Source organism: Streptomyces sp. NPDC046727 (assembly GCF_040645635.1).
Lineage (GTDB): Bacteria > Actinomycetota > Actinomycetes > Streptomycetales > Streptomycetaceae > Streptomyces.
The window spans coordinates 347501-404832 of sequence record NZ_JBEYYR010000003.1 but is presented as its reverse complement, the minus strand read 5'-3'; the positions used below and the strand labels follow the sequence as shown (position 1 = coordinate 404832).

Annotated in this window: 47 protein-coding genes and 3 pseudogenes (1 of these 50 cut by a window edge); 23 read left to right on the top strand and 27 right to left on the bottom strand. The window is 72.4% G+C overall.

The window, feature by feature from the left end; genetic code table 11:
- From ABZ937_RS05840 to ABZ937_RS05820, 5 genes are all read right to left on the bottom strand, one after another.
- Positions 1-463, bottom strand: the 5' portion of a protein-coding gene (locus ABZ937_RS05840) for an XdhC/CoxI family protein (RefSeq protein WP_361686067.1). Its footprint begins 689 nt before the window's first position; the window shows 463 of its 1152 coding nt (coding positions 1-463); the start codon lies at positions 461-463; its stop codon lies off the left edge, out of view.
- A 119-nt stretch (positions 464-582) separates the two neighbouring features.
- Positions 583-2040, bottom strand: coding sequence for an NCS2 family permease (locus tag ABZ937_RS05835; RefSeq protein WP_361686065.1), 1458 nt, complete (start codon positions 2038-2040; stop codon positions 583-585).
- Between the two features lie 209 nt (positions 2041-2249).
- Positions 2250-4634, bottom strand: a complete 2385-nt coding sequence (locus tag ABZ937_RS05830; RefSeq protein WP_361686063.1) for a molybdopterin cofactor-binding domain-containing protein — start codon at positions 4632-4634, stop codon at positions 2250-2252.
- Between the two features lie 5 nt (positions 4635-4639).
- Complete coding sequence (locus ABZ937_RS05825; RefSeq protein WP_361686061.1) at positions 4640-5221, bottom strand: (2Fe-2S)-binding protein; 582 nt, start codon at positions 5219-5221, stop codon at positions 4640-4642.
- Positions 5221-6114, bottom strand: a complete 894-nt coding sequence (locus ABZ937_RS05820) for a xanthine dehydrogenase family protein subunit M (protein WP_361686059.1) — start codon at positions 6112-6114, stop codon at positions 5221-5223. The genes ABZ937_RS05825 and ABZ937_RS05820 overlap by 1 nt, the downstream gene beginning before the upstream one ends.
- A gap of 343 nt (positions 6115-6457) precedes the next feature.
- On the opposite strand from ABZ937_RS05820, the gene ABZ937_RS05815 reads away from it, so the two are divergent.
- Positions 6458-8131 (top strand): PucR family transcriptional regulator ligand-binding domain-containing protein, encoded by a 1674-nt coding sequence (locus ABZ937_RS05815; protein WP_361686057.1) that lies wholly within the window; start codon positions 6458-6460, stop codon positions 8129-8131.
- Positions 8132-8298: 167 nt separating this feature from the next.
- Positions 8299-9063 carry a hypothetical protein gene (locus ABZ937_RS05810; protein ID WP_361686055.1) on the top strand — a complete coding sequence of 255 codons (765 nt, stop codon included), beginning with the start codon at positions 8299-8301 and terminating at the stop codon, positions 9061-9063.
- A gap of 82 nt (positions 9064-9145) precedes the next feature.
- Here the strand turns inward: ABZ937_RS05810 and ABZ937_RS05805 are convergent, their stop codons facing one another.
- Positions 9146-9925, bottom strand: coding sequence for a GntR family transcriptional regulator (locus ABZ937_RS05805; RefSeq protein WP_361686053.1), 780 nt, complete (start codon positions 9923-9925; stop codon positions 9146-9148).
- 444 nt (positions 9926-10369) lie between these two features.
- On the opposite strand from ABZ937_RS05805, the gene ABZ937_RS05800 reads away from it, so the two are divergent.
- On the top strand, positions 10370-11413 hold the full coding sequence (locus tag ABZ937_RS05800) for a DUF2637 domain-containing protein (protein WP_361686051.1): 1044 nt from the start codon (positions 10370-10372) through the stop codon (positions 11411-11413).
- Positions 11414-11536: 123 nt separating this feature from the next.
- Here the strand turns inward: ABZ937_RS05800 and ABZ937_RS05795 are convergent, their stop codons facing one another.
- The 3 genes from ABZ937_RS05795 to ABZ937_RS05785 all read right to left on the bottom strand — a co-directional run bounded on the left by ABZ937_RS05795 (position 11537) and on the right by ABZ937_RS05785 (position 15320).
- Positions 11537-11980, bottom strand: coding sequence for an ATP-binding protein (locus tag ABZ937_RS05795; protein ID WP_361686049.1), 444 nt, complete (start codon positions 11978-11980; stop codon positions 11537-11539).
- Between the two features lie 328 nt (positions 11981-12308).
- The gene (locus ABZ937_RS05790; RefSeq protein WP_361686047.1) at positions 12309-14051 is read right to left on the bottom strand and encodes a pyruvate dehydrogenase; all 1743 of its coding nucleotides are present in this window, start codon (positions 14049-14051) and stop codon (positions 12309-12311) included.
- 27 nt (positions 14052-14078) lie between these two features.
- Complete coding sequence (locus ABZ937_RS05785; protein ID WP_361686045.1) at positions 14079-15320, bottom strand: protein phosphatase 2C domain-containing protein; 1242 nt, start codon at positions 15318-15320, stop codon at positions 14079-14081.
- A 168-nt stretch (positions 15321-15488) separates the two neighbouring features.
- Here ABZ937_RS05785 and ABZ937_RS05780 point away from each other — a divergent pair.
- Positions 15489-16060 (top strand): annotated as a pseudogene (locus ABZ937_RS05780) (helix-turn-helix transcriptional regulator); the annotation flags it as partial.
- Between the two features lie 36 nt (positions 16061-16096).
- Positions 16097-16579: a DUF456 domain-containing protein gene (locus tag ABZ937_RS05775; protein WP_361686044.1), complete on the top strand. Its 483-nt coding sequence runs from the start codon at positions 16097-16099 to the stop codon at positions 16577-16579.
- On the opposite strand, the gene ABZ937_RS05770 is transcribed toward ABZ937_RS05775, so the two are convergent.
- The 6 genes from ABZ937_RS05770 to ABZ937_RS05745 all read right to left on the bottom strand — a co-directional run bounded on the left by ABZ937_RS05770 (position 16527) and on the right by ABZ937_RS05745 (position 24874).
- Entirely contained in the window at positions 16527-17807 is a 1281-nt protein-coding gene (locus ABZ937_RS05770) for a GDSL-type esterase/lipase family protein (RefSeq protein ID WP_361686042.1), read from the bottom strand. The two genes, ABZ937_RS05775 and ABZ937_RS05770, sit on opposite strands and share 53 nt — an antisense overlap.
- Before the next feature lie 103 nt (positions 17808-17910).
- Positions 17911-19323 carry an AlkA N-terminal domain-containing protein gene (locus ABZ937_RS05765; RefSeq protein ID WP_361686040.1) on the bottom strand — a complete coding sequence of 471 codons (1413 nt, stop codon included), beginning with the start codon at positions 19321-19323 and terminating at the stop codon, positions 17911-17913.
- A 143-nt stretch (positions 19324-19466) separates the two neighbouring features.
- The gene (gene rsgA / locus ABZ937_RS05760; protein ID WP_361686038.1) at positions 19467-20561 is read right to left on the bottom strand and encodes a ribosome small subunit-dependent GTPase A; all 1095 of its coding nucleotides are present in this window, start codon (positions 20559-20561) and stop codon (positions 19467-19469) included.
- Between the two features lie 254 nt (positions 20562-20815).
- A complete protein-coding gene (locus ABZ937_RS05755) occupies positions 20816-22315 on the bottom strand; it encodes a cellulose-binding domain-containing protein (protein WP_361686036.1) in 1500 nt (499 codons plus the stop codon).
- 506 nt (positions 22316-22821) lie between these two features.
- On the bottom strand, positions 22822-24141 hold the full coding sequence (locus ABZ937_RS05750) for a radical SAM protein (protein ID WP_361686034.1): 1320 nt from the start codon (positions 24139-24141) through the stop codon (positions 22822-22824).
- 34 nt (positions 24142-24175) lie between these two features.
- On the bottom strand, positions 24176-24874 hold the full coding sequence (locus ABZ937_RS05745; RefSeq protein ID WP_361686032.1) for a pyridoxamine 5'-phosphate oxidase family protein: 699 nt from the start codon (positions 24872-24874) through the stop codon (positions 24176-24178).
- 187 nt (positions 24875-25061) lie between these two features.
- Here ABZ937_RS05745 and ABZ937_RS05740 point away from each other — a divergent pair, with 187 nt between their 5' ends.
- From ABZ937_RS05740 to ABZ937_RS05690, 11 genes and pseudogenes are all read left to right on the top strand, one after another.
- The gene (locus tag ABZ937_RS05740) at positions 25062-26315 is read left to right on the top strand and encodes an FAD-binding protein (protein WP_361686030.1); all 1254 of its coding nucleotides are present in this window, start codon (positions 25062-25064) and stop codon (positions 26313-26315) included.
- Positions 26316-26455: 140 nt separating this feature from the next.
- Entirely contained in the window at positions 26456-27697 is a 1242-nt protein-coding gene (locus ABZ937_RS05735; protein WP_361686028.1) for an ROK family transcriptional regulator, read from the top strand.
- A gap of 11 nt (positions 27698-27708) precedes the next feature.
- A complete protein-coding gene (locus tag ABZ937_RS05730; RefSeq protein WP_361686026.1) occupies positions 27709-29556 on the top strand; it encodes a glycoside hydrolase in 1848 nt (615 codons plus the stop codon).
- Between the two features lie 241 nt (positions 29557-29797).
- Positions 29798-31060, top strand: coding sequence for a sugar ABC transporter substrate-binding protein (locus ABZ937_RS05725; RefSeq protein WP_361686024.1), 1263 nt, complete (start codon positions 29798-29800; stop codon positions 31058-31060).
- Positions 31061-31080: 20 nt separating this feature from the next.
- Positions 31081-32046, top strand: coding sequence for a sugar ABC transporter permease (locus ABZ937_RS05720; RefSeq protein WP_361686022.1), 966 nt, complete (start codon positions 31081-31083; stop codon positions 32044-32046).
- Positions 32043-32909: a carbohydrate ABC transporter permease gene (locus tag ABZ937_RS05715; protein WP_361686020.1), complete on the top strand. Its 867-nt coding sequence runs from the start codon at positions 32043-32045 to the stop codon at positions 32907-32909. The genes ABZ937_RS05720 and ABZ937_RS05715 overlap by 4 nt, the downstream gene beginning before the upstream one ends.
- A gap of 12 nt (positions 32910-32921) precedes the next feature.
- On the top strand, positions 32922-35801 hold the full coding sequence (locus ABZ937_RS05710; protein ID WP_361686018.1) for a glycoside hydrolase family 2 TIM barrel-domain containing protein: 2880 nt from the start codon (positions 32922-32924) through the stop codon (positions 35799-35801).
- A gap of 11 nt (positions 35802-35812) precedes the next feature.
- Positions 35813-35938, top strand: a pseudogene (locus tag ABZ937_RS05705) (MFS transporter); the annotation flags it as partial.
- A 181-nt stretch (positions 35939-36119) separates the two neighbouring features.
- Positions 36120-37436 (top strand): jacalin-like lectin, encoded by a 1317-nt coding sequence (locus tag ABZ937_RS05700; RefSeq protein ID WP_361686132.1) that lies wholly within the window; start codon positions 36120-36122, stop codon positions 37434-37436.
- Between the two features lie 63 nt (positions 37437-37499).
- Positions 37500-38084: a WHG domain-containing protein gene (locus ABZ937_RS05695; protein WP_361686016.1), complete on the top strand. Its 585-nt coding sequence runs from the start codon at positions 37500-37502 to the stop codon at positions 38082-38084.
- Positions 38077-38793 (top strand): alpha/beta hydrolase, encoded by a 717-nt coding sequence (locus ABZ937_RS05690; protein ID WP_361686014.1) that lies wholly within the window; start codon positions 38077-38079, stop codon positions 38791-38793. Before ABZ937_RS05695 ends, ABZ937_RS05690 begins: the two co-directional genes overlap by 8 nt.
- On the opposite strand, the gene ABZ937_RS05685 is transcribed toward ABZ937_RS05690, so the two are convergent.
- The 4 genes from ABZ937_RS05685 to ABZ937_RS05670 all read right to left on the bottom strand — a co-directional run bounded on the left by ABZ937_RS05685 (position 38727) and on the right by ABZ937_RS05670 (position 42832).
- Positions 38727-39536: an isocitrate lyase/phosphoenolpyruvate mutase family protein gene (locus ABZ937_RS05685; RefSeq protein WP_361686013.1), complete on the bottom strand. Its 810-nt coding sequence runs from the start codon at positions 39534-39536 to the stop codon at positions 38727-38729. The two genes, ABZ937_RS05690 and ABZ937_RS05685, sit on opposite strands and share 67 nt — an antisense overlap.
- 58 nt (positions 39537-39594) lie before the next feature.
- Positions 39595-39963 (bottom strand): VOC family protein, encoded by a 369-nt coding sequence (locus ABZ937_RS05680; RefSeq protein WP_361686011.1) that lies wholly within the window; start codon positions 39961-39963, stop codon positions 39595-39597.
- Complete coding sequence (locus tag ABZ937_RS05675; RefSeq protein WP_361686130.1) at positions 39960-41723, bottom strand: DUF2264 domain-containing protein; 1764 nt, start codon at positions 41721-41723, stop codon at positions 39960-39962. Before ABZ937_RS05675 ends, ABZ937_RS05680 begins: the two co-directional genes overlap by 4 nt.
- A gap of 68 nt (positions 41724-41791) precedes the next feature.
- Positions 41792-42832: a rhamnogalacturonan acetylesterase gene (locus ABZ937_RS05670; RefSeq protein WP_361686009.1), complete on the bottom strand. Its 1041-nt coding sequence runs from the start codon at positions 42830-42832 to the stop codon at positions 41792-41794.
- Positions 42833-43020: 188 nt separating this feature from the next.
- Between ABZ937_RS05670 and ABZ937_RS05665 the strand changes: the two genes are divergently transcribed.
- Entirely contained in the window at positions 43021-44694 is a 1674-nt protein-coding gene (locus ABZ937_RS05665) for a rhamnogalacturonan lyase B N-terminal domain-containing protein (RefSeq protein WP_361686007.1), read from the top strand.
- 4 nt (positions 44695-44698) lie between these two features.
- Here ABZ937_RS05665 and ABZ937_RS05660 read toward each other — a convergent pair whose 3' ends face one another.
- A complete protein-coding gene (locus ABZ937_RS05660) occupies positions 44699-45094 on the bottom strand; it encodes a helix-turn-helix domain-containing protein (protein ID WP_361686005.1) in 396 nt (131 codons plus the stop codon).
- Between the two features lie 94 nt (positions 45095-45188).
- On the opposite strand from ABZ937_RS05660, the gene ABZ937_RS05655 reads away from it, so the two are divergent.
- Positions 45189-46127: an NADP-dependent oxidoreductase gene (locus ABZ937_RS05655; RefSeq protein ID WP_361686003.1), complete on the top strand. Its 939-nt coding sequence runs from the start codon at positions 45189-45191 to the stop codon at positions 46125-46127.
- 7 nt (positions 46128-46134) lie between these two features.
- On the opposite strand, the gene ABZ937_RS05650 is transcribed toward ABZ937_RS05655, so the two are convergent.
- Both ABZ937_RS05650 and ABZ937_RS05645 read right to left on the bottom strand, forming a co-directional pair.
- Positions 46135-47544 carry an RICIN domain-containing protein gene (locus ABZ937_RS05650; RefSeq protein ID WP_361686001.1) on the bottom strand — a complete coding sequence of 470 codons (1410 nt, stop codon included), beginning with the start codon at positions 47542-47544 and terminating at the stop codon, positions 46135-46137.
- A gap of 1 nt (position 47545) precedes the next feature.
- A complete protein-coding gene (locus tag ABZ937_RS05645) occupies positions 47546-48625 on the bottom strand; it encodes a glycoside hydrolase family 43 protein (RefSeq protein WP_361685999.1) in 1080 nt (359 codons plus the stop codon).
- Between the two features lie 199 nt (positions 48626-48824).
- Here ABZ937_RS05645 and mmuM point away from each other — a divergent pair, with 199 nt between their 5' ends.
- The 3 genes and pseudogenes from mmuM to ABZ937_RS05630 all read left to right on the top strand — a co-directional run.
- Positions 48825-49748: a homocysteine S-methyltransferase gene (gene mmuM / locus ABZ937_RS05640; RefSeq protein WP_361685997.1), complete on the top strand. Its 924-nt coding sequence runs from the start codon at positions 48825-48827 to the stop codon at positions 49746-49748.
- Positions 49749-49864: 116 nt separating this feature from the next.
- Positions 49865-50032: a hypothetical protein gene (locus ABZ937_RS05635; RefSeq protein ID WP_361685995.1), complete on the top strand. Its 168-nt coding sequence runs from the start codon at positions 49865-49867 to the stop codon at positions 50030-50032.
- A pseudogene (locus tag ABZ937_RS05630) lies at positions 49987-50181 on the top strand (LacI family transcriptional regulator); the annotation flags it as partial. The gene ABZ937_RS05635 and the pseudogene ABZ937_RS05630, both read left to right, overlap by 46 nt.
- Positions 50182-50274: 93 nt before the next feature.
- On the opposite strand, the gene ABZ937_RS05625 reads toward ABZ937_RS05630, so the two are convergent.
- The 5 genes from ABZ937_RS05625 to ABZ937_RS05605 all read right to left on the bottom strand — a co-directional run bounded on the left by ABZ937_RS05625 (position 50275) and on the right by ABZ937_RS05605 (position 55435).
- A complete protein-coding gene (locus tag ABZ937_RS05625) occupies positions 50275-50400 on the bottom strand; it encodes a hypothetical protein (RefSeq protein WP_361685993.1) in 126 nt (41 codons plus the stop codon).
- Positions 50397-51065, bottom strand: a complete 669-nt coding sequence (locus tag ABZ937_RS05620; protein ID WP_361685991.1) for an ABC transporter ATP-binding protein — start codon at positions 51063-51065, stop codon at positions 50397-50399. Before ABZ937_RS05620 ends, ABZ937_RS05625 begins: the two co-directional genes overlap by 4 nt.
- Positions 51066-51093: 28 nt before the next feature.
- Positions 51094-53184 carry a hypothetical protein gene (locus tag ABZ937_RS05615; protein WP_361685989.1) on the bottom strand — a complete coding sequence of 697 codons (2091 nt, stop codon included), beginning with the start codon at positions 53182-53184 and terminating at the stop codon, positions 51094-51096.
- A 142-nt stretch (positions 53185-53326) separates the two neighbouring features.
- Complete coding sequence (locus ABZ937_RS05610; protein WP_361685987.1) at positions 53327-53617, bottom strand: lactococcin 972 family bacteriocin; 291 nt, start codon at positions 53615-53617, stop codon at positions 53327-53329.
- A 249-nt stretch (positions 53618-53866) separates the two neighbouring features.
- Complete coding sequence (locus tag ABZ937_RS05605) at positions 53867-55435, bottom strand: carboxylesterase family protein (protein ID WP_361685985.1); 1569 nt, start codon at positions 55433-55435, stop codon at positions 53867-53869.
- 356 nt (positions 55436-55791) lie between these two features.
- On the opposite strand from ABZ937_RS05605, the gene ABZ937_RS05600 reads away from it, so the two are divergent.
- Both ABZ937_RS05600 and ABZ937_RS05595 read left to right on the top strand, forming a co-directional pair.
- Positions 55792-56871, top strand: a complete 1080-nt coding sequence (locus ABZ937_RS05600; protein ID WP_361685983.1) for a substrate-binding domain-containing protein — start codon at positions 55792-55794, stop codon at positions 56869-56871.
- A 30-nt stretch (positions 56872-56901) separates the two neighbouring features.
- On the top strand, positions 56902-57105 hold the full coding sequence (locus ABZ937_RS05595) for a hypothetical protein (RefSeq protein ID WP_361685981.1): 204 nt from the start codon (positions 56902-56904) through the stop codon (positions 57103-57105).
- The last annotated feature ends 227 nt before the right edge of the window (positions 57106-57332 follow it).

The window sequence follows — 57332 nt, the reverse complement described above, 5'->3', positions numbered from 1 at the left end:
CGAAGCCGCCGTCGTGGGACCCGTCGGCGCGGACGAGGAGGGCCCGGCCCCGCAGCTGTGCCGGACCCTCGGCGATCCGCGCGACCGCCGCCGCCTCCCCACGGGCGGCGGCGGCCAGCGCGGCCGCGAACACCGCCCGGGCGGGACCGTCCGCCCGGACCGGTGTGACGAGGATGTCGATGATGCCGCCACAGGTCAGGCCGACGGCGAAGGCATCCTCGTCGCTGTAGCCGAAGCGTTCGAGGACGGTTTCCCCGTCCTCGAGCGCCTGCCGGCACAGCTCGTACACGGCGCCCTCCACGCACCCGCCGGAGACCGAACCGATGGCCGTTCCGTCGGCGTCCACCGCGAGGGCGGCGCCGGGTTGGCGCGGGGCGCTGCCGCCGACGGCCACCACGGTGGCGACGGCGAAGTCACGGCCCTGCTCGACCCACCGGTTCAGCTCCTCGGCGATGTCCAGCATCTCTCGGTCTCCTCACGGGGTTGGGACAGGCGCCCCGAAGGGGCGCGGGGAACTGCGCGACCAGCCACGACGGGCCTGCGGACGACCGCCGACCCCTCATGGCTCTGCCGGCGGAGCGTCTAGTGGACGCCGAGCCAGCCCTCGATGGGATGAAGGGCGAAGTAGACGAGGAACACGACCGTCAGACCCCACATGAAGGCGCCGATCTCGCGGGCCTTGCCCTGGGCCGTCTTGATGGCGACGTAGGAGATGACGCCCGCGGCGACACCGGTGGTGATGGTGTACGTGAACGGCATCAGGACGACGGTCAGGAAGACGGGGATGGCGGTCGCGCGGTCGGCCCAGTCCACGTGCCGGGCGTTCATCAGCATCATCGCGCCGATGACGACCAGGGCGGCGGAGGCCACCTCCTGCGGGACGATCGCGGTCAGGGGGGTGAAGAACAGACAGGCCGCGAAGAAAAGGCCGGTGACGACCGAGGCGAGACCGGTGCGGGCGCCCTCGCCGACGCCGGTGGCCGACTCGATGAACACGGTCTGGCCGGAGCCGCCCGCCACACCGCCGATCGCGCCGCCGGCGCCGTCGATGAACAGCGCCTTGGACAGGCCCGGCATCCGGCCCTTGTCGTCGGCCAGGTTGGCCTCGGTGCCGACGCCGATGATGGTGGCCATCGCGTCGAAGAAGCCGGCGAGCACGAGGGTGAAGACGATCATGCCGACCGTCATCGCGCCGACCTGGCCCCAGCCGCCGAACTCCACGTCCCCGAAGAGCGAGAAGTCGGGCATCGAGACCGCGCTGCCGTGCAGTTCGGGGGCGCCGTTCGCCCACTGCTTGGGGTCGATGACGCCGAACCCGTTGAGGACGGCGGCGACGACGGTGCCGGAGATGATGCCGATGAGGATGGCGCCGGGGACGTTCCGGGCCTGGAGCATGAAGATCAGCAGGAGGGTGCCGGCGAAGAGCAGGACCGGCCAGCCGGCGAGTTCGCCGGCGGGGCCGAGGGTGACCGGGGTGGCCTTGCCCTGGTGCACGAAGCCGGACTTGTAGAAACCGATGAGGGCGATGAACAGGCCGATGCCCATCGTGATGCCGTGCTTGAGCGCGAGCGGGATCGCGTTCATGATCATCTCGCGCAGGCCGGTGACGACCAGCAGCATGATGACGGCGCCGTACATCACGCACATGCCCATGGCCTGCGGCCAGGTCATCTCCGGGGCGACCTGGGAGGACAGGACGCCGGAGACGGAGAGGCCGGCGGCGAGGGCGAGCGGCACCTTGCCGACGAAACCCATCAGCAGCGTGGTGAAGGCCGCCGCGAACGCGGTCGCGGTGATCAGCGCCTTCTGGCCGAGCGTGTCCCCCGCGTGGTCCTTGCCGGACAGGATGAGGGGGTTGAGCAGGAGGATGTAGGCCATCGCCATGAAGGTGGTGATGCCGCCGCGGACCTCTCGCGAGACCGTGGATCCTCTTCTGGATATGTGGAAGTACCGGTCGAGCCAGGAACGCCCGGCCGGGACGCGGCTGCCATCGCCCGCGTCGTCGGCTGCGGTCCTGGGCTCCACTGACTGCTGGGTCATGGTGCCATCTCCCAAGGTTCACAGGGGCACCCGTGCAACCGCCCTGACGGTCACGGGATTTGGGAATGGACGACCCGGGGGACGGCCCGAGACGAACGAATTTCCTGGTACTTCAAGGACCGCGAGCGGAGCGGAACTCAAAGGGGTTCCTCCGGGCGGCGCGGCGGAGTGTGTGACGTTCCCTGCGCCGCCCGGAGAGCTGTGGGGTGCTACGCGGTTTCCGTGAGGTGCTCGGGCCGCACCGGAGTGCGGTTGAGCTCCAGCCCGGTCGCGTTCCGGATCGCCGCGAGGACGGCCGGCGTGGACGACAGGGTCGGGGCCTCGCCGATGCCGCGCAGCCCGTAGGGGGCGTGCTCGTCGGCGAGTTCGAGCACGTCGACCGGGATGATCGGCGTGTCGAGAATCGTGGGCAGCAGGTAGTCGGTGAAGGACGGGTTCCTGACCTTCGCGGTCTTGGGATCGACCACGATCTCCTCCATCACCGCGATGCCCATGCCCTGCAGGGTGCCGCCCTGGATCTGGCCGAGGACGGACAGCGGGTTGAGGGCCTTGCCGACGTCCTGGGCACAGGCCAGTTCGATGACCTTGACCAGGCCGAGTTCGGTGTCGACCTCGACGACCGCGCGGTGCGCCGCGAAGGAGTACTGGACGTGGCCGTTGCCCTGGCCGGTGCGCAGGTCGAAGGGCTCGGTCGGCCGGTGCCGCCACTCCTCCTCGATCTCCACCGCCTCGTTCTCCAGGACGTCCACCAGGTCGGCGAGGACCTCGCCGCCGTCGGTGACGACCTTGCCGCCCTCCAGGAGGAGTTCGGCCGTCGCCCAGGCCGGGTGGTACGAGCCGAACTTGCGGCGGCCGATCTCCAGGACCCGCTCGCGGACGAGTTCGCAGGCGTTCTTCACGGCGCCGCCGGTGACGTACGTCTGCCGGGAGGCCGAGGTCGAGCCGGCCGAGCCCACCTGCGTGTCGGCCGGGTGGATGGTCACCTGGGTGACGCCCAGCTCGGTGCGGGCGATCTGCGCGTGGACGGTGACGCCGCCCTGGCCGACCTCCGCCATCGCGGTGTGCACGGTGGCGACGGGCTCACCGGCGATGACCTCCATGCGCACCTTGGCGGTGGAGTAGTCGTCGAAGCCCTCGGAGAAGCCGACGTTCTTGATGCCGACCGCGTAGCCGACACCGCGGACGACGCCCTCGCCGTGGGTGGTGTTGGACAGGCCGCCGGGCAGCTGCCGTACGTCGGCGCCCTCGCTGGACTCCCACTGGCGCTCGGGCGGCAGCGGCATCGCCTTGACGCGGCGCAGGAGTTCGGCGACCGGAGCCGGGGAGTCGACCGGCTGCCCGGTCGGCATGATGGTGCCCTGCTCCATCGCGTTCAGCTGCCGGAACTCCACCGGGTCCATGCCGAGCTTCTTCGCCAGCTTGTCCATCTGCGCCTCGTAGGCGAAGCACGCCTGGACCGCGCCGAAGCCGCGCATGGCGCCGCACGGCGGGTTGTTGGTGTAGAGGGCGATGGCCTCGATGTCGACGTCGTCGATGACGTACGGGCCGACCGACAGGGACGAGGCGTTGCCGACGACCGCCGGGGAGGCGGAGGCGTAGGCGCCGCCGTCCAGGACGATCCTGCACTTCATGTGCGTGAGCTTGCCGTCCTTGGTGGCGCCGTGCTCGTAGTAGAGCTTCGCCGGGTGCCGGTGGACGTGCCCGAAGAAGGACTCGAACCGGTTGTAGACGATCTTCACCGGCTTGCCGGTGCGCATCGCCAGCAGGCAGGCGTGGATCTGCATCGACAGGTCCTCGCGACCGCCGAACGCGCCGCCGACGCCGGCCAGCGTCATGCGCACCTTCTCCTCGGGCAGGCCGAGGACGGGCGCGATCTGGCGCAGGTCGGAGTGCAGCCACTGGGTGGCGATGTAGAGGTGGACGCCGCCGTCCTCCTCGGGCACGGCGAGGCCGGACTCGGGGCCGAGGAAGGCCTGGTCCTGCATGCCGAAGGTGTACTCGCCCTCGACGATCACGTCGGCCCGTTTGCGGGCCTCCGTCACGTCGCCGCGGATGATGGGCTGGCGGTGCACGATGTTCGGGTGCGGCACGTGGGAGGCGTGGTGGTCGTCGCGGCCCTCGTGGACCAGGATCGCGTCGGGGGCGGTCGCGGAGGCCTCGTCGGTGATGACGGGCAGCTCCTTGTACTCCACCTTGATCTTGGCGGCGGCGCGGCGGGCCGTCTCCGGGTGGTCGGCGGCGACGATCGCGACCGGCTCGCCGTGGTGGCGTACCTTGCCGTGCGCGAGGACCGGGGTGTCCTGGATCTCCAGGCCGTAGTTCTTCACCTCGGTGGGCAGGTCGTCGTACGTCATGACGGCGTACACGCCGGCCATGGCGAGGGCCTCGGAGGTGTCGATCGACACGATCTCGGCGTGCGCGACGGTGGAGCGCAGGATCTGGCCCCACAGCATGTCCTCGTGCCACATGTCGGACGAGTACGCGAACTCGCCGGTGACCTTGAGGGTGCCGTCCGGGCGGAGCGTGGACTCGCCGATGCCGCCCTTGGTCCGGTAGCCCTGCGTGATCTTCGTAGGAGCGCCGTTCGTCGGCATGTCTGTCAGACCCCCTCGGACTGGCGGGCGGCCGCCAGGCGGACCGCGTCCATGATCTTCTCGTAGCCCGTGCAGCGGCACAGGTTGCCCGACAGCGCCTCGCGGATGTCCGCGTCGGTCGGGTTCGGGTTGTTCTCCAGCATCTCGTCGGCCGCGACGAGCAGACCCGGGGTGCAGAAGCCGCACTGGACGGCGCCGGCGTCGAGGAACGCCTGCTGGATGGGGGAGAGTTCGGTGCCCTCGCCGGTCTGCGAGTCGGTGCCCTTGGCCTTCCACCCCTGGGCGTCCTGGAGGGTCGTACCGCAGGCGCCGGTGGCGCAGCCGCCCTCGGCGCGCTGCTTGGCGTAGTCCGCGAGGCCCTCGACGGTCACCACGTCCCGGCCCTCGACCTGGCCGGCCGCGACCAGGCAGGAGCAGACGGGCACGCCGTCCAGGCGCACGGTGCAGGAGCCGCACTCGCCCTGCTCACAGGCGTTCTTCGAGCCGGGCAGGCCCAGGCGCTCGCGCAGGACGTAGAGCAGGCTCTCGCCCTCCCAGACGTCGTCGGCTTCCTGCGGACGACCGTTGACGGTGAAGTTGACGCGCATCACGCAGCTCCCTCGGTGGTGCGGCGGGCGCCGCGGTACGACTCCCAGGTCCAGGTCAGGGTCCGGCGGGCCATGACGCCGACCGCGTGCCGGCGGTAGCTGGCGGTGCCCCGGACGTCGTCGATCGGGTTGCAGGCGGCGGAGCACAGGTCCGCGAACTGCTTGGCGACCGACGGGGTGATGATCTTTCCGTTGTCCCAGAAGCCGCCCTCCTCCAGGGCCGCGTTCAGGAACTCCTCGGCGGCCTTGGCCCGCACCGGGGTGGGGGCGGCCGAGCCGATGCCGGTCCGGACGGTGCGGGTCTCCGGGTGCAGGGCGAGACCGAAGGCGCACACGGCGATGACCATGGCGTTGCGGGTGCCGACCTTCGAGTACTGCTGCGGGCCGTCGGCCTTCTTCACGTGCACGGCGCGGATCAGCTCGTCGGGCCGGAGCGCGTTGCGCTTGACGCCCGTGTAGAACTCGTCGATCGGGATCAGCCGGGTGCCCCGGGCCGCCGACGCCACCTCGACCTCGGCGCCGGCCGCGAGGAGGGCGGGGTGGGCGTCGCCGGCGGGCGAGGCCGTGCCGAGGTTGCCGCCGACGCCGCCGCGGTTGCGGATCTGCGGGGAGGCGACCGTGTGCGAGGCGAGCGCGAGGCCCGGCAGCTCGGCACGGAGATTCGACATGATCTTGGTGTACGGGACGGAGGCACCCAGCCGTACGGTGTCCTCGCCGACCTCCCACTCGTAGAGGTCGCCGATGCGGTTGAGGTCGAGGAGGTACTCGGGCCGGCGGTGGTCGAAGTTGATCTCGACCATCACATCGGTGCCACCCGCAATCGGCACAGCGGTGGGGTGCTCGGCCTTCGCGGCGAGCGCCTCCTCCCAGCTGGCGGGGCGAAGGAAGTCCATGACCGGCTCTCTTCTTCGTCTCGTGGGTCGTTCAGATTGAGCCAATCCGTGTGCGGCGGGCCCGGCTCGTTCATGTCCTGTTAACGCGGAGTGGACTCAGTACACCGCCCTGTGCTCCGGCGGGGTCAGTCACCGAAACCATGAAGGAGTTGGCTGGCCAGCCCGGGCATCTTGTAGATTCGTATGAACGGAGGTCATCGGTAACCTCTCCGTTTTCCTGGGGAAACGCAGGTAACGGCACGGCGAGCCCGGTTTCCGGCCGGTGCGGCCCCTCACCGGGCCCCTTCCCGGCCCCCCTCCATGATCCATCGTAGGTTTCGAGACAAAGAACGGCGGCGACGAGATGCGGCTGCGCGCACTGCTGGACACCGATGCGCTGGGCCTGCGGCTGCTCGGCGGCGAGGACGAGCTGGACCGCGCGGTACGCGGGGTCATGACCACCGACCTGCGCGACCCGAGCCGCTACCTCTCCGGCGGTGAGCTGGTGCTGACGGGCCTGGCCTGGCGCCGGGACGCGGCCGACTCCGAGCCCTTCGTACGGATCCTGGTGCAGGCCGGGGTGGCGGCCCTCGCGGCCGGCGAGGCCGAGCTGGGCGATGTGCCGGACGACCTGATGCTGGCCTGCGCGAAGCACCGGCTGCCGCTGTTCGCGGTGCACGAGTCGGTGGCGTTCGCGACGATCACCGAGTACGTGGTCCGGCAGGTCTCCGGCGAGCGCGCCGGAGACCTGGCGGCCGTCGTGGACCGGCACCGCCGGATGATGACCTCGGGCCCGGCGGGCGGCGGCCCGGACGTGGTCCTGGACCTGCTCGGCACCGACCTGGACCTGCGCGCCTGGGTGCTCTCTCCCACCGGCCGGATGATCGCCGGTTCCAAGGAGGCGGGCCCGGCGCTGCCCGCCGAGACCTGCGCCCGGCTCGCCGCCGAGCACCTGGCGGCCACCCGCACCGGCCGCCGCGGCCCGCACCGGGTCCTGCTGGGCGGCACGACGTACTCCCTCTTCCCGATCCGCTCCTCCGGACGCTCCCCGCAGGCCTCCCGCGATGTCCGCCAGACGGTCCTGTCGGACTGGCTGCTGGCCGTGGAGGCGGACGCCGGCGACTGGCCCGGGGAGCGGCTGGATCTGCTCCAGGGCGTCACCCAGCTGATCGCCGTCGAGCGGGACCGCCGGGACGCGGCCCGCACGGTGCGGCGCCGGCTCGCCCAGGAGGTGCTGGAGCTGGTGCAGACCGGCGCCGCGCCCGCCGAGATCGCCGCCCGCCTGCGGGTGGCGGCGCCGGTGCTGCTGCCCGGCCTGGGGGCGGCCCCGCACTGGCAGGTCGTGGTGGCCCGCGTGGAGTGGGAGGGCGAGGAGGTCGACGGCGGCCCGGTCGCCCAGTCCCTGCTGGAGGAAGTGCTGGTCGACCCGCTGGCGACCGGCCCGGAACCCTCGGACCGGATCGCCGTGGCCCACACGGGCGACGAGGCGATCGCCCTGGTCCCGCTGCCCGCGGTCTCCGCCGAGCACGACGGCTCGGAGACCGGCCTGCTGGCCGACTCCCTGCTCCAGTCGGTACGGGAGCCGCTGTCGGCCGGCCTGAACGACGACGGCCGGCTCACCCTCGGAGTCAGCGCGGCCGTGCACTCGGCGGAGGGCCTGCGCGGCGCCCTGGAGGAGGCCCGGCACGCCCGCCGGGTCGCCGCGGCCCGCACCGGCCGGGTCTGCGCGGCCGGCCACCAGGAACTGGCCAGCCACGTCCTGCTCCTCCCGTTCGTCCCGGACGACGTCCGCCGCGCCTTCACCGCCCGTCTGCTGGACCCGCTGACGGACTACGACCGCCGGCACCGGGCCGAGCTGATCCCGACCCTGGAGGCGTTCCTCGACTGCGACGGCTCCTGGACCCGCTGCGCCACCCGCCTCCACCTGCACGTCAACACGCTGCGCTACCGGGTCGGCCGGATCGAGCAGTTGACGGGACGTGACCTCTCCCGCCTGGAGGACAAGCTCGACTTCTTCCTGGCCCTGCGCATGAGCTGAGGTCAGTGGGGGCGCCCGCCGGCCAAACCCGGTCACGCCCGCGCCCCACTACTTTGTGAAATCTTTCACCCACCCTCTTGGCCGGGCCCCGCGATTGGTGCTGGAATGCCGCCACCACTCAACAGCTCGATGGCGTGCTCGGGGAGGGCAACGTGGCGCATACCGCCATGTCTGGTAACGGAACGACCGGTGACGATCCTCTCCAGACCGCGGTATGGCGGTTGCGCAGCCGGGCCTGCTGGGTCGACGCGGCGGCCCTGCTGCCGGCCGACGATCCCGCGCCCGCGCTCCAGCGGGCCGCCCTGCTGGCCGAACGGTGCCTGTACACCGAGCGGGGCTGGGAGGAGGCGGAGGACGCGCTGCGCACGGCGGAGGCGCTGGCGCACAGCGACGAGGAGCGCGGGGCCGCCGCCTGCGAGCGGGGCTACCTGGCCTACGCCTCCACCCTGCTCGGCGTGCGCGACCGGGCCGACGAGGCACGGGCCGCGCTCGGCAGGGCCGCGGCGCTGATCCCTCCGGGGGGCTCGGGGCGGGCTCTGCTGGACTTCAGACGGGGGCTGGTGGCCCAGAACCTGGCCGGTGTCCCGCAGGCGGCCCGCGCCGCGTTCCGCCGCGCCCACGCCGCCGCCACGGCCGACGCCGACCAGCTCCTGCTGTCCTTCACCTGGCGGCACCTGGCCGGACTCGCCCTGCGCGAGGGCGAGTTGGCCGATGCCCGGCACGGCTTCGCCGAATCCCTGCGGATCCGGGAGGAGTTGGGCTACCTGGTGGGCACGGCACCGGCGCTCGCCTCCCTGGCGGAGACGGAGGAGGAACCCGAGGCGTCCCGGCTGCGGGAGGAGGCCCGCCGCCTGTTCCGGCTGCTCGGCGGTGTACCCACCTGGCTGGCCCGCCAGCTGGCACCGCCTGCGCCGGGGGCGGCGACGGCGTAAGGGACGGGGCATGGGAGGCCGGTCGCCGCCTGCGGGCCGGTGGGGGTTGCTCGCGCGGTTCCCCGCGCCCCTCCGGGGCGCTTCAGGCGCCCGCGAAGTGCTCTGTCACCAGCCCCCGCACCACATCCACGTCCCCGACGGCCAACGCGTCCAGCAGAGCCGTGTGCTCCGCCGCGTCCGCGAGGAGTTCCGCCCGGGTCCGGCGGACGGGCGGCCACTGCGAGCGCCGGTGCAGGTCCTCGGCGATACGGACCAGCTGCTCGTTGCCCGCCAGGGCGAGCAGCGCCCGGTGGAAGGCGCGGTCGGACTCCGCGTACGTCGCCGGGCAGCCGGTGGCGGCCGCGCGTGCCGTCTCCTCCGCGAGGGGACGCAGTTCGGCCCACCGCTCGGCCGGCACCGTACGGGCCAGCCGCAGCATCACCGGCACTTCGATCAGCGCCCGCACCTCGGCCAGCTCGGCCAGCTCCCGCGCACCCCGCTCGACGACCCGGAAGCCCCGGTTGGGCACGACCTCGACGGCGCCCTCCAGCGCGAGCTGCTGCATGGCCTCCCGCACCGGCGTGGCCGAGACGCCGAAGCGTTCCCCGAGCACCGGCGCCGAGTAGACCTCGCCCGGCTTCAGGTCGCCGCTGACCAGCGCCGTGCGCAGCGCGTCCAGGATCTGCCCGCGCACCGAGGAGCGCTGCACGGCGGCCCGCGGCGCGGGGACCGACGGCTCACCGTGCGTGTGCTCGCCGCGCGCCGCGCCCGGCACCGCGGCGTCCCGCTCCCGGCCGGGGCCGGCGCCTGCGGACGGGCGCTGCTGCGCCGGCACCCGGGCGGCGACCGGCGCGCCCGGGGAGCCCTGCACGCCCTGCTTCACGGGTCCTCCTGGCGGCTTGTCGGTACTTGGGGTCATTGACGATGGGTTGTCGCTTGTCCGTCAAGCACCTTAGGCGCACCAGGCGACAGTTCAAACTCTGACCATCTCAGGTAAGGCAAGGCTTACCTTTCAGTCAGCCGTCCGGGAGCGCTCCCACGGGTCCGCCAGGATCACCGCCACAGGGACCGACCCTTCGCGGACCGACCCCGGACAGGGGATTCACACCTTCCTCACCCGTCACGGGAACTTTCCGTGGAACCACCCCTACGGGTAGTCTTATTCGAACTCAACTCCCGCCCCTCATGCGGCAGTTCGAGCAGAACGCCGCCCTGGGCATCCCCTTGCGCTTTCTTGGCGGCCTCTTGCCCCGAAACCCCCTGAGGGCCGTCGGGAGTGGGCCACTATGGCGGGCGTTACGCCCTATCCCAATGCAAGGGACCCCTGATGAGACTGACCGACATATCGCTGAACTGGCTACTTCCCGGCGCCGTACTGCTCCTGGGCATGCTGGCGGCGGTGGCGGTGCTCGCGCGCGGCAAGCGCTCCTCCGGGGAGACCGCGAGCGCGGACGACTCGTGGGAGCGCAGCGAGGAGCGCCGCAGGCGCAAGGAGGCCATCTACGGCACGGCCTCCTATGTGCTCCTGTTCTGCTGTGCGGCGGTGGCGGCGGCCCTGTCCTTCCACGGCCTCGTCGGCTTCGGCGAACAGAACCTCGGGCTGACCGACGGCTGGCAGTACCTGGTGCCGTTCGGCCTCGACGGCGCGGCGATGTTCTGCTCCGTCCTCGCGGTGCGCGAGGCCAGCCACGGTGACGCGGCGCTCGGCTCCCGGATACTCGTATGGCTCTTCGCGGCGGCGGCCGCCTGGTTCAACTGGGTGCACGCGCCCCGGGGCGCCGGGCACGCCGGTGCGCCGCAGTTCTTCTCCGGTATGTCGCTGTCGGCGGCCGTGCTGTTCGACCGGGCGCTGAAGCAGACCCGCCGGGCCGCGCTGCGCGAGCAGGGCCTGGTGCCGCGTCCGCTGCCGCAGATCCGGATCGTGCGCTGGGTGCGGGCGCCCCGCGAGACCTACAAGGCGTGGTCGCTGATGCTCCTGGAGGGCGTGCGCAGCCTGGACGAGGCCGTCGAAGAGGTCCGCGACGACCAGCGCAAGAAGGACGAGACCCGGCAGCGGCGGCGTGACCAGCAGCGCGTGGAGCGGGCCCAGCTGAAGGCGATCAGCCGGGGCCACCGCGGCTTCGTCGGCCGTGGCGCCGCCCGCCAGGTCGAGGTGTCGGCGGTGGAGCGCGGTCCCGCGCCGGCCACAGCGGAGCCTGCCATATCGACCGCGGAGCAACTGCCCGTCCGCGCCCGTCCCTCCCTGCAGCCGGTCCGCAACGGAGCTGAACCGGTGACCCTCGACCTCACCGCCGAGGACGACACCATGGCCCTGCCCCGCCTGGACTCCCTGGAGCGCAAGCTCAAGGACCTGGAGCAGCAGTTCGGCTGACGGCCGGCCCCGCGGGGTGACCGCGGTACGGGACGGGGGCGTGACCGCACGGGTCACGCCCCCATCCCGTTTCCCGTCCGCGCCGCGCGTCCCCGGCTCGTTCCGCCGCCGGTCCGCGGCTTCTCAGGCCGCCTCGGCGCCGAGTTCGAACCACACCGACTTGCCCACCCCGTGCGGCCGTACCCCCCAGGAGTCGGCGAGGGACTGCACCAGCACCAGGCCCCGGCCGTGGGTGTCGTCGTCCGTGTCCGGGCCGCGCAGCTCGGGTCTGCGGGCCACGAAGTCCCGCACCTCCACCCGCAGTCCGCCCCCTTCCACGACGGCCGTCAGGACGGCGTCGTCGTCGGTGTGGACGAGCGCGTTGGTGACGAGTTCGCTGGTGAGGAGTTCGGCGATCTCCGAGCGGCCCGGCCTGCCCCAGTGCCGCAGCAGTTCGCGCAGCTCCCGGCGGGCCTCCGGCACCGCCCTGAGGTCGGCCCGGCCCAGCCTGCGCCTCAGCCGCCGCGCGTGATCCGTGATGGTGTCGGTCTCTTCCCCCGTTGTCGCCGAGGAGGCCCCTATGGTCACGGGACCGCCCCCTCGTGCCTGCCTCTTCATGACCCCCGCCCGCACGCCGCTGGACCCTGCCCCTCCTGGTCGAACACGTTCACGGGGGATGCTTGCCCAGCAGGCTCCGGGGCAGTCCTGGCGTATGTCCGATGCCCGGCGGTTCGGCCATGTCCGCGCCCCTGTCCGGCGGGCCACCGGGCTCCGCCTCCGCCGTGCCTCGGGCTTCCCGGACGCCGCTGGACGCCACGGATGCCCCGTGACGGCGGCCCGGACGCACCCGGCGCCGGCTGTCGGCACGCCGTCATGTCCCGTGAAACTGGCCGAAATCCACCCCTCCGGTCGCCCCTCAGGGGCGCGGTACGTTGCGCAGGTTGGAGCGGGCCATCTGGAGCATCCGGCCGACCCCGCCGTCCAGCACGATCTTGGAGGCGGACAGGGCGAACCCGGTGACCATCTCGGCGCTGATCTTCGGCGGGATCGACAGGGCGTTGGGGTCGGTGACGATGTCCACCAGGGCCGGCCCCTTGTGCTTGAAGGCGTCCTTGAGCGCCCCGGCGAGCTGCTTGGGCTTCTCCACCCGCACCCCGTGGGCGCCGCAGGCCCGGGCGACGGCGGCGAAGTCGGGGTTGGTGTTGGCGGTGCCGTACGAGGGCAGTCCGGCGACCAGCATCTCCAGCTCCACCATGCTCAGGGAGGAGTTGTTGAACAGCACGACCTTGACCGGCAGGTCGTACTGCACGAGCGTCAGGAAGTCGCCCATCAGCATGGAGAATCCGCCGTCGCCGGACATGGAGACCACCTGGCGGCGCCGGTCGGTGAACTGGGCGCCGATCGCCATCGGCAGCGCGTTCGCCATCGACCCGTGCGAGAACGAGCCGATGATCCGGCGGCGGCCGTTGGGCGAGATGTAGCGGGCGGCCCACACGTTGCACATCCCGGTGTCGACGGTGAACACGGCGTCCTCGGCGGCGACTTCGTCCAGGACGGCGGCCACGTACTCGGGGTGGATCGGGACGTGCTTGTCGACCTTGCGGGTGTACGCCTTGACCACGCCCTCCAGCGCGTCGGCGTGCTTCTTCAGCATCCGGTCCAGGAAGCGCCGGTTCGTCTTCTCCTTCACCCGCGGGATCAGGCACCGCAGCGTCTCGCGGACGTCGCCCCACACGGCGAGGTCGAGCCGGGAGCGGCGGCCGAGCACCTCGGGCCGCACGTCGACCTGGGCGATCTCCACGTCGTCGGGCAGGAAGGCGTTGTACGGGAAGTCGGTGCCGAGCAGGATCAGCAGATCGCACTCGTGGGTGGCCTCGTAGGCGGCGCCGTAGCCGAGCAGACCGCTCATCCCGACGTCGAACCTGTTGTCGTACTGGATGTATTCCTTGCCGCGCAGGGCGTGCCCCACCGGCGACTTGATCTTCTCCGCGAACTCCATCACCTCGGCGTGCGCGCCGGCCGTGCCGCTGCCGCAGAACAGGGTGACCTTGCCGGCCGCGTCGATCATCTCCACGAGCTTGTCGATCTCGGCGTCACCGGGCCGCACGGTGGGCCGCGAGGTGACGAGCGCGCTCTGCGCGGCCTTCTCCGGGGCCGGCTCGGCGGCGATGTCGCCCGGCAGGGACACCACGCTCACCCCGCTCTGCCCGACCGCGTGCTGGATGGCGGTCTGCAGCAGCCGGGGCATCTGCTTCGGGCTGGAGATCAGCTCGCTGTAGTGACTGCACTCCTGGAACAGCCGGTCCGGGTGGGTCTCCTGGAAGTAGCCGAGGCCGATCTCGCTCGACGGGATGTGCGAGGCGAGCGCGAGCACCGGGGCCATCGAGCGGTGGGCGTCGTACAGGCCGTTGATCAGGTGCAGGTTGCCCGGGCCGCAGGAGCCGGCGCAGGCGGCCAGCCTGCCGGTGATCTGGGCCTCGGCGCCGGCCGCGAAGGCGGCGCTCTCCTCGTGGCGTACGTGGATCCAGTCGATGGCGGCGTTGCGGCGCACGGCGTCCACGACCGGGTTGAGGCTGTCGCCGACGACGCCGTAGAGGCGGCGCACCCCGGCCCGGACGAGGATGTCGACGAACTGCTCGGCTACGTTCTGTTTGGCCATGTACCCATACAGTCACAGGGGCCGCTGTCACGCCTCCCAAACGGCCGCCGCCGTACGGTCGTCGGCGTAGCCCTTCACCCGCACCTGGGCGTCGGCGAGGAACCCGGCGAGGCCGGGCGGGGTACGGCCGGACCAGCGGCGGGCCAGGTAGGCGCAGAGCGCGGGCTCGCCGCGCAGCGGGTCGGCCAGCCCCTCCGTGCACATCACCAGCGCATCACCCGGGCGGGCTACCGAGGCCCGGAACCGGAACGGCTCCCGGGGCGGCTCCGGGACCGCCTCGAACGGGCTCGGCGGGGCCGGGATGCCGAGGTCCGTCGTCAGCCGGTCGCCCTCGGCCGTCCGCTCGGCCGGCGAGCCGGAGCCGAGGACGGGGGCGCCACCGGTGCCGTCGGGTGCCCCGCTCGGCTCGATGTCCTGCCAGCCGCCGTCCCGCAGCCGGAACAGACCGCCGTCGCCGACGCCGAAGAACACGCGCGTACGGCAGTCCGGGTCGGCGGGCAGCAGCAGACAGCGCAGGCTCGCCGTGTACTCCCCGGGGTCGGCGCCCTGCTCCGCGGCGCTCACCCGGAGCTTGCCGAGGCTGCGGTCGACGAGCCGATGCAGCCCCGGCTTCAGGTCGCCGCGCCGGGCCGCCCGGATGTCCGCCACCAGCCGCTGGTGGTTGCGGCCCACGGCCCGCGCGATCCACCGGCACGCCTCGGCCGCCGCCAGGTGCGCGCCCGGGACGCCCCGCGCGCCGGTCGCCATCGCGACGAGGACCAGCGCCTGCTCGCCCGCCCCGAACCGCGCGGTCAGCAGCGCGTCCCGGCGCGGTTCGCCCCGGTAGCGGGCCGAGTCCCCGCGCAGCGACACGGCCCGCAGCGTGCACGCCCCGTACCGGGCGCCGTCCAGCACGGTGTCCGCGACCGGCTCGCCCGGCCCGTCCGGATCGGCGAGCGGGAGCGCGGTGGGCTCGGGGTCGTAGGTGGGGGGACCGGAGCCGACGTAGTCGATGGAGGGGGCGGGGGCCGCGGTGTCCGTGGGACGGGCCGGCTCTGCCGGCGGAGCCGGCGCGGTGCGCTGCGTCGGCACGGCCGGTATCGCAGGATCCGGGGGTGCCGGCTCCAGGGATTGCGTCGGCCCGGCCACCACCGCGCTCCGGGCCGAGGCGAAGCGGTCGTCCAGGGAATCGGGCGCTGCCGTGGGCCCCGTGTCCTCGGTGGAGTCGTCGTACAACCGCCCCCACCAGTCGTCCTGGTGGCGGGCGGGTGTTCCCCCCTGCTGGCTCATGCCCCTGATTGTCCACCGCACCGGCCGTGGGAAAACGGCGCATCGGGAAAATCCGGAGCACGGCGACGCGTCGAAGAACGGGTCGAGTGAGCGGCTGAACAGCCGTACGAGAAACGGTCGGTGGCCGCCGGGCGGCCCCACCCTCCACGGGAGGACCGCCCGGCGACGTCCGCCGACGTGACCGATCTGGCGCGGCGCCTGACGCTGACCGAGCGGGACACCGAGCGGGCGCTGCGCCGGCTGGAACGGCGGGGTCTCGCGGCCCAGTCCTCGGCGCGGCCGGGCCGCTGGGTGGCGGCGCCGCCCGGGGTGGCGCTGGGCGCGCTGCTCACCCAGCAGCGGCACGAGCTGGAGCAGGCGGAGCCGGCGGCGGCGCTGCTCGCGGAGGAGTACCGGGCGACGGCGGCCGAACCGGCGGTGCACGACCTGGTGGAGGTGGTGACCGGCGCCTCCGCGGTCGCCCAGCGCTTCCTCCAGCTCCAGCTGGGCGCGGCCGAGGAGGTGTGGTGGTGGAGCGCGCGGTGCTGGACCTGCCGGACGGGCTGACCGAGCTGACGGCGGCGCTCGGCCGGGACGTGGCCGAACAGCTCGACGTGGGCCTGCGGACCGTGCAGCGTCGGGTGCGGCGGCTGATGGAGCTGGCTCGGGTGACGACCCGGCTGCAGCTGGGCCGGCACGCCCGGGAGCGGGGCCGGGTGACCCGCGAAGACGCCCTGGGCGAACCGGAAGATTCTCGCTGACCTGCGTCTTCTCCCGTTCTTCGGCACTCTGGGCAGATGGGAGAGTGGGAACTCCTGCTGGTCGGCGTGGTGATCGCGCTGGGCCTGTGCGGAGTGCTGGTCCCCGGGGCGCCGGGGTCGTGGCTGGTGTGGGCGGCGGTCCTGTGGTGGGCGCTGACGGATCCGCGGCCGGTGGCCTGGTGTGTGCTGGTGGGCGCCACCGCGGTGCTGCTGCTGTCGCAGGTGGTGCGCTGGGCGCTGCCGCCGCGCCGGCTCCGGGAGAGCGGCGCCACGCCGCTCATGGGGGTGTACGCGGGCGCGGGGGCGGTGCTCGGCTTCGTCCTGCTGCCGGTGGTGGGCGCCCTGCCGGGCTTCATGGCCGGGATCTACCTGGAGGAGCGGCTGCGGCTCGGCGGGCACGGCGAGGCGCTGGCCGCGCTGCGGACGGCGATGCGGTCGGGAGGCTCCAGCGTGCTGGCGGAGCTGTTCACCTGCCTGCTGATCGCGGGGTCGTGGCTGGGCGCGGTGCTGGGGGGATGACCGGCGCGGCGCCCCCGGGCCGGTCCTGAAGGGCGGGCCCGCTCGCCCGCCGGGTGAGGGCACGGAGGACGGTGTCGGCCACGGCCGCCATCCCGGTGTCGGTGAAGTGCAGATGGTCGCCGGGGTCGTAGCCGGGCAGGATGCGGGCGGGGTCGGCCGGGTCGCGGAGGGCGGCGTCCGCGTCGGCGACCGCGTCGAAGACACCGCCGGTGCGGATGACGGCGTTCACCCGCTGCCGTACCGCCTCCCGGACGGGGGTCCAGGCGGCGTAGCCGCCGAACGGGGTGAGGGTGACGCCGACGACCCGGATGCCACGGGCGTGGGCGCGGGCCACCAGCGCGCGGTACGCGTCCGCGTAGGCGGCGGCGTCGTTCGCCTCGGGGACGCCCTTGATGTCGTTGATGCCCTCGAAGACGACCAGGGCCCGTACCCCGGCCCGGTCCAGGGCGTCGGCGTCCAGGCGGGCGAGGGCGCTCGGTCCGGTGCCGTCGCGCAGCAGGCGGTTGCCGGCGACGCCGGCGTTGAGGACGCCGATCCGGTACGGGTTCAGCCGCTGGGCGAGCCGGTCGGGCCAGCGGCGGTTGGTGTCGGGGGTGGAGCCGTTGCCGTCGGTGAGGGAGTCCCCGAACGCGACGACGCTGCCGGCGACGACACCCCGGACGTCGACGCCGACGACGTAGTACCAGCGGTTCATGGTCGCCGTGTACGCGGTGCCGCTCTCGTCGGCGGCCCGCCCGGCGCCGGCCCGGGCCAGGTAGCTGGTCTGCAGGGCGGTGCGGTGGTAGGTGGCGGGCCCGGAGTCGTCGGGGGTGTACACGGTGACGAGCAGGTCGGCGGCGGCCGGCACGGGCAGCCGCACCGGATCGGTGACCGCGTCCGCGCCCGGCGGGACGGTCACCTGCGTGGCGCCGTGGAAGGTGGCGGTGCGCAGGGTGCCGGGTACGGCGTCGGGGCCGGCCGCCCGGCGCAGCGCGACCGTGACCGCGCCGAGGTGCAGGGGCTTGGTGCCGAGCCGGTTGCTGAGGCGGACGCGGACGGCGATGCCGCCGACGCTGAGGTGGACGACGTTGCGGACGGCGGCGCCGAGCAGCGCGGCGGCGGTACCGGACGGCGCGGTCTCCCAGCTGCCGGCCCAGGGCAGCGGGGCCGGCTCGGCGACGGCGGGTGCCGTCAGGGCCGGTAGCAGCGCCGGGAGGAGGACCGCGAGGACTCGTACGACCGTGGCCATGTGCGCCCGCCCTTCCCGGTGGCTCGTCGGAGGTGACCGTGCCACACGGGCGGGCCGCGCCGGCGGAATGTCGCAGAGGGTCCACCCGCTCGGCGCAATGCCGTCAGTGCCGACCGCCCCCGCCGCCCGCTTCTCCCGCCACCCGCAGATGCTGGACGGCGTACGACCGCCAGGGCCGCCAGGTGTCGGGGACGTCGGTGCCGGGCGGGGCGACGTCGGGATCGCCGAGGGCGCGGACGCGGAGCGTGGCAACGGTGGCCGGGTCCATGCCGGGCAGGGCGAGCAGGGCCTCCTCGGCGTCGTGCCGGTCGGCGCCCGGGTCCAGCCGTACGGTGCCGTCGGCGAGGGCGGCGGCGAGGGCGCCCAGCGGGCCGCCGGGCTCGGCCTCGGCGAGGACGGCGGGCTCCGGGAAGAGGTGGGTGAGGCTGCCGTGGGGCGCGTCGAGCACCTTGCCGTACCGGTGCACCAGCTCCTGGGCGCCTTCGGTGCCGGCCAGGGCGCGTGCGGCGGGTTCCAGCGGGTCCACGGCGCCGGGCGAGCGCAGTCCGGGGCGGGCGGCGACCAGCGGGGCGAGCCGGGGGTCGGCGCCGAGCCGCTCGTCGACGGCGTACGGGTCGGCGTCGAGGTCGAACAGCCGGCGCAGCCGCTGCACGGCGGTGGTGAGGTCCCGGAGGTCGGTGAGGTGGAGCCGGGCGTCGAGCCAGCCGCCCGGGTGGGTGCCGGTGCCGGCCCGCGGGGCGCGGGTGCGCTCCTGGACGGCGGCGAGGGCGGTGCCGTACGGCAGCCGCAGGGTGCGCCGGTAGGTGCGGGCGCCGGGGGTGCCGGTCACCTCTTCGACGCCCGGTACGGCCTCCCGTGCGAGCTGGTCGAAGACGGCGGCGGACTGGTAGGGGCCGCGGTGGGCGAGCCGGAGCGGGATGCCCGTGCCGGGGGCCGCCCGGCGGGTGGTCCGGCCCTGCGGGGCGGCGGCCCTGACCTCGGTCGGTGTTCCGGCGTACACCTCCCGGATGGTGTCGTTGAACTGCCGCACGCTGGCGAATCCGGAGGCGAACGCGATCTCGGTGACCGGCAGGTCGGTGGTCTGGAGCAGGACGCGCGCGGTGTGGGCCCGCTGGGCCCGGGCGAGGGCCACGGGCCCGGCGCCCAGCTCGGCGGTGAGCTGCCGCTGCACCTGCCGGGAGCTGTAGCCGAGACGGGTGGCGAGCCCGGCGACGCCTTCGCGGTCCACGACGCCGTCGGCGATCAGCCGCATGGCCCGCCCGACGACGTCCGCCCGCACGTTCCACTCGGCCGAGCCCGGTACGGCGTCCGGCCGGCACCGCCGGCAGGCCCGGAACCCGGAGCCCTGCGCGGCGGCGGCCGTCGCGAAGAACCGCACGTTGCGCCGTTTCGGCGTCACGGCCGGGCAACTGGGCCGGCAGTAGATCCCGGTGGTCTCGACGGCGAAGAAGAACACACCGTCGAACCGCCCGTCCCGGCTCCGCACCGCCTCGTACCTGCTGTCTTCGTCCTTCACGTGCTCCAGTGTGGGGCGGGGACGGCAGACGGGCTAGCGGAAATCGGACGTCGCCTGGCTGCGGGCAGTCGTGCCGCTGGGCGGCACGGGTGGGCGCAGCGGCACCCCGCGAGCGCGGCCGAGCGCCCCCCACCACACGGCTCCTACTTCCAGCGCCCCCGCTTGGCCTCCATCGCCGCCCTCCCCTCGGCTCCCTTCCGCTTCCAGTCCCGCCGAAGCTCCGCACGGACCCGCGCGTCGGTCTTGGCGACGATCCACTGGTTCTCCCGGATCAGCTTGCGGTAGCTCTCCAGTCGCCGCGCCGGAAGCTCCCCGTTCTCCACGGCGGAGCGCACCGCGCAGCCCGGCTCGCTCTCGTGGGCGCAGTCGTGGAACCGGCAGTCCTCGGCCAGGTCCTCGATCTCGGAGAACACCTGCCCGACGCCGGTCTCCGCGTCGAAGAGCCCGACGCCCCGCAGCCCGGGGGTGTCGATGAGCACCCCGCCGGAGGGCAGGGCGAGCAGGTTGCGGGTGGTCGTGGTGTGCCGGCCCTTGCCGTCGACGTCCCGGGCCGCCCGCACGTCCATGACGTCGGCGCCGACGAGCGCGTTGGCGAGGGTGGACTTGCCCGCGCCGGACTGGCCGAGCAGCACGCTCGTCCCGGAGCCGACGAGCGCGACGAGCACGTCGAGTCCGTCGCCGTGCAGGGCGCTGACGGTGAGCACGGGCACGCCGGGCGCGCTGGTCTCCACGTCCTCGACGAGGTGGGCCAGGGTGACCGGGTCCGGCACGAGGTCGGCCTTGGTGAGGACGACGACGGGCTGGGCGCCGGACTCCCAGGCGAGGGCGAGGAACCGCTCGACGCGGCCGAGGTCGAGTTCCACGGCGAGGGACACGGCGACCACGGCGTGGTCGACGTTGGCGGCGAGGATCTGCCCCTCGGACCGCTTGGAGGAGGTGGAGCGGACGAAGGCGGTGCGGCGCGGCAGATACGCGCGCACGTACCGCGGATCACCGTCGGGGTCGACGGCGACCCAGTCCCCGGTGCACACGACCTTCATGGGATCGCGGGGCACGACGAACTCGGTGTCGGCGCGGACGGTCCCGCCCGCGGTGACGATGTCGCACTGACCGCGGTCGACCCGGACGACCCGGCCGGGCAGCAGCCCGTCGGCCGCGTACGGCGCGAACGCCTCGGCCCAGGTCTCGTCCCAGCCGTAGGGAGTCAGCGCGGAGGAAGCAGCGGAGGTGGAAGTCAAGGGTGACCCTTCACAAGGGTGGCCCCGGGCAGGCGCGTACGGTGCGCGGTCGGTTCAGCCGGTGGCCACGGAGGTGGACTTGAGGAGTTCCTGGATGAGGGCAGCGCCCAGCACAGTGACAGCCATCGGTCGACACCTCCTCGTCCTCGCTCGCGGGTCCGCACACCACCTCGGCGTGCCCGGCAACTGTATCCCGCCGCCGGGGCCGCACGTCAAACCATTTTCCGCACGGCCCGGATCGTCCCCCGCCGGCCTCAACCCGTGGTGCAGGCCGCCCCGTTGAGCACGAACCCGTGCGGTGCCCGGTTCTGGCCCCGCCAGGAGCCGAGGAAGCCGAAGGACAGGCTGGAGTGGGCGGCGACCGTCTTGTTGTAGTCGGCGGCGGTGGCGGTGACGCGGGAGCCGTTCTGCTGGACGGTGGCGTCCCACATCTGGCCGATCTGCTGGCCGTCGCGGAAGGTCCAGGACACCTGCCAGCCGCTGAGGGCCTGCTCGGTGGTGACGGTGACGGTGGCCTGGAAGCCGTCGGGCCACTGGCTGTCCAGGTTGTAGGCGACCCGGCAGCCCGCGGCCGGCTCCGCGGTTCGGCCGGGACCGGCGGTGCGGGTCGCGGAGGAGGTGCCCTGGGGTTCGGGGTCGGGCTTCTTCCGGGCGGGCGTCTCCTTGGTGGGCGTCCCCTTGGTGGGCGTCGCCTCGGTGTCGGTCGCGGAGGGCCGGTCGGAGGGCGGGTCCGTCGCGGCGGGGCGGGCGGCAGCGGCGCCGGAGACGCCCGGGTCGGCGACCGGCTGCCGGTCGTCGTGGGCGGCGGCGGTGTCGTCGCCGGAGCCGCCGAACGGCATCATCGACACGCCGAGCGCCAGCGCCGACAGCAGGACGGCGGTCGCGAGCAGCCCGCCGCGCAGGACGCGGGTGCGGCCCGCGCCCTCCTCGGGGTCGGCGGCACCGGGATCGGGGCGGCCCGCGCCGAGGCGGACCTCGGTGGCGCGGCGGCGCCGCTCCAGGTAGGCGAGGCCGCCCCAGCCGATGACTCCGCCGGCCAGCGCGGCGGGCAGTCCGCCGCCGTGCAGACGCAGACAGGCGGCGGCCTCGGCGCACTGCACACAGGTGGCGAGGTGTCGGGAGAGGTCGCCGGGCGCCTCGGCGACGGTCGAGCGGGTGACCGCGTCCAGCAGGCGGGCGTAGCTGCGGCACTGCGCGTCCATCGGGGAGTCGAGATGGGCGCGGTGGCAGCGGTCCCGGAACAGGGTGCGGACCTGGTCGAGTTCGTCGGCGACGGTGGCCGGGTCCAGGCCGAGCCGGCGGGCCACGGTGGGCAGCGGGAGCGCCTCCACCTCGGCCAGCCAGAGCAGCGCGGCGTCCGCCTCCTGCATGTCCCTGAGGCCGCGCAGTGCGACCGGGCGCCGCAGCGGCGGCCCCGAGAACCGGGCGGCGTTCTCGGAGTTGAGCCACAGCCGCAGATCGGGGTCGAGCCGGTGCCCCTGCCCGTCGGCCTCCCAGTCGGCGGCGGTGTTGCGTACGGCGGTGAGCAGCGCGGGGATCGTGGGCAGCCGTGCGGTGCGTCGGCCGGCGCCGCGCACATGGGTGCTCGCCGCGGCGCGGACCTCGCGCATGCCGAGCGTGAACGCCTCGGTCGCCAGTTGATGGGCCGTCAGCGATCCGGACGTGCACAGGTCCGCGTACGAGAGCACCGCGTCCCAGCACTCCGAGAACAGCGCGGCCTCGGTGTCGTCCTGGGGGGTCGGCAGGTCGGGCATGGGACTCCTGCATCCACGAGCGAGGTCAACTCACCAAAGGCAAAGGGAAGTTGCCGGGAACCTCACGGCAGAGGCCGAGCCTTTCACGTCTCCGACACAACTGACAAGCGCCCTTTTCACATCCGGTCACCGGCGGTCGCGTGACGGCGACCCGGTCGGACGGCGCGTTCGCGGGCTCGGTCCGGTCGGTCCGCGGCGACAGCCCCTCGGAACCGGGGCCGCCGCCCGCCCGGCCGAGCCCCCGTTCCACGTCGTCCGGGATGACCCCGGTGGCCTGGGCGGCCGGTACGTCCGCGGGCGCACCGTCCGTGCCCACGGGCCCTCGGCCAGGATCCGCTCCAGCAGCGCCGCGTCCCGGGGCGGCGTCCCGGGTCACCGGATCGGCGGGGCGCGGCAACCGCCGTACCCGCGCCTCTGTTCCGGCCGTGTCCGCTTTCCCGGCCAGGCCGTGCCGTCAGCCGGCCGCCGCGCCGCTCGCCGCGCGCCTGGTTCGCGTGCGGCGGGGGTTACACCGTGCTCGGTTCCTGTGCCGGCAGGCTGTCCATGAAGGAGCTGACCGAGAACACCGCGCGGCCGGGTCCGGGCGGGCCGTAGCCGGGCGGGGAGGTCAGGCCGAAGTCGTCCATGGTCTGCCGGTAGGCCTCCAGCAGCCGGATGTGGTACTCCAGCGGCGCGCCCTGCGGGTTGGCCTTGCCGAGCGGGGTGGTGGGCTCCGGGCACCAGGTGGTGAAGCGGGGCGTGATGCCGTGCGACATGAAGAAGCGCAGGCCCTCGGTGGTGGAGGCGATGGCCTCGTCGACGGTGGTGAAGCCGAACGGCTCGGCCATCTCCACGCCCGCCACGAAGTTCGGGATGACATTGCGGGCGCCGAACACCTCGGCGGAGTCCAGGATCCGGCGGTGCCACTCGTCCCGGCCGACGTACCGCTCCTTGCCGGGGCAGTACAGCTCGAACAGCCGGCGGTCCCACACCTCGAAGTTGGGGTGGTAGATCTGCACGCCGTAGTCCTTGAACCGCTGCACGTCCGGCTTGGGCAGCGCCTGCGCGACGACCTTGCCGATCCAGCGGCCGGGGAAGCGCTCCTCGATGGCCTTGGCGTAGCGGCCGTAGAAGTCGGCCTCGTCCCGGCCGGCCACCTTCGACGTGATGGCGCCACCGGTGAGGGTGTAGGCGGTGGACGCCTTCTGGGTGTCGTACCGGTCGATGATCTCCAGCGCCTCCAGGACCTCGTCCACATCCTTGACGCCGGTGTACGGCCGTCCGGCGGCCTTGTGCTGGCGCCAGTTGTGGTTGATGTCGCAGTACTGGCACTCCTCCTTGGCGCCGAAGTACTGGCAGACCCGGAAGACGGTCAGGTAGATCAGGTAGCCCCACTGGATGGTCGGTGCGACCTCCATCACGGACTTCCCGTTGGACAGGGTGTGCCGGTAGTACTCGGGCATCGGCGGTACGCCGACGTCGGCGACGCGCTTCCCGTCGAGGTACAGCCCGAGCAGCCCCTCCTCGTCGGCGGCGACGCGGTACGGCGAGGCGGGGTTCACCCGTACGGAGACGACCGTACGGCGCAGGTCGTATGGACCGCCGGTGAGGATGATCTCCTCGGGCGGGCGCCTGAGCGCGGCCTCGCCCAGCTCGGGCAGGGTGCCGTGGTCGAAGGAGAAGATGAAGTACGACTTGGGCTTGACGTCCCCGGCCTCGTTGTCGCTCAGGGCGGACTTGTCGAAGGCGACACCGCCCCGGAGCAGGTCCTCTTTGAAGACGGCCTCCCGCGGAACATGCGGGAACCGCTCCATCAGATCCTCGACCAGCGCGGTACGACTGCCCATCCGTCTGTCTCCTCCCGGTTCAGGCGTACGGCTCTCACCGTATGCCCCCGCCCCCGGCCGGGCCGTGCCGGGTCCCCGCACGCCGCGCGATGTGCTCCGGTACGGCGATGTCGACCGGCAGCGCCGGATCGGGCACGGGTTCGCCCCAGACGGAGGCCAGCGGCAGGACCCCGGCCCACAGGCCCAGCTCCGCGTCGGGTCCTTCGCCGTCGTCGGGAGCGCCGGTCCGGATCTTGACGGAGGCCTCTTCGAGGGAGAGGGCGAGGAGGGCGGTGGCGGCGAGTTCCCTGCGGTTGGGCCCCCGGGCGTACGACCACTGCCCCGGCGTCGCGTGCTCGGTGAGCCGGCGCAGGCCCGCCAGCTTCTCCTCGGGGTCGGTGACCCTGCGGGCGGTGCCGTGGATCATGGCGCTGCGGTAGTTCACGCCGTGCTCGAAGACGGACCGGGCGAGCACGAGCCCGTCGACGTGCGTGACGGTCACACAGACCGGGAGATCACCGGCGAGGCTGCGGCTGGCCACCGACCCGTGGACGTACAGCTGCCGCTCGTCGCGCCCGTACACCGTCGGCACGACCAGTGGCCGGCCGTCGACCACCACGCCCAGGTGACAGACGAAACCGGCGTCCAGGATCGCGTTCAGCTCCGCCCGGTCCAGACTGCCCTGCTCGCGAAGGCGGCGGTGGCGGGTGCGGTCGGTCTCGGGGAGCCGCGCGGGGAGAGGTTCGGAAGCCATGCGAGGAAGCTATCGAAACAGTCACGACAGGGCGAAGGAATTTGCTGATTTCGAAGTTCGCGCAGGCCAAGGCAACGAAATCCGCGATCCCGGCCGCCCGGCGAGGCTCGGACAGCAACCGCTCTCCACAGGGGCCGCACCGGATGAGAAGGTCGACGGACACGCAACTCTCCGGGAGGGAGCAGGGATGACGGAGTCGGCGGAGACGGTCAGCAACTGGGCGCGCACGGTCACGTACACGGTCAAGGAGTTCCACCGCCCGGACACGCTCGACGCGCTCAGGGCCCTGGTGGCCGGCAGCGACCGGGTGCGGGTCCTGGGCAGCGGCCACTCGTTCAACCGGATCACCGACCCCGGCGGCGAGGGGGTGCTCGTGTCGATCGCCGGTCTGCCGCCGGTGCTCGACGTGGACATCGCGGCCCGTACGGTACGGGTCTCGGGCGGCGTCCGGTACGCGGAGCTCGCCCGCACGGTCGACGCGCACGGCCTCGCCCTGCCCAACATGGCCTCCCTGCCGCACATCTCGGTGGCCGGTTCGGTGGCGACCGGCACGCACGGCTCCGGCGTCGGCAACGGTCCGCTGGCGTCGGCGGTCCGGGAGGTGGAGCTGGTCGTCGCGGACGGTACGACGGTGACGATCGGCCGGGACGACCCGCGGTTCGACGGCGCCGTGACCTCCCTCGGCGCGCTGGGTGTCGTCACCGCGCTCACCCTCGGCCTGGAGCCGGCGTACCAGGTGGAGCAGCGGGTCTTCACCGAACTGCCCCTGGAGGGGCTGGACTTCACGGCCGTCGCCGCCTCGGGGTACAGCGTGAGCCTGTTCACGGACTGGCGGGCGCCGGGCTTCCGTCAGGTGTGGGTCAAGCGGCGCACCGACCGGCCGGCGGTGGACTTCCCGTGGGCGGCGCCCGCGACCGTCCCGCTGCACCCGGTGCCGGGCATGCCCGCCGAGAACTGCACCCGGCAGCTGGGCGTGCCGGGGCCGTGGCACGAGCGGCTGCCGCACTTCCGGGCGGAGTTCACGCCGAGCAGCGGGGCGGAGATCCAGTCCGAGTACCTGCTGCCGCGGTCGGCGGCGGTCGACGCGCTGCACGCGATCGACGGGATCCGGGAGGCGGTGGCCGGTGTGCTGCAGACCTGCGAGGTGCGCACGATCGCCGCCGACCCGCAGTGGCTCAGCCCGGCCCACGGCCGCGACTCGGTCGCGTTCCACTTCACCTGGGTGCGCGACGAGGCGGCGGTGCTGCCGGTGGTGCGCCGGCTGGAGCGGGCGCTGGAGCCGTTCGATCCGCGCCCGCACTGGGGGAAGGTGTACGGGATCCCGTCCGCGGTACTCCGTGGACGGTACGCGCGGCTCGCCGACTTCCGGGCCCTGGCGCGCTCACTGGATCCCGCCGGCACGTTCCGCAACGCCTTCGTGCGGGACCTGCTCGACGACTGACGCGGTGCCAGACTTGACTTTCTCCAGCCCCTTTCCTAACCCCTTGTCGAAAGTCCCTCCCAGCCCATAACCTGACGCCCGCGCCGGTGCTGATCCCGCCCGGCCCGATCTGGTCCGGACGGGATGGGAGGGGCAGCCGCGTGAAGCGCACATCACGTGACATCCGCACCGCGAACCGCTATGAGGTACTGCGCCAGATCATCGCGGAGTCTCCCACCTCCCGCCAGGAGCTCGCGGCGGCCACCGGCCTGAGCCTGGCCACCGTGGCCACGCTCGTCGGCGAGCTGCTGGATCTCCGCATGATCACCGAGGTCGGGTTCGAGGACTCGGCCGGTGGCCGCCCCCGGGGGCTGGTCGCCGTCAACGCGTCGGGGGGCGCGTTGATCGGCGTGGACATCGCGGAGACGTACGTCCATGTCGAGCTGTTCGACCTGGCGCTGAACGTGCTGGCCCGCGCCGACGAGGACATGCGGCCCGGGGAGAGCCGGCCCGAGCAGGTGGTCGGGCACGTCGCCGCCGCGGTCGGGTCGGTGGTCGCCCAGGCCGGTGTCGAGGCGGCCCGGGTGCTCGGCGTCGGGGTGAGCGTGCCGGGCCAGGTGGACCGGGACACCGGGGTCGCCGAGTTCGCGCCCAACTGGAACTGGCACGACGTGCCGTTGCTCGACCTGCTCGCCGAGCACATCGCCTACCCGCTGTACCTGGACAATCCGCTGCGCGCCTGCGCGGTGGCCGAGCTGTGGTTCGGGGCGGCGCGGGGCCGCGGGGACGCCGTGGTCGTCAATCTCGGCACCGGGGTCGGTGCCGGTCTGGCCCTCGGCGGCGGTCTGCACCGCGGGGTGAGCAACAGCGCCGGCGAGTGGGGGCACACCACGCTCGTGCTGGACGGGCGGCTGTGCCACTGCGGCAACCACGGCTGCGTGGAGACGTACGTCGGCGCGCCCGGCATCATGCAGAACCTGCGCGAACTGAGCCCGCGCTCCACCCTGTTGCACCCCGAGGACCAGACGGCCACCATCGACGCGCTGGCCCGCGCGGTCGGCGAGGGCGACCCGGTCGCGCTCAAGGTCGTCCGGGACACGGCACGGTACCTGGGCGCCGGCATCTCCGACCTGATCAATCTCCTCAACCCCGAAGTGGTCGTGCTCAGCAGCTGGGTGGCGTCCCGGCTGGGCGAGCCGCTGCTCGGGGAGGTCCGCCAGGCGGTCGCCCGGCACGCGCTGCGCCGCCCGCTGGCCGCCACCGAGATCGTCCTCTCCCCGGTCCCCACCGACCCGGTGTCCCTCGGCGCGGCGACGTTCGCGCTGGAGGGGGCGCTGCAGTCCGTCGGGCAGAGGGCAGTGAAACGCACCCACGCAAGGAGCCGTACCGCACCGCCTTCATGACGACGGAAGGGATGCACGTGTCTCACCCCCGCACCAGGAGATCGCTCCTGCTGACGGCCTCGGCCGCACTGGCCGTCACCGGAGCCCTGATCACCTCCCCGCCGGCGGGTGCCGCCGGCACCCCGGCCGCCGCCGAGGTCTCCCCCCACGCCGCCCAGACCATCGACAACATCGGCGCCTCCGGCGCCTGGTGGGTCAACGACCTCCAGCACTTCGACCCCGCCGTCCAGGCCCGGGTCGCCAAGCTGCTGTTCTCCAGGGACGGCCTCGCCCTCAGCTCGTACCGCTACAACATCGGCGGAGGCGGCACCGGCGTGACGTACGCGCCGCGCGCCCCCGAGGACTTCCTCGCCCCGGACGGCGGCTACGACTGGTCCAAGGACAAGGCCGGCCGCTCCTACCTGTACGCCGCCGCCAAGTACGGCGTGAAGGACCTGATCGGCTTCGTCAACAGCGCGCCCGCCGCGTGGAAGACGAACGGCAAGAGCTGCGGCGGCTACCTGAAGGCGGAGAACGAGCAGGACTTCGCCCGGTACGTCGCCGATGTCACCGACCACTTCGCGAAGCAGGGCGTACGGCTGGACTACATCAGCCCGTTCAACGAGCCGACCAACAGCTTCGACTCGTGCGGTCAGGAGGGCATGCTGGTCGACCCCGCGCAGCGCGACGACATCGTGCGCGCGCTCGGCGCCGAGCAGCGGGCCCGGCACCAGAAGACGACGATCATCGCCGACGAGTCCACCAGCACGGCCAAGTTCAACGAGGAGGTCCCCCAGTGGATCTCCCAGCCGGGCACCGCCCCGTACGTCTCCAAGCTGGCCCACCACACGTACGACAACCCGGGCGACGCCGACCGGGCGCGGGTGCACGAGACGTCCAGGGCGGCCGGGAAGCAGTCCTGGTCGACGGAGATCTGCTGCTTCGGCAAGGGCGGCACCGGCTGGGCGCAGGAGTACGACCCGACGATCGACGGCGGGCTGAACCTGTCCCGGATCATCTACAAGGACTTCGCGACCGCCCATGACTCGGCGTTCCAGTGGTGGGTGGCGCTGTCGGAGATGATCGGCAGCGACCCGAACGCCCGCAACGACGACGGCTGGAACGACGGCCTGATCTACTACGACCCGGACTACGCGAAGAACGGCAACCAGACCCTGTACTTCACCAAGCGTTACTACGCGCTCGGCCAGTACAGCAAGTTCGTCCGGCCGGGCGCGGTCCTGCACAACGTGACCGGCGTGCCGGCCGGCGTGGAGGTGTCCGCCTACGACCGCAACGGCACCTGGGTGGTCGTGGTCAACAACCACAACACGACCGACACCGCGCTGAACCTGCACTTCAACAGCGGTGCGCCGGTGCGGGCCACGAAGGCCGTGCGGACCTCCGCCGACGAGAACTGGGCGGGGGTCGCGAAGCCGTCGGTGGCCGACGGCTCGATGTCCGCGACGCTCGCGGCCCGTTCGATCACGACGTACGTCCTCGACGGGAAGCGGCAGGGCAGTTCGGCGCTGACCGGTGCGCTGGTCGGCGGGCAGTCGGGCAAGTGCCTGACGGCCGACGCCTCGGGTGCCGCGATCACCGGCTGCACGGGCGCGGCCGGGCAGTCGTGGTCGTACGACGCGCGGGGCACACTGAAGGGCGCCAACGGCTATCTGACAGCGGCGGGTTCGGGCCTGACGGCGACGGCCCCGGCCCGTGGTGACGGCACCCAGCGCTGGCTGCTGAACGGCAACGGGCAGATCGTGAACGAGGCGTCGGGCAGGTGCCTCGACGTCAGCGGGCAGGCGACGGCCGACGGCAGCGAGGTCATCCTCTACAGCTGCACCGGCGGCGCCAACGAGGCCTGGACCAGGCAGTAGACCCGCTCCTCCTCCGCACCGAGGGCCGCCGGACACTCCCCTGACCCGGCGGCCCTCATCTCCCCTGCCCCGCAAGCCCGTTCGCGATCCCGAACCGCGTACAACAACTCGCACCGACTTCGTCCAACCCCTTGCTGAAGCCTTAGTCGAAGGTTAGCGTCCCGCACCACACCCCCTTTCCGGCCGTCCGGCCACCGGGTGTGAGAGCCGCAGCCGTACTCGAACAGAGAAGGACGTCAGCATGTCGGCACAGAGCAGCACCTGGGACCGCCGATCGATATTCCGGGCCGCCGCGGGCCTGGCCGCCGCCGGCACGCTCGCCGCGTGCGGCGGCAACAACGGCCGGGGCGGCGGCTCCGGTTCTGGCAAGCAGCTCACCCAGTACTTCCACGCGTACGGCGAGGCGGGCACCCAGCAGGCGATCAAGCGCTACGCGAAGGCGTACTCGAAGGCGAACGTGACCACGCAGTGGATCACCGGCTCCAACTTCGAGAGCAAGCTGTTCGCCTCGCTGCTCACCGACCAGGCGCCGGACCTGTTCGAGTTCCACCCGCAGATCCAGCTCGTCAGGAGCGGCCAGGTGGCGGACCTGACCGACATCATCGAGCCGGCCAAGAGCGACTTCAACCAGGCCGACATCTCGTCCCACACGGTGGACGGCAAAATCTACGGCGTCCGGATGATCGACGACCCGCAGTTCTTCTTCTACCGCAAGTCCCTGCTGGAGAAGGCGGGCATCGAGCCGCCCACCACCCTGGACGAGCTGATCGAGGCGGCGGACAGGCTCACCACGAGCAAGGTCAAGGGGCTGTTCCTCGGCAACGACCTGCACGCGGTGATCAACCCGCTGATCTGGTCGGCCGGCGCGGACCAGCTGAACGACAAGAACGAGATCGCTTACCACACGGACGGCGTGATCGAGGGCCTGAAGCAGATGCGGAAGCTGTTCACCAGCGGCAACCTCCTGCTCGACGCCCCGGCCGACTTCTGGGACCCCTCCGCCCTCAACCAGGGTCTGTGCGCGATCCAGTTCTGCGGCATGTGGGCCATGCCGCAGTTCCAGCAGGCCCTCGGCGACGATCTCGGCGTCATGCCGTTCCCCAAGGTCGGTGACGCGGGCAAGCCGTCCGTCTACATCAGCGGCTGGTCGATGTTCGTCAACGCCAAGGGCAAGAACGTCGAGGCGGCCAAGGAGTACGTGAAGTGGCTGTGGATCGACCAGAAGAAGTACCAGGCGGACTGGGCGACCTCGTACGGCTTCCACATCCCGCCACGCGCCTCCATCGCGCAGTCGGCGAGCAAGCTGAAGTCGGGCCTGCCGGCGGAGGGCGTGAAGCTCTTCAACGAGTACGGGCGCTTCGAGAAGACCGGCTGGACGCAGGCGATGATCACCGCCACGGAGAAGGTCTTCGCCGACTGCGTCCGCAAGGGCGGTGACCCCGAGGCCGCACTCGACACGTGCGACAAGACGGTGAACGCCGAACTGAAGAAGCTGTTCGGATAGGCCGCCGGACGGATCACACCATGTCGACGACCACCACGCGCGGTGTCGCGAGCCCCGCCCCGGCCGAGGCCACCGAGCCCCGGCCCCGGCGGGGACTGCGCGGCAGCCGCACCTTCAACTTCTGGCTCTTCACCAGCCCGTTCCTGATCGGCCTCATCGTCTTCGTCTACGTCCCGATCGGCTGGAGCCTGTACCTCAGCTTCTTCGAGGCCCGCTTCACGGTCACGCCCAGCGACTTCGTCGGCCTGGGCAACTACCGGGAGATCTTCTCCGACAGCGACTTCATGGGCTCGCTCGGCACCTTCACCGTCTTCGCCGCCTTCATCGTGCCCACCACCTGGGCGGTCTCCCTGGGCCTCGCCCTGCTGGTGAACCGGCTGCGCTTCATACGGGCGTTCTACCGGTCGGTGTTCTTCCTGCCGACCGCGTGCAGCTATGTCGCCGCCTCGCTGATCTGGAGGATGTCCCTCTTCAACGGCGTGCGCTTCGGCCTGGCGAACACCGTCCTCGGCCTGTTCGGCGTCGACAACGTCGCCTGGCTGGCCAACCCCGACCCGCCCTGGTACTGGCTGGTCATCGTCACCGCCCGCCTGTGGCTGCAGTCCGGCTTCTACATGATCCTGTTCCTGGCCGCGCTCCAGAACATCCCGCAGGAGCTGTACGAGGCCGCCGCCATCGACGGCGCCAAGCGCGGCTGGCAGACCTTCCGGTACATCACGCTGCCGCAGCTGCGGGCCACCTCCACGGCCGTCGTCCTGCTGCTGCTCGTGGCCGCCTACCAGGCCTTCGACGAGTTCTTCAACCTGCTGTCCAAGACGACCTGGGGCCGCCCCCCGCTGGTCGAGCTGTACTACACCGCCCTCGGCCAGGACCAGAACTACGGCAAGGGCAGCGCCGGCGCCGTAGTGCTGACCGTGCTGATCTGCGTCGTCACCCTGTTCCAGGGCCGGATCATGGGATTCGGGAGGGGTGAGGAGTCCAAGTGACCACGACCGCACCCGACACCGGAAAGCGCGCCCGGCGCGGCGGGGTGATGAGCTCGACCGGCCTGTACATCGCCACCAGTGTCGCCGCGCTCCTCTTCCTCGTCCCCTTCTACCTGCTGATCCGCAACGCCCTGTCCACCGACCCGGAGATCACCGGCGAGAACTGGAAGTTCTTCCCCACCCACATCCAGTGGGGCAACATCACCGAACCGTTCGACGACCCGACGGTCGACTTCGGCCGGTCGATGTGGAACTCGCTGGTCGTCGGCGTCCTGCACACGGTCGGCACGCTGTTCGTCTGCTCGCTGGCCGGCTACGCCCTCGCCCGCATCCCCTACCGGCACGCCAACAAGATCTTCTACGCCGTCCTGGTGACCCTGATGGTCCCGGCCGCCGTCACCTTCGTGCCCAGCTTCGTGCTGGTGTCGTCCCTCGGCTGGGTGGACAGCTACCGGGGTCTCATCGTCCCGGGGCTCTTCAGCGGTTTCACCTGCTTCCTGTTCCGGCAGTACTTCCTCGGGTTCCCGAAGGAGCTGGAGGAGGCGGCACGCGTGGACGGGCTCGGCTACTGGGGCGCGTACTGGCGTGTCGTGGTGCCGAACTCGCTGAACTTCTTCGCGGCCATCGCCACGATCACCTTCATCAACGGCTGGAACGCCTTCCTGTGGCCGCTGGTCATCGGCCAGGACCCGAGCGCCTGGACGGTCCAGGTCGCGCTGTCGTCGTACATGACCAACCAGACCGTCAACTACCACCTGATCTTCATGGCGACCGCCATCTCGATCCTGCCCCTGCTGTTCGTGTTCCTCTTCCTCCAGCGCTGGCTGGTGCAGGGGATCGCGCAGACCGGCATCAAGGGCTGAGCTAGGAGACCGATGTCTTTCCGTACCACCACCGCCTACGTCGAGGACGTCTCGCCGGGTTCCGGGGCGCTGCCACCCCGCGCCTGGTACGCGTCCTCGGACGCCATGTCCCTTTCCCTGAACGGCAGCTGGCGCTTCAGACTGTCGGAGACGGCCGACGCCGAGGACGACTCCTTCGCGGCCGAGGGGTACGACGCCGGAGACTGGGCGGAGGTCACGGTCCCCGGTCACTGGGTGCTCCAGGGCAGCGGTTCCTTCGGATCCCCCATCTACACCAACCACCTCTACCCGTTCCCGGTCGACCCGCCCCGCGTGCCCACCGAGAACCCGACCGGCGACCATCTGCGCACCTTCGACCTGCCCGCGGACTGGCCGGCCGACGGCGGTGCCGCCTTGCGCTTCGACGGCGTGGAGTCCTGCGCCCGGATCTGGCTGAACGGCACCGAGCTGGGCGAGTTCAAGGGCTCACGGCTGCCCCACGAGTTCACGGTCGGACACCTGCTGAAGCCCACCGGGAACGTCCTGGCCGTCCGCGTCCACCAGTGGTCGGCGGGCTCCTACCTGGAGGACCAGGACCAGTGGTGGCTGCCGGGCATCTTCCGGGACGTCACCCTGCTGCACCGCCCGGCGGTCAGCGCCCTGGACTTCTTCGTGCACGCCTCCTACGACCACACCACGGGTGAGGGCACGCTGCGGGTCGACTCCGACGTGGAGGGCCGGGTGACCGTCCCGGACCTCGGCATCGACACCGCGACCGGCGATCCGGTGACCGTCCCGGTCGAGCCGTGGTCGGCGGAGACGCCGAGGCTGTACGACGGCGTGCTGGCCACCGAGGGCGAGCGGGTGCCGCTGCGCATCGGCTTCCGTACGGTGGAACTCTCGGACGGCCTGATCAAGGTGAACGGCCGCCCGGTGCTCTTCAAGGGCGTCAACCGGCACGAGTGGCACCCGGAGAAGGGCCGGGCGCTCGACCTCGCGACCATGCGCGAGGACGTGCTGCTGATGAAGCGGCACAACATCAACGCGGTCCGCACCTCCCACTACCCGCCGCACCCCGCCTTCCTCGACCTGTGCGACGAGTACGGCCTGTGGGTGATCGACGAGTGCGACCTGGAGACGCACGGCTTCACCGAGCAGGGCTGGCGGGACAACCCCGTCGACGACGACCGCTGGACCCCGGCCCTGCTCGACCGGGCGGCCCGCATGGTCGAGCGGGACAAGAACCACCCGTCGGTCGTCATCTGGTCGCTGGGCAACGAGGCGGGCACCGGACGGGGCCTGACCGCGATGGCCGAGTGGATCCACGGCCGCGACACCTCCCGGCTCGTGCACTACGAGGGCGACCTCAACTGCCGTGACACGGACATGTACTCACGGATGTACGCCTCCCACGCCGAGGTCGAGCAGATCGGCAAGGAGTTGGACGGCGGCACCCACAAGCGCCGCGAACTCCCCTTCATCCTCTGCGAGTACGCGCACGCCATGGGCAACGGCCCTGGCGGACTCGCCGACTACCAGCGGCTCTTCGAGGCGCACGACCGGCTCCAGGGCGGCTTCGTCTGGGAGTGGATCGACCACGGCATCGCCCGCCCCGACCTGGGTTTCGCCTACGGCGGCGACTTCGGCGAGGAGCTGCACGACGGCAACTTCGTCTGCGACGGCCTGCTCTTCCCGGACCGGCGGCCCTCCCCCGGCCTGGTCGAGTACAAGAAGGTGATCGAGCCGGTCGCCATCACCGGCGACGGCGCCGACGGCACGGTCCGCATCACCAACAAGTACGACTTCGCTGACCTGTCGGCGCTGGCCTTCTCCTGGTCGTACGAGGTCGAGGGCGAGCCGGTGGAGTCCGGCACCCTGTCGGTGCCCGCGCTGGCGCCCGGCGAGTCCGCCGAGGTCAAGCTGCCCGCCGTGCCGGCCGGGGCGCCCGCCGACGAGGACCGGTGGACCGTCCGGGCACGGCTCGCCTCCGGCACCTCGTGGGCGCCGCGGGACCACGTCGTCGCCTGGGGCCAGATCCCGGTGTCGGCGCGCCGGACCCCGTCCGTCGCCGCGACCGCCCGGCCTGCGTCCGGCGACGGGGCGATCACGCTCGGTCCGGCCGTCTTCGACGCCCGGACCGGGGCGCTGCGGAGCATCGGCGAGGTGCCCGTCACGGGGCTGCGCCTGGACGTGTGGCGGGCCACCACCGACAACGACGACGGCGCCGCCTGGCAGAGCGATCTGCGCTACGGGCTGGTGTGGCGCACGCTCGGCCTGCACCGGATGCGGCACCGCCTGGACGCGGTCGAGGCCGGCGAGGACGCGCTGACGGTCCGCACGCGGGTGGCGCCGGCCGCCCGGGAGCTGGGGCTGTCGGCGGTGTACCGCTGGACGTCGGACGGAGACCGGCTGCGGCTGACGGTGTCGACCGCCCCGGACGGCGACTGGACCGTCCCGCTGCCCCGCCTCGGCATCCGCTTCGGGCTCGTCGCGGCCGACCGGGTGCGGTGGTACGGCGGTGGCCCCGGCGAGGCGTACCCGGACACCCGGGCGGCGGCGGCGATCGGCCGCTGGGAGTCGACCGTGGACGAGCTGCAGACGCCGTACGTCCGCCCGCAGGAGAACGGCGCCCGGACCGACGTCCGCTGGGCTGAGCTGGGCGGCCTGCGCATCGAGGGCGACCCGGTGTTCTCCCTCACCGCCCGGCGCTGGACCACCGAGCAGCTGGACGCCGCGGCCCATCGCACCGACCTGGTGCCCGGTGACACTGTGTGGGTCAACCTGGACCACGGCCAGCACGGCATCGGCTCCCAGTCCTGCGGCCCGGGCCCGCTGCCCCAGTACCACCTGCGGGCCGAGCCGGCCGAGTTCTCCTTCGTCTTCTCCACCTCCACCTCTGCGGGCACCGGTTGACCGGTACGGTCCTGACGCCCACCGCGGCCGGCCGGCTCTTCTCCCGGCCGGCCGCGGTCGCGTCGTGCGTGGGTTTCGCCCTCATCGGCATGCTCCAGGCGCTCTACGGCCCGGCGGTACCGGGCCTGCGCGCCGAGTAGGGCCTGTCCCCGTCCGGGGCGGGTCTCGGTCTTCGCGCCGGTGCTCGCGACCGGGCTGCCCTGGCTCAACCGGGCGCTGCCGGGGGCGGCGGCGGTGAATCCCCGCTGTTCATGCAACCGTTTTCCCAACCCCCTTCAAAACTGGCGTTGTTGACGTGAGCATGGCCCTATGCGACCCATGGGACGACTCCTCGGCGCCCTCGCCGCCGGCCTGCTGGCCGCGACCGGGCTCACGGCCACCGCCGGTACGGCACAGGCCGCCGATTCAGGGAGCTTCAGTGTCTTGACGTACAACGTGGCCGGGCTGCCCGAGGGCCTCAGCTCCAGCCATCCGGCCACCAACACCCCGCTGATCTCACCGCGGCTGGCGGGCTACGACATCGTCAACGTCCAGGAGGACTTCAACTACCACGCGGCGCTCTACGCCGGCGACCACCACCCCTACCGCACGGCGACCAGCGGCGGCGCGGCCTTCGGAGACGGACTCAATACGCTGTCGGCCTTCCCGTTCGAGGACTTCGAGCGGGTGAAGTGGCACGACTGCACCGGCACCAACTGCCTCACCCCCAAGGGCTTCACCCTGGCCCGGGTACGGCTCGCCGAGGGCGTCTACGTCGACCTGTACAACCTGCACCCCAACGCCGACGACACCGACGACGCCCTCGCCGCCCGGCGCGCCAACATCGCGCAGCTGTCGGCCTTCATCCGGGCCAACTCGGCGGGCAACGCGGTGATCGTGATGGGCGACACCAACACCCGGTACACCCGCGCCGGCGACAACATCCGCACCCTCGCCGGCGACAACGGCCTGACCGACGCCTGGGTGCGGCTGGCCAAGGGCGGTACGGCCCCCGCGCAGGGCGCCGATCCGCTGCTGTGCCCGGCGTCCGCGCCGCCCGACGACTGCGAGGTGGTCGACAAGGTCCTCTACCGCGGCAGCACCCTGGTCTCCCTGACCGCGACCCGCTACCACGACGAGTGGGCGAAGTTCCTGGACGCGGCCGGCGGCAACCTCTCCGACCACTTCCCGCACACCGTCGACTTCTCGTACACGCTCAACCCGAAGCTCCGGGCGAGCGACTTCTTCGGCGGCCCGCACGGCACGGCCTTCAACGACGCCGACGACCTGCCGGCCGCGCCCGCCCCGCGCACCCTCACCCTGCGCGGCGGCGCCCGCCTGGACGGCGTGTCCCTCGTCCACGACGGCGGCACGGTCCTCGGCCACGGCGGCACGGGCGGTACGGCCGCCTCGCTCACCCTCGCCGCCGGGGAGCACCTCACCTCGGTGAAGCTCACCGAGGGCCAGAAGGACGGCCGTACCCGGATCTTCTCGGCCGCCTTCACCACCGACCGGGGCCGCACGCTGTCCGCGGGCACGCCGACCACCGACACCGCCACCTTCACGGCCCCGGCGGGCCGGCAGATCGTCGGCTTCACCGGCCGCTCCGGCGACGAGATCGACAAGCTGGGCGTGCTGTACGCGCCGATCGGCTGACCCCGCACGCCCACCTTCCTAGATGCCCTAGGATTGCCCCTAGGAATCCTAGGAGGTGGGCGTGTGGCCCGGGTGGGAATCACCGTCGAACGGCTGGTGGCAGCCGCCGCGGAGCTGGCCGACGAGGTCGGTTTCGACCAGGTCAGCGTCTCCGCGCTGGCCCGCCGCTTCGGCGTCAAGGACGCGAGCCTGTACTCGCACGTCCGCGGTCTCCAGGACCTGCGCACCCGGCTCGCGCTGCACGCGGGCGGCGAGCTGATCGACCGGATCGCCGCGGCCGTGGCCGGACGGGCGGGCAAGGAGGCGCTGGCCGCGTTCGCCGGCGCCTACCGCGCCTACGCCCTGGAGCACCCGGGCCGCTACGCGGCCACCCAGATCCGCATCGACCAGTCCCTGATCGCCGACTCCCCCGCACTGCGCCGCACCGCGGAGATCACCTACGGCATGCTGCGCGCGTACGGCCTGGAGGAACCCGATCTGACGGACGCGGTACGCCTGCTGCGCAGCACCTTCCACGGCTACTGCGTCCTGGAGGGCGCGGGCGGCTTCGGCGCGGACCGCGACGTAGGGGCCTCCTGGGACAAGGCGGTCGACGCCCTGCACCTCGCCCTCGCACACTGGCCCCGGGAGAAGAACAGCGATGACTGACCTGCCGCACCACGACGTCACGGGCAGCGGTCCCGTGCTGCTGCTCGTGCCGGGCGGGGCCGGGCACCCGATGGGCCTCGACCCGCTGACCGAGCGGCTCGCGACGCGGTTCACCGTGGTGACGTACGACCCGCTGGGCCTCGCGCACGGCCGACTCGGCCGACCGGTCCCCGAGCAGCGGCCGGCGGACTGGAGCGAGGGGGCGCGGCGGGTGCTGGAGGCGGTGCTGCCGGCGGGCGAGGCAGCGTATGTGTTCGGCACCAGCTCCGGGGGCATCGCGACCCTGGACCTGCTGGCCCGCCACCCCGGGCGGCTGGCGCACGTGGTCGCGCACGAGCCGCCGTGCGTGACGGTCCTGCCGGACGGGGAGGCGCTGCGGGCTGAGCTGATCGAGCAGCTCGACGGCCCCGGACGGCCGCCCGCGGAGGGCGAATCGGCGACCCCGACGGGCGTCTTCCTGGCCCGTGTCCTGCGCCCGTTCAGCAGCTACGTCCCCGCCGTCACCCCGCCCCCGGGCCGGCTGACGATCGCCGTCGGCGCCGACTCGCGCGGCCTGCTCCTGGACCGCACGGCCGAGGCCCTCGCGGAACGGCTGGGCAGTGCCCGCGCCGTGTTCCCGGGCGGGCATCTCGGCACACTGGATCACCCGGTGGAGTTCGCGGACCGGCTCACCGAGACGCTGCGTTCGAGCGCGCGGACGTCCGCGTAGGAGGGGGTCGTACCGCCCGGGGCACGGCCGGCCGCGATGTCGGCCACCGCGTCCAGGGCCGCGCCGAGCGCCCGCCGGTACAGCAGCGAGCCGAGGCTGACGCGACGCACACCGAGGCCGGCGAGACGGGCGAGCGTGGGTCCGGTCGGCGAGTAGAGGACGTTGAGCGGGGCGGCGGTGCGCCGGACGAGGGCCGCGATGCGCTCCGGGTCGGTCAGGCCCGGCACGAACACCCCGTCGGCGCCCGCCTCCTGGTAGGCGTCGAGCCGGCGCAGGGTGTCCCGCTCGTCACCGTCGCCCGACCAGTACGTGTCCGTACGGGCGTTGACGAACAGCTCCGGTACGGCCGCCTTCACGGCCGCGATCTTCGCCGCGTGCCGGCCGGCCGGGCCCAGGCCGTCCTCCAGGTTGACGCCGACGGCCCCGACGGCCCACAACTGCCGGGCCAGTGCGGCGACTTCGTCCGGATCGTCGCTGAAGCCGTCCTCGGCGTCGATCGAGAGCAGGTACGGCCCGGAGCCGAGGGTCAGCGCGAGGCGCACGGTGTCCTCGCGGGTCGCCGCCTCCCCGTCGGGCAGGCCGAGGGCCGCCGCCACGGCCAGGCTCGTCGTCGCGATCGCCGGGAAACCCCGGGCGGCGAGAGCGGCGGCCGAGGCATGGTCCCAGGCGTTGGGCAGCAGCAGCGGCTCGCCGGGGCGGTGATGGAGTGCGGCGAAGGAGGTCACGGCGGGCTCTGCGGTCATACGGCCATGCTGGACCCGGATCGTTTCGGCGCCCGTCGAACCATGGGGCGCGACCTGGCTACCGCGCCCGCTCGGCCGCGCTGCGCTCCACGCAGAACTCGTTGCCCTCGGGATCGGCGAGGACCACCCAGCCGGTGCCGTCGGAGTTGCGCCGGTCGTCCACCAGGGCGGCGCCGAGGGCGAGCAGCCGCTCGACCTCCTCGTCGCGGCCGCGGTCCTGGGGCTGGAGGTCGAGGTGGACCCGGTTCTTGGCGGTCTTGGCCTCGGGCACGGTGACGAAGAGCAGCCCCGCCCCCTCGATCAGGGCCTCCTCGTCACCCGGGTGGTCGTCCTCGCCCAGGGGTTGCTCCAGCACCTTGGACCAGAAGGTGGCCAGGGCGTGGGCGTCGGCGCTGTCGATGGTCACGTGCCGGATCATGGACGTCATGTGCGGGATTCTGCTGGACCGTCGGCGACGGGAGCAACACGCGGCAGCCCTGACGGCCCTGCGGATCGCCCGTCCGAAGCCGTGAACCGGAAGCCGGCCACCGGGCCCGCCGCCCACGTCACGCGCACCTCGTAGCCCGGGTCGGCGCCGTCGGCCTCCCGCACCGCCACCGACACCAGCTCGGTGAGGGGCAGGGGGTCCGGCTCCCCGGTGAGCCGGGCGAGCGCCACGAAGAGCGTGGGCCCGCCGTCCCCGGTCACCCCGGTCAGCTCCGCCGACAGGCCGGTGACCGGGGCGAGTTCGGCCCGTACGCCCTGCCCGGCCGGCCAGCCCGTCACCCGCACCGGCGTCCCGGGGGCCGCGCCCGCCACCAGATGGGCCCGCACCTCCACGGCGCCCCGGACGGCCACCAGACTGGTGACGGTGATCCCCTCGCGCACGGTGTGCCGGGAGGCGATCCACCCCTCGCCCGTGCCGAGCGGCTCGATCTCCGTACGGCCCGGGTCTCCGTCCACGATCACGCTGTTGTCGTACGACGGCACGGGCGCGGTGGCGGTCGAGTAGCCGAGGCGGGTGTAGTAGGGGTCGTAGCGGACGTCCTCGCTGCCGTGGTTGTGCAGCCGGACCAGGCCGTCCGAACGCGTCGTCTGGAGAAGCCAGTTGGGGACGGGCACGGGGTGTGCCGCGTCGGCGCGGTCGGCCGGGGCCGGTTCCTCCCGTGCCGTCCACACCTCGTGCCCGGGCGGCAGCAGCAGGCCGAGGAAGCCCTTGCTCGCCCAGTACGGGGAGGCCGGGCCGGAGTAGTTCTGCACGAGCGAGGTGTCGGCGCCCAGCCAGCCGAGCGGCAGCAGGCCCCGCTCGTCCACGGCGCCGCCGTCGAGGAAGTACCGCAGCGCGCCGGAGGCCAGCCGCCGCGTCTCGCCCGCCGGCAGCGGGGTGTGCCCGGTCAGGGCGCCGAGCCAGAGCGGTGCCGCCGTCGCGAAGCGGTACGTGAGGGAGCGGCCCTGGTGCAGGGGCGCGCCGTCGGCGCCGAAGAGACGGGCGTAGTCGCCGAGGTGGCGCGACAGCCGCCGGCCGTAGACGGCGAGCAGGTCGGTGTCGTCCGCGAGCCAGGCGTGCAGGACCGTGTACAGGTGCATGGCCCAGCCGTTGTAGTAGTCGAACTTCCGGCCGTCGCCGTCCGTGTACCAGCCGTCGCCGAGGTACCAGCCCTCGACCCGCGCGAGGCCGCGGTCGATCGCCTTGCGTGCCGTCTCCTCGCGGTGGCCGATCTCGGCGAGGAAGCCGCCGACGGTGACCGGGAACAGTTCCCAGTTGCACGGCCAGGGTTCGGCGGTGAGCGCGTCCGCCAGCCAGGCGGCGGTGCGCTGCCGTACGGCGTCGTCCAGGCGGTCCCACAGCAGCGGCCGGGTGAGCCGCAGGGCGAGCGCGATCGAGGCGGCCTCGACCAGCGGCTGGCTGTGGTCGGTGATCCGCGGCCAGACCCCGCCGGGCCCGGCCGCGAGCCCCTCGGCGTACCGGCCGAGCGCGGTCTCGTCCCGCCGGAAGGCGGCCAGCAGCAGTGTGCGGGCGTACCCTTCGAGGCCGTCGGAGAGCCGGCCCGAGTGGCTCACATGGTCGCCGGGCAGGTGGTAGAGGGCGCGGTCGGGGGTGGCGTACGGCTCGACGGCCGCGAGCAGGGCGTCGGCGGCGGCCTCCCAGTGGGCGCGGGTGTAGCCGGTGTACGGGCTCGACGCGCGGTCGTCGGCGGGCAGTTCGATCACGGCGGTGGCTGTCCTTCCTGGCAGAACCCGGGACGCCCCGGTTCCGGTCGGGGCGCCCCGGGAGTTCATCCCACCCGTACCTTGCCCTCGGGCACCAGATGCAGGGCGAGCAGTTCGTCGCGGACCAGCCCGGCGTAGAGGGTGGCGCCGTGCACGGAGGTGTGCGTGTTGTCGCGCTTCTCGTTGTACAGGTACACCGCCTTCGAGCCCTCCACACCGAGGGACTCCACCAGCGCCTTGGTCCGGGCGGTGAGGTCGATCAGCGGGACGTGCCCGGCGGCGGCGACGGAGCGGATGACGGCGGGGTGGTCGACGCCGAGCCCGTTGACCAGCAGGGCGGTGGTGTTGTTCAGGGTGCCGTCGGCGTTGAACCAGCGGCGCACGATCGGCGTGACGAGCACCGGCTCGCCGCCCTTCTCCCGCACGCCGGCCACGAGTGTCTCCAGGTTGGCGCGGTAGGTGGCCTCGTCGGTGGTCTTGTCGTTGTGGGCGAGCTGGACGAGGACCAGGTCGCCGGGCCGGATCAGCGGCTGGACGGTGCCCCACAGCCGGGCGTTCTGCAGATAGGTGACCGTGCTCTCGCCGGAGTCGGCGTGGTTGGCGACGGCGAGGCCCTTGCGCAGGTACTGCGGGAGCTGCTGGCCCCAGCCGGAGTAGGGGTCGGCGGGCTGGTCGCAGACCGTGGAGTCGCCGATGAGGATGATCCGGCGGGGGTGCCGCGCGGGGGTGACCCGGATGCCGGCGAGGGCGGGCGCGGAGCCGTCCAGCGCCAGGTCCAGGCCGGGAGTCCCGTCGGGTCCGGTCGGTTCGCCCTCGGGGGTGCGGACGTCGACGGTGAAGCTGCGGGTGACCTGCTCGCCGGCCGGGACGGCCGTCTCCGGGAGGAGCGAGCGCCGGGTCTCCCCGGTGACGCGCGTGCTGGACGCCGCCGCGCCGCCGAGCCGGACCGTCACGTCGTAGGTGCCCGGCGGGACGTCGAAGTGGCAGGCGCTCGCAGTGCAGTTCTCGATGCCGAGCGGCCGGCCGCCGTGGGCCTGGGCGGGGGTCGCCGTCAGTACGGCGCCCAGGGCGGCCGCCACCAGCGGGGCGGCTGTGACACGTCTCATGCGCGGCTCCTCCATCGGTCGTACCTCGGCCGACCCGAGACCGTACCCGTTCGGGCAAGCGCTTTCTAGGGTCATGCGCGATTTCGTGGAATTGCCAACTTGGAAGATGCGAAAGGCCTTTCGCCGACACGCTTCGCCTGCCACCCTGCCAACACCCGCACCCCCACGGCTTCCCAAGGAGGCACCCCATGTCCGGATCCGGGAGCAGGATGGTCCGACGCCGCACCGTGGTCCTCGGCTCCGCGGCTGCGACCGCCTCGGCCGCCCTCGCCGGCCCCCTCGCCCGCCCCGCTGCGGCGGCCGGTTTCGGCTGGAGCGACGACGGCTCGCACTACGTCGTAGACACCGGCGCGAACCTGGTCTTCAAGGTCAGCAAGACCAACGGCGACCTGACCTCACTGGTCTACAGGGGCACCGAGTACCAGGGCTACGGCGGCAAGAACTCGCACATCGAGTCCGGCCTCGGAAGCTCGTCGGTCAGCGTCAAGCAGTCCGGTTCGACGATCCTGATCTCCGTCGCGTACGGCACGCTGCGCCACTACTACGCGGCCCGCAGCGGCGAGAACAACGTCTACCTGTGGACGAACAAGGCCGACTCCTCGGTCAGCGCGACCCGCTACATCCTGCGCGTCAGGGCGGGCCTGTTCCTCAACGACGAACCGGACTCCTACACCTACACCACCAGCACCGTCGAGGCCTCGGACGTGTTCGCCAAGTCCGACGGCCAGACCCGCTCCAAGCACTACTCGAAGCTGCGGGTCATGGACTACGACTACGTCGGCTGGTCCACCGGCGGCGTCGGCCTGTGGATGGTGCGCAGCAACCACGAGAAGGCCTCCGGCGGCCCCTTCTACCGCTCGCTGCTGCGCCACCAGAGCGCCGACGGCGGCGGGCTGTACGAGATCCTGTACTACGGCGAGAACCAGACCGAGCCCGAGCGGTACGGCCTCCAGGGTCCGTACGTCATCGCGTTCACCGACGGCGGGGCGCCCTCGTCGTCGCTGTTCCCGGGCACGCTCACCACCTCGTGGGCGGACTCCCTCGGCATCTCCGGGTACGTCGGCGCGAGCGGCCGTGGTCGGGTCGCCGGTGTCGGCATCGCCGGACGCGACACCGCGTACCCGTACACCGTCGGGCTCGCCAACTCGGCGGCGCAGTACTGGGGTTCGGCGCGCTCCTCGGACGGCTGGTTCTCGATCGGCGGTGTGCTGCCGGGGACGTACACGCTGACCGTCCACAAGGGCGAGCTGGCCGTGTACACCACGTCGGTGACCGTGTCCGCCGGCGGCACGACCACCCTCAACACGATCACCGTCCCGTCCACCAACGACCCCAGCAACGCGAGCGTGATCTGGCGGATCGGCGACTGGAACGGCACGCCGAGCGGTTTCAAGAACGCCGGCCTGATGACGTACGCGCACCCCTCCGACGTCCGGGCCGCCTCCTGGACCGGCAACGTCGTGATCGGCAGCGGCGAGACGGCCGCCTTCCCGTGCTACCTCTGGAAGGACGTCAACAGCGGGATCATCGTCTACTTCAAGCTGACCGCCGCGCAGGCCGCCGCCGCGCACACCCTGCGGATCGGCGTGACCACGGCCTACGCCAACGGCCGGCCGCAGATCGCCGTGAACGGCTGGACGTCGTCGATCCCCTCGCCGCCCGCCCAGCCGAGCACCCGGTCGCTGACCGTCGGCTCGTACCGTGGCAACAACCACACCTTCACCTACAGCGTTCCGGCCGGCGCCTGGCTCACGGACACCAGTCAGTACAACCAGCTGAAGATCTACGTGGTCAGCGGCTCGGGAACGACGTCCTATCTCAGCGCGGGCACGTCGATCGACGCGATCGACCTGCTGGCCTGACCCCTCAGCCGACGGCGCGCTCGTCGAACTCCTTCCGTGCGGCCTGGATGGCGGCGAGGTTCGCCCGCGACCAGTCGGTGATGCCCTGCACCAGCCCGCCGACCTCCTGCCCCATGCCGGTCAGCCGGTACTCCACGCACGGGGGCACGGTCGGATGCACCGTGCGGACCAGCAGGCCCTCGCGCTCCAGCGCGCGCAGGGTCTGCGTCAGGACCTTCGGCGTCACGCCGTCCAGCCGGCGGCGCAGTTCGGCGAACCGCATGGGCCGGCCGTCCTCGAGTGCCACCAGCACCAGCATGGTCCACTTGCCGGCGATCAGCTCCAGGACGGCACGGGTGGGGCAGTCGCGCAGGAAGATCTCCACGCCGCCGTGTTCTCTCAGGTCGAAGCCGGTATCCATGAGGAGACTCGATATCAGACAAGTGCCTTCTTCCGTGCGGCCATCGCCCGGACCGACCATGGAACGCACCGCGATCCATCGACGAGGAGTCCCGATGTCCGCCCGTATGCACGCCATTGTCCAGTCCGCGTTCGGCGGTCCTGAGATGCTCACGTACACCGAGACCGAGGTGCCGGAGCCGGGCCCCGGAGAGGTGCTGCTGCGGGTCGCCGGTGCCGGGGTCAACCCGGGCGACACGGTGCTCCGGTCCGGCCGGGTACCGGAGCTGGTCCCCCTGCCGTGGACGCCGGGCAACGACGTGGCGGGTGTCGTGGAGCGGGTCGGGGCGGGCGTGACACGGTTCGTGCCGGGCGACCGGGTGTACGGCATGCTGGCCGTCGGCCGGCACGGCGCGTACGCCGAGTTCACCGCCGCCCCGGCCGAGGCGCTGGCCCTCGCGCCCCGGAACCTCGACCTGGCCCACGCGGGCGCCGTGCCGCTGGTCGCGGTCACGGCCTGGCAGGCGCTGGCCGTGCTGGCCCGGGTCCGGTCCGGCGACCGGGTCCTGATCCATGCGGCGGCGGGCGGCGTCGGTCATGTGGCGGTGCAGCTGGCCAAGGAGTTCGGCGCGCATGTCACCGGCACCGCGCGGGCGGCCAACCATGACCTCCTGCGCGGGCTGGGCGCCGACGAACTGATCGACCACACCACGACCGACTTCCGGACCGCCGTGGCTCCGGTGGACGTGGTCCTGGACCTGGTCGGCGGTGACTACGGGCCGCGGTCGCTGGACGTGCTCCGGCCGGGCGGCCTGCTCATCGGCGCGTCGATCGACCCGGGAACGGACGAGGCGCGGGCCGCCGCCCGTGGCCTGCGCTACACATGGGTCACGGCCGAGCCCTCCGGTGAGCTGCTGGAGCGGATCACCGAGCGCATCGAGGCGGGCCGGCTGCGGGTCTCGGTCCAGCACACCCGTCCGCTGGCCGAGGCCGCCGCGGCCCATCGCACCATCGAGGAGCGGCGCACCACCGGCAAGATCGTCCTGGTGCCGTGACCGGCGGTCAGCCGCCTCGTGTCCACTGCTGGTTGGTGCCTCCGTTGCAGGTGTAGGTGATGATCGCGGCGGAGTCGGCGGTGGACGCGCCGGACACGTCCAGGCACTCGCCGGTCGCCCGGGCCTTGAGGGTCACATAGGAACCGGACGCGGCGACCGACCACTGCTGGCCGGTGGCGCCGGTGCAGTTCTCCTGGGTGACGCCGGTCGGGTTCTCCTGAAGGCACAGGGAGCTGCCCCGGCCCACCAGCGCGGCGTAGCCGTTGCCGAGGTCCTTGAACCACCATTTCTGGTTGGCGCCGCCGTTGCACGTGTACTGGCTGACGGCGACGCCCTGCCACAGCGACTGGCTCGGCATGTCGGCGCACTTGGCGCTGTGCCGCGCGATCAGTGTGTTGTAGGCGGCACTCGTGCCGGTGACCGTCCCGGCTGTGGTGTCGACGGTGACCTCCGGGGACCAGGACATGCTCATCGAGGTGGAGGTCGGGAAGGTCAGCGGCAGCCAGACGTACCGGGAGTCGTCGACCGTGCCACCGAAGGAGTTGCCCCAGCGGTCGCCCAGGTACAGGTACGAGGTGCCCGAACCGCCCTGCACGGGAAGGACGTACGCGGTCTGGGAACCGTAGGCCGTGGAGTCGCCGACGTCGCTCCAGGAGGTCCAGGGGCCGGCGAGGGAGGTGGCGGTGGCGTACTGCTGCTGGTTGGGGTTCCAGCCGGTGGCGCCCGAGGTGAGCATGAAGTAGGCGCCGCCCCGCTTGAACAGTGCGGGGGCCTCGCGGTGGCCGCCGGGCCAGGGGTTGGCGATGAGGCTGTCGATGCCCGTGTAGTCGGCGGTGAGCCGGTAGATGTGCAGGTCGTGGTTCTCGTTGGCGGCGGAGACCATGTAGGCGGTGCCGTCGGTGTCGACGTACGTGGTGATGTCCCGGGACATGTACTGGCCGAGCGGGCGGAAGCTGCCCCGGTAGGTGTAGGTGCCGTCGACCGTGTCGGAGACGGCGACGGCGGCACGCGCCTGGCTGTAGTCGGTGCCGTTCTCCTTGTGCATCCACATCACGAACTTCCCCGTGGCCGCGTTGTAGATGACCTTGGGGCGTTCGATGTAGGCGGTGCCCAGTTCGGCGGCGGACGACTGGGTGAGGACGCGGGCGCGGAACTCCCAGTTCGTCAGGTCGGTGGAGCGGTAGGCGTCCACGGACCGGAAGGTGTTGTCGCTGTTGCGGTCCTCGCCGAACCAGTAGTAGTAGGAGCCGACTTTGATGACCCCGCCGCCGTGGGCGTGCACGGGATTTCCCGAAGTGTCCGTGAACTGAGTGCCGTTGGCTATCGTCCGCGGTGCCGCCTGGGCGGGGCCGGCCGTCGCCAGGGCGGCGGCGAGGGCACAGCACAGGGCCAGCAGGATCGCGTACACGCGTCTCATCTCACGCACTCTCCTTCACGGTGTCGGCGACCGGGACGCCGAAGTCGGGGGTGCCGTCGGGCTTCCAGCCGAGCTTCTGGATCCGGGTGTGCCGGTTGGGGTCGTACAGCGGGTCTCCGGTGATCTCCTTGTACTGGCGGGCGTGGTAGACGAGGACGTCGGTACGGCCGTCCTCGGCGACGGTGAAGCAGCTGTGGCCGGGACCGTACTGCTTCGTGGTGTCGTTGCTGGTGAAGACCGGGGTCCGGGACTTGGACCAGCTTGCCGCGTTCATGAGGTCGCTGTCGGCGTCGGCGGTGAGCAGGCCCATGCAGTAGTGGTGGTCGGTGGCGCTGGCCGAGTAGGTGAGGAAGACGCGGCCGTGGCGCTGGAGGACGTACGGGCCCTCGTTGACCTTGTAGCCGACGCACTCCCAGTCGAACTCGGGGGTGGACAGCCTGACTTGGGGGCCGGTGAGGGTCCAGGGACTGGCCATCCTCGATATCCACAGCGCGGTGTTGTTGTCCATGCCGGGCTCGTGCTGGGCCCAGACCAGGTAGCGGGTGCCGCGGTGCTTGAAGGTGGTGGCGTCCAGCGAGAAGGTCTCCCAGGCGGTCCTGATCTGCCCGCGCTCCACCCAAGTTCCCTGGAACGGATCGGGGTTGGCGTTCTCCAGCACCCAGATGCGGATCGCCCACACGTCCTCGGCCGGGGCGGAGGCGAAGTAGATGTACCACTTGCCGCCGATCCGGTGCAGCTCGGGCGCCCAGATGTGGGCGCCCATCGGACCGGTCGCATGCGCCCGCCAGATCACCGACTCGGCGGCCGTGGCGAGGCCGTTCAGGGTGCGGGCGCGGCGCAGGACGATGCGGTCGTACTCGGGGGCGGTCGCCGTGAAGTAGTAGAACCCGTCGGTGTGGCGGGTGATGTGCGGGTCGGCGCGCTGGAGGACCAGGGGGTTCACGTAGGGGGTCGCCTTCGGGGTGAGGGGGGCGGCCTGGGCCGTGGCGGGGGTGACGGCCAGGGCGCCGGCGGCGAGCGCGGCACCCTTGAGCACCACTCTGCGGCTGGGCGCTTCGGGCAGGTCGTGTTCGCGGCTCATACGGACTGCCTCTCGACGAGGGACAGGCATTCGTCATTTCGAACGCCATCTGCAATTCCGAACGCCGAAAAGGTAAGGGTGGGCCACAAGAGGGTCAATGGGTCACGCGAGAGGAGGGACACCCGAGGGGAAAGCCCTTTCCCTCCTCACCTGCCGGACACCCGGAACGCGAGCGTTCCGCTTCGACTAGCGTCAGGACATGACCAGCGACACCTCCCCCAGCCTCGCCGACGCCCTCGCCGCCGGGACGGTCGTGCTCGACGGCGGCATGTCCAACCAGCTGGAGTCGGCCGGGCACGATCTGAGCGACGAGCTGTGGTCAGCGCGGCTGCTCGCCGAGCGGCCCGAGGCGATCACCGAGGCCCACCTCGCCTACTTCCGCGCGGGCGCGAGCGTGGCGATCACGGCGAGCTACCAGGCCACCTTCGAGGGCTTCGCGAAGCGCGGCATCGACCACGAGGAGGCCGCGCGGCTGCTCGCGCTCAGCGTGGAGCTCGCCCGCACGGCGGCCCGGCAGGCGGCGGACGAGGGCAGCGCCCGGCCGCTGTGGGTGGCCGCGTCGGTCGGGCCGTACGGGGCGATGCTCGCGGACGGCTCCGAGTACCGGGGCCGGTACGGGCTGAGCGTGGCCGAGCTGGAGTCGTTCCACCGGCCCCGGATCGAGGTGCTGGCCGCCGCCGCGCCGGACGTCCTGGCCCTGGAGACCGTCCCGGACACCGACGAGGCCACCGCGCTGCTGCGGGCGGTGCGCGGGCTGGGGGTGCCGGCCTGGCTGTCGTACAGCGTCGACGGCCGACGGACCCGGGCCGGCCAGCCCCTGGAGGAGGCGTTCGCTCTCGCCGCCGACGCGGACGAGGTGGTCGCGGTCGGCGTGAACTGCTGTGCGCCGACGGACGTCGAGCCTGCCGTCGAGATCGCGGCCCGGGTCACCGGCAAGCCGGTCGTGGTCTACCCCAACAGCGGCGAGGGCTGGGACGCACGGGCCCGGGCCTGGAAGGGGGACACCACGTTCAGCACCGAGCAGGTGAAGGCCTGGCGGGACGCGGGTGCCCGGCTGATCGGGGGGTGCTGCCGGGTGGGGCCGGAGGCGATCGGGGCGATCGCGCGGGCGCTGGCGGCCTGATCCGGTTGCCGCCTTTGCTGCCGCTGGTCCCGTGAGCGGGAAGGGGTTGGCTGACCAGGAAGGGCCAGGTCATCCGGTACGACAACGAGGGCGGCGCCCCCGCCCTGGTGGCCCGTGTGCTCACCCCGGGCCACCGGCGGGTGCTGCTCCTCGGCGGCAGGCCGGACCAGATCACGGCCCAGGGCCGGGTGCGCGGCTGCCTCGGCGCCCATCGCGCCCGCGGCATCGGCCCGGCCCGGTGCTGCTGCACGGCGACTTCACCCGTGACTCCGGGTACCGGCTGACGCGGCAGGCGCTGGAGCGGCGGCTGGAGTTCACGGCCGTGGTGGCCGCCACCGACAGGGGCGCGGCGGGCGCGCCGGCCGCGCCGCACCAGGCCGGTCCGGACGTGCCGGGTGACGTGTCGCCGGCCGGGTACGACGCCATGCCGGTCGCGCGCGACCCGCGTCCGGCGCTGCCCACGGTGCACGCCCCTACGAGGAGCCAGGGCCGCGTGAGGCGCCCTGCCGGCGACCGAGCGGGACGCTCAGAAGATCCTCGCCCCGATCCGCCCGAGGATGGTGAAGGCGTGTGTGCCGTACACGGAGAAGACCGCAATGGCGGCGAGAGCGACAACGGCGAGCGGAGCGGCCCAGGTGAGACGGATCTTCATGCGAGCTGCTTTCCTTTCACGGGTTCCGGTTGGGTCATGTTTCCGACGGTCAGAACGGCGTCACAGCGGTCGCGGACCGCGTCGTTGTGGGTGGCGATGACGACGGCGCAGCCGTCCTCGCTCATCGTGCGCAGGATGTCGACGACCAGGGTGGTGTTGTCGTGGTCGAGCGCGCCGGTGGGCTCGTCGGCGAGGACGAGGGCGGGTTGCTTGACGATGAGGCGGGCCAGGGCGACGCGCTGCTGTTCGCCACCGCTGAGCCGGTGCACCTGCTCCTTCTCCCGGCCGGCCAGCCCGACGCGCTCCAGCGCGTCGGCGGCGGTCGGAGCGTTCGCCCTCTTCCGCCGTGGCTTCATGGCGACTTCCAGGTTGGCCGCGACGCTCGCGTTCTCGATCAGGGCGTAGTTCTGGAAGAGGTAGCCGAGGACGTCGCGCCGGTAGTGCCGGGCGGCGCGCGGGCCGAATTCCGTGATGTCCCGCCCCTCGTGGCGGATCGCGCCGGAGCTCGGGGTGTCGAGAAGGCCGAGGCAGTTGAGCAGCGTCGACTTGCCGGAGCCGCTCGGCCCGACCAGCGCCAGCAACTGGCCTCGCCGGACGGTGAAATCGAGGCCGGACCAGAGGGTACGCGGGCCGTAGGACTTGCGCAGGTTCTCTATCTCGATCACGAGGTGGCTCCGATGGGACGGTGGGGGGTCACGACTCTGCCGCCCCTTCCTTGACGATCCGACGGTGGAAGAAGGCCAGGGCCGCGAGCACCGCCACGATCTCGACGGCGACGAGTACGGCGTTGGCGCCGAGGTCGAGGCCGGTGATGTGGACGGGCTCGGCAGGCGGTTTGAGGCCGGTTCTCCGGTATTCCTCCAGCTCCTGGTTCTGCCACCACACCTGGAAGGGCACCCATACGGCGAGGAGGACGGCCAGCAGCCCCTCGACGCCCAGGAGCGCACGGTGCGTGGCCGTGAACCGCCAGCCGCTGATGTACCGGGCGAAGATGGCCTGGGCGTTCTTCCGGGAGTGGACGATGCAGACCCCGACTCCGGTGATGAGCAGGACCACCACCGCCACGGCCAGGTTGAACAACTGGAGCCGGAAGTCGGCGACGAGATCGCGGAGCTTGAGGGCCGCGTTCTGTCCGACCGGACTCATCCCGGTGACGTAGGTCTGCAGATGGTGCTCGGCGATCCCGTCCGTCACGTCGTCCGGGTTCTTGAAGACGAGGCTCTGCTGGGAGGCGTAGGCGACGTAGCCCCGGTTGCTCAGGGAGGGCGAGCCGTCGGGGAAGACGATGATCACCGGGTCGGTGACGAAGGACTCGTCCGCGTCCGGGTTGGTCATGGCCTGAAGCCGGCCCCGGGGGTTGTAGGTGAAGAGTCGCTGGCCGTCCTGGGCCTGGAGAGCCGTCACCCGCTCGGCGGGAATCGACTCCGGGTGGCTCGGGTTCAGCAGTTCCGGCACCGAGGCGGCCAGACGGTCGGTGTACCGGGCCAGGTCCGCGGGGACCAGCAGCCTCACCTGGGTGCCGTGGGCCGTGGTCGGGGGGATGCGCCGCCCCTCGGCGTCGCGCACGGACTGTGCGGCGAGATAGGACTCGTTGACGATCAGCAGATCGCGGTCCGGAAAGCCGGCCAGGTCGCCCAGATGCCGGAACCTCCGGTGTCCGGCGACGATGATCTGCCCATCCCCGTCGGCCTTGCGGAGCCAGCCGCCCACCTTCTCGTCCAGGACTTCGAAGGCGCCCTCGCTCGCCGTGCTGCCGTTGAGGGCGATCGCGGTCGTGTCGCCGATCTTCCGGTACGTCTCGATGCTGGTTTCCCGGCTCGCGATGTTCTGTCCGGCCAGGACGACGTTGCCGGCGATGCTCACCGCCAGCAGGAGCGCGGGGATCCGTACCAGATAGGTGCTCATCGCGGCGGTCCGGGCGGGGAGTTCGCCCTTCAGCGCGCGCAACAGTCCGGTCTGGGAGGTCAGCTGGAGCGTGATCGCGTGCACGGCGAGAGAGACGAGACCGAGGACGGCGGCGATGCCCAGGGCGACGAGGGCGAAGACGCCGATCCAGGCCAGTCCGTTGTAGAGGCCGAGCAGCAGCAGGACCAGGGCGGTCACCCCGCCGAAGGCCGCCGCCCAGAAGGTGGCCAGTTGCCGCAGGTCCCGCAGCAGTATCTGCCCGAACGACTTGCCCTGGAGGCGCTGCACTCCGTATCCCTTGGCGCTGAGCATGACGCCGGCGCCCGTCATCGTCACGACGGCGAGGGTGACGACGAAGAAGGAGCGGAGCAGAGCGCTGTCGGAGTAGGCCGGGGTCAGCTGTCCGAACGAGTAGGGGTGGTAGGCCGTTGCCTCGAACCCGAGGTCGGTGAACGTCCGGACCAGCTCGTCCACGTCCCGGTCCGAGCCGAACACGTAGTAGTAGCCACGTGGGTCGCGGTTGCCGAGCTCGGCGACGGGGTGCACATCGGTGCGGTAGTCGCGGTCGAAGGCGGGGTAGCCGTCGCGCAGCCAGTCGGAATGGGGTCCGCCGGGGGCCAGGTAGAGGTGCCGCCGGCTGTACGGCTCCTTGAGATCGGGGGCCTCGCGCGCGACCGTCGCCCTGTGGGACTGGGCGAACTCGGTCATGACACGGGTGACGTGCGTCCCGGTGGTCGTTCCCTTGGTGTCCGTCACCCAGACGACGGCCGTGTGCCCCATGACCCAGCGTCCGTCGAGGTCTCGGAGGAACAGGAAGGAGAGCACTGCGGAGAACGCCAGTACGGCGGCGTGAACGAACTTGATACTTCGGTGCAGCATCGACGACCCAGATCGGGGAGCGCAGCTCCGGGAGGGCAGAACAGGCGGGAAGTGGACCGCCCGCGGGGAGACATGGCATTCTCCCCGCGGGCGGAGGCGCTCACCTCGCCACGAGGGACAGGGGCTCACCGGCCCCTATGCGTCAGCAGCTGGTGCTGTAGTACGCCTTGTTGCCGTACAGCGCAGCGTCGGCCTGGGTGATGGTCCAGTTGCCGGCGCTCGCCTCGTCGGTGTCGATGTACTTACCGACGGAGGTCGAGCCGTGGCAGCGGCTCGACAGGTAGTAGTCCGACCACACGTACGAGGTGCCGGCGCCGTGGTCCCAGGTGCCACCCTCCGCGGGGTAGGAGATCGTCGCCAGCGCCGGAGTGGCACCGGCGATGACGAGGGCACCGGCGACTATCGCGACCTTCAGGCTGCGCTTGGTCTTCACAGGGATCTTCCTTCTCTCCATGACATGATCTCGCCTTTGGCTTGATTTAGGCCTTGTTTGGCTTGATCTCGATCTTGATCGGGCCAGACTCTTTCAAGATCGTAAAAGCATGTCAAGTTTTCAGCCATGGAACGGACTTGAGGCTCAAAAGGTACTTGCACACGCCACCAGCCCACACATCTGACAGATCGTGACAAGCGGTGAGCGCCGGCCGCCCGGCGTGAGATGTGTACGTCGGGGCGGGAGCCTTCAGCGGCGCCGGGCCACCGTCGAGCGCCGCAGACGCCGTACCGCCGCCGCCAGCTCGGCTCCCGGCGCCCGGACCCCGGAGGCGGCGCCGGGCTCCGAGAGGGTGCGGGCAGTCGACCACAGGTCGATCGCCCCGTCCCGCGGACCGTGTGCGGTATGCGGTTCGCCCTCGCCGAAGATCCGCACCGGATGCGAGCCGTCCCATGCCGGCCACCCGGGATCCCCGGTCGTCGCGAACCGCACCCACGCGCTGTGCATCGCGTCGCACAGCTCCTGCGGGGCGCTCTCGCCGGCCAGCTTCTTCGACTCGGGGGCGTCCCCGGTGGCGAAGACGAAGCCCAGTTCCAGGGCGTGGCAGGCGCCGAGGTCGGGGAGGCGGGACGGCCACGCGAACTCGTACAGGTACGAGGTGCCGGGGCGGGCGTCGGCGAGCCGGTGCAGCGGCACCCGCAGCAGGTGGTCGGTGACCATCTGGCCGACGATCTCGGCGGCTCCGGCGTCGGGGTGCAGGGCGCGGTAGCCGCGCGGCACCTCATGGCCGGCGTGGCAGCGGGCCATGGCCCCGGCCAGGGCGACGGCGCCCAGCCGGTCGACGCGCTCCAGCAGCCCGCCGGGCACCAGCCACAGCCGGTACTCGTCCGAGGTCCAGCCCATGAGCAGCTCGACGTCCCGGGCGGCGGCGCCCTCGGTCAGCGCCTTCAGCGGGTCGCGGGGCACCAGGTCGCCGTCCACGACGATGCCGAACGCGGGCCCGCCCAGCACCGGGCTGCTGAGCCGGCCGACCTCGCCCTGGGTGCGCAGCAGCAGGTCGCGGTCGACGGCGGCGAACGCCTCGGCGGTGGCGGGGACCTTGAGCCGGGCGGCCATCCGGCGGACCATCCGCCGTACCTTCTCGCGCTGGGACACCTCCGGCGGGCCGCTCTGCAGCACCGCACGCCGGATCAGGCCCTGCGTCTGCGGCGCGGCGAGCAGGACGCCGGCGCTGATGGCGCCCGCCGACTGGCCGCACAGGGTGATCCGGCCGGGGTCCCCGCCGAAGTCCTCGATCGTGTCGCACACCCAGCGCAGGGCGGCGAGCTGGTCACGCAGACCGGGGTTCGGGGGCGCGTCCGGGAACAGGCCATAGCCCTCCACGCCCAGCCGGTAGTTGACCGAGACGCAGACGACTCCGTCACGTGCGAAGGAGCTGCCGTCGTACACCGGCACGGCCGAGGAGCCCCTGGTCAGAGCGCCGCCGTGCAGCCAGACCAGCACCGGGAGCCGCGCGCCGGGCCCCGGCTCGGGGGTCCATACATTGAGGTTGAGGCAGTCGTCGCCGGGGATGACGGGGTCGGACAGGTACTGGGCGAACGCCTCGGAGTACGGCGGTTTCGGCGCGGTCGGCCCGAAGGCGCCGGCGTCGCGCACCCCGTCCCAGGGCTCGGGCGGCTCGGGCGGGCGGAACCGCAGGGGGCCGAAGGGCGGGGCGGCGTAGGGGATGCCCCGGAAGACCGCGATCCCCCGCTCGTACCGGCCGCGTACGGCGCCGTGGGGCGTGCTGACCACGGGACCCGTCCGGTCTGCCGTCATCGCCCACCAGCCCTTCGCCGCGCTTCCGCACCGGCACCCGCACGGCGGCGCGGTGCACCGTTCCCATCAGAGCACCACAGGGCGCCGGGGTATTCCGGTGCGAGGGCCGGGCGCTGGGCCGTTCGGCGTACTCCGGCCACAAGCGGCCACGCGCTCGCTCTCCTTGCCTGACCCGCCCTGTTCGGCGGTTTCGAAACTCCCGGTCGGTGCCATCCCGGGAATTCCTCCGTCTTCCCGCCGTGTTGAGGCGCATCTATCGTAGGAAGCGCTTTCTGTGCGGCTGGTGCGCAGGCCGCGGAGGCAGCGTTGGTCGCAACTTTCGATGACCCACGGGCGGGTCGGAGAGGTGGTTCCCCATGGTCCGTGCGGGGAGTGCGAGCGTGGCCGCCGGGCCGACGCTGGCGGTGGTGGCCCGCGAGGCGGGCGTGTCCGTGCCGACCGCGTCCAAGGTGGTCAACGGCCGCGAGGACGTGGCACCGGAGACCCGCCGCCGGGTGACCGAGGCGCTCGACCGGCTCGGCTATGTGCGCCGGCCCCGCTTCGACTCGGCCAAGGCGCCGCGTCTGGTGGACCTGGTGCTGCACTCGCTGGAGAGTTCCCGGTCGGGTGCGGTGCTGCACGGGGTGGAGGCGGCGGCGTACGAGGCGGGCCTGGAGGTGGTGGTCTCGGCCGGGCCGAACCGGACCCGCGGCGCCCGGCCGGAGCACGGCTGGCTGGACAAGCTGACCACACGCGGCTCCTCGGGGGTGCTGTTCGACGTGGCGGAGCTGTCCGCGTCGCAAAACGCCTGGCTGAACCACCACCGCATCCCGTACGTGCTCATCGACCCCGCGCACGAGCCGCCGGCCGGGGTGGTGTCGGTCGGCGCGGCCGACTGGCAGGGCGGGGTCAGCGCGACCGAGCATCTGCTGGGGCTCGGCCACGAGCGGATCGCGGTGATCGCCGGGCACCGGTGCACGCCGGCCGGTGGCGCCCGGGTGGCCGGCTACCGCTCGGCGCTCGCCTCGGCGGGCGTACGGCACCGCGCCGAGTACGTGCGGCACGCGGGCTTCGACGAGACCACCGCCCGGCTGCGCATGCACGAACTGCTGGACCTGCCCGAGCCGCCCACGGCGGTGTTCGTGTGCTCGGACCGGCTGGCGCTCGGTGTGTACGCGGCCCTGGCCGAACGGGAGTTGCGGGTGCCGGACGACATGAGCGTGGTCGGCTTCGACGACCTGCCCGAGGCGCGCTGGGTCGCCCCGGCGCTGACCACCGTCCGCCAGCCGCTCGCGGAGATGGCGGCGACGGCACTCCGGCTGCTGGTCCGGATGATGCACGGCGACCGCCCCGAGGGCACCCGCACCGAGCTGTCGACCCGGCTGGTACGTCGAGCGAGCACGGCCCCACCGGCCAACTGCGTGACGTCGGCGGCTCGTTCGGAGGCGGAACGGTGACTCCGCCCCGGTGAGGTTCGTTCGCCGGGCATGAAGCACACCACGCGCATCGCCGGGGCCCTCACCGTGGCCGCAGTCGCCCTGGTCACCGCCTACGGCACGGCACACGCCGCCTGCCACACCCTCGCTCCCGGACAGCAGCGCGCCACGGTCGCCGGGCCGGCCGACGAGCACGACCCGAAGGAGGACGTCGAGGTCGACGAGAACGGCCGCCCCGACCTCACGGAGGACTGAGCCCCAGGGGGCGAGAGGGCGGCGGCCGGGCACCACCCGCACGGGGTGCCCGGCCGCCGCCCTCTCCGATGACCGCTCAGTCCTGCCCGACCCGGCTGGGGGCACCGACAGGGGCACTCCCCTCCGTCCCGGCCGCCGGCGAGGAGCCCTCCTTGCCCCGACCGGGGGCACCGACGGGGGAAGTCCCCTCCGCCCCGCCCGACGGCGACGAGCCCGAACCCTGCCCT

Bases quoted from the DNA above. Each gene is read 5' to 3' on its own strand.
- ABZ937_RS05835 (WP_361686065.1), bottom strand. From the start codon at position 2,040: ATGACCCAGCAGTCAGTGGAGCCCAGGACCGCAGCCGACGACGCGGGC.
- ABZ937_RS05830 (WP_361686063.1), bottom strand. From the start codon at position 4,634: ATGCCGACGAACGGCGCTCCTACGAAGATCACGCAGGGCTACCGGACC.
- ABZ937_RS05825 (WP_361686061.1), bottom strand. From the start codon at position 5,221: ATGCGCGTCAACTTCACCGTCAACGGTCGTCCGCAGGAAGCCGACGAC.
- ABZ937_RS05820 (WP_361686059.1), bottom strand. From the start codon at position 6,114: ATGGACTTCCTTCGCCCCGCCAGCTGGGAGGAGGCGCTCGCCGCGAAG.
- ABZ937_RS05815 (WP_361686057.1), top strand. From the start codon at position 6,458: ATGCGGCTGCGCGCACTGCTGGACACCGATGCGCTGGGCCTGCGGCTG.
- ABZ937_RS05810 (WP_361686055.1), top strand. From the start codon at position 8,299: ATGTCTGGTAACGGAACGACCGGTGACGATCCTCTCCAGACCGCGGTA.
- ABZ937_RS05800 (WP_361686051.1), top strand. From the start codon at position 10,370: ATGAGACTGACCGACATATCGCTGAACTGGCTACTTCCCGGCGCCGTA.
- ABZ937_RS05790 (WP_361686047.1), bottom strand. From the start codon at position 14,051: ATGGCCAAACAGAACGTAGCCGAGCAGTTCGTCGACATCCTCGTCCGG.
- ABZ937_RS05785 (WP_361686045.1), bottom strand. From the start codon at position 15,320: ATGAGCCAGCAGGGGGGAACACCCGCCCGCCACCAGGACGACTGGTGG.
- ABZ937_RS05775 (WP_361686044.1), top strand. From the start codon at position 16,097: ATGGGAGAGTGGGAACTCCTGCTGGTCGGCGTGGTGATCGCGCTGGGC.
- ABZ937_RS05770 (WP_361686042.1), bottom strand. From the start codon at position 17,807: ATGGCCACGGTCGTACGAGTCCTCGCGGTCCTCCTCCCGGCGCTGCTA.
- ABZ937_RS05755 (WP_361686036.1), bottom strand. From the start codon at position 22,315: ATGCCCGACCTGCCGACCCCCCAGGACGACACCGAGGCCGCGCTGTTC.
- ABZ937_RS05750 (WP_361686034.1), bottom strand. From the start codon at position 24,141: ATGGGCAGTCGTACCGCGCTGGTCGAGGATCTGATGGAGCGGTTCCCG.
- ABZ937_RS05745 (WP_361686032.1), bottom strand. From the start codon at position 24,874: ATGGCTTCCGAACCTCTCCCCGCGCGGCTCCCCGAGACCGACCGCACC.
- ABZ937_RS05740 (WP_361686030.1), top strand. From the start codon at position 25,062: ATGACGGAGTCGGCGGAGACGGTCAGCAACTGGGCGCGCACGGTCACG.
- ABZ937_RS05730 (WP_361686026.1), top strand. From the start codon at position 27,709: ATGCACGTGTCTCACCCCCGCACCAGGAGATCGCTCCTGCTGACGGCC.
- ABZ937_RS05725 (WP_361686024.1), top strand. From the start codon at position 29,798: ATGTCGGCACAGAGCAGCACCTGGGACCGCCGATCGATATTCCGGGCC.
- ABZ937_RS05720 (WP_361686022.1), top strand. From the start codon at position 31,081: ATGTCGACGACCACCACGCGCGGTGTCGCGAGCCCCGCCCCGGCCGAG.
- ABZ937_RS05710 (WP_361686018.1), top strand. From the start codon at position 32,922: ATGTCTTTCCGTACCACCACCGCCTACGTCGAGGACGTCTCGCCGGGT.
- ABZ937_RS05700 (WP_361686132.1), top strand. From the start codon at position 36,120: ATGGGACGACTCCTCGGCGCCCTCGCCGCCGGCCTGCTGGCCGCGACC.
- ABZ937_RS05690 (WP_361686014.1), top strand. From the start codon at position 38,077: ATGACTGACCTGCCGCACCACGACGTCACGGGCAGCGGTCCCGTGCTG.
- ABZ937_RS05685 (WP_361686013.1), bottom strand. From the start codon at position 39,536: ATGACCGCAGAGCCCGCCGTGACCTCCTTCGCCGCACTCCATCACCGC.
- ABZ937_RS05680 (WP_361686011.1), bottom strand. From the start codon at position 39,963: ATGACGTCCATGATCCGGCACGTGACCATCGACAGCGCCGACGCCCAC.
- ABZ937_RS05670 (WP_361686009.1), bottom strand. From the start codon at position 42,832: ATGAGACGTGTCACAGCCGCCCCGCTGGTGGCGGCCGCCCTGGGCGCC.
- ABZ937_RS05665 (WP_361686007.1), top strand. From the start codon at position 43,021: ATGTCCGGATCCGGGAGCAGGATGGTCCGACGCCGCACCGTGGTCCTC.
- ABZ937_RS05660 (WP_361686005.1), bottom strand. From the start codon at position 45,094: ATGGATACCGGCTTCGACCTGAGAGAACACGGCGGCGTGGAGATCTTC.
- ABZ937_RS05655 (WP_361686003.1), top strand. From the start codon at position 45,189: ATGTCCGCCCGTATGCACGCCATTGTCCAGTCCGCGTTCGGCGGTCCT.
- ABZ937_RS05650 (WP_361686001.1), bottom strand. From the start codon at position 47,544: ATGAGACGCGTGTACGCGATCCTGCTGGCCCTGTGCTGTGCCCTCGCC.
- ABZ937_RS05645 (WP_361685999.1), bottom strand. From the start codon at position 48,625: ATGAGCCGCGAACACGACCTGCCCGAAGCGCCCAGCCGCAGAGTGGTG.
- mmuM (WP_361685997.1), top strand. From the start codon at position 48,825: ATGACCAGCGACACCTCCCCCAGCCTCGCCGACGCCCTCGCCGCCGGG.
- ABZ937_RS05625 (WP_361685993.1), bottom strand. From the start codon at position 50,400: ATGAAGATCCGTCTCACCTGGGCCGCTCCGCTCGCCGTTGTCGCTCTC.
- ABZ937_RS05615 (WP_361685989.1), bottom strand. From the start codon at position 53,184: ATGCTGCACCGAAGTATCAAGTTCGTTCACGCCGCCGTACTGGCGTTC.
- ABZ937_RS05605 (WP_361685985.1), bottom strand. From the start codon at position 55,435: ATGACGGCAGACCGGACGGGTCCCGTGGTCAGCACGCCCCACGGCGCC.
- ABZ937_RS05600 (WP_361685983.1), top strand. From the start codon at position 55,792: ATGGTCCGTGCGGGGAGTGCGAGCGTGGCCGCCGGGCCGACGCTGGCG.
- ABZ937_RS05595 (WP_361685981.1), top strand. From the start codon at position 56,902: ATGAAGCACACCACGCGCATCGCCGGGGCCCTCACCGTGGCCGCAGTC.